The sequence below is a fragment of the Ochrobactrum sp. EDr1-4 genome, from assembly GCF_049199085.1.
In the GTDB taxonomy this organism is placed as follows: Bacteria; Pseudomonadota; Alphaproteobacteria; order Rhizobiales; family Rhizobiaceae; genus Brucella.
In genome coordinates, this window is the sequence record NZ_JBLZOF010000008.1 from 115,343 (window position 1) to 172,895 (window position 57,553).

A 57,553-nucleotide genomic window follows, 5' to 3' on the forward strand; every position below is an offset into this window, starting at 1 on the left:
AATACCTAGATATTAGTAATCCAACGGTGAATTCTCGCCGTGAACGGGTTGATCCAGTTCACAAGAAATCCCTTCATGATTACGTTCCGATGTATTTTAACCCTCGAAATGCAATGCTCTACGAAAAACAACGTGAGCATCCAGATAAAATCGTAATTATTGAAGTGGATCGCCGTGTTTGTCTTTCGAACTATACGATATATTCTGAGGGGAATGCAGCTGCAAACAGGTCGCGTATAGTTTATTGTTTGAGCGATGTGACCAATTTCGACTGGTCGAATATAAATAGCGATCGATGGACGATCGATGGAGTAGTAAATGTTGATACTAAGCAGTTAATGATGAGCGAATGCCTCGTTCTTAACAGTGTAGATTCAGAGTATTTAATTTCAATACACGTAAAAAATTCCGATATGATGGATAGTGTGGTGTCAACTATAGGTTATGGAAACAATGCAATTATTAAATTAAGTCCTACTTTGTTTTTCTGATTTTTCGGTTGGTTTTAATTTTACTTTTATATAGAGGTTCTAAGGATTGAGTATCAGAGAAATTAAGGGAAATATTTTTACTACTAAGGCTCAAACTATTGTTAATACAGTGAACTGTGTTGGCGTGATGGGGGCCGGTATAGCTCTAGAGTTCAGACTTCGTCTGCCGAACATGTATGACCGCTATGTTGAACTTTGCAAGGATAGAAAATTGAAACCGGGAATCCTGTGGCTTTACAAGTCAGCGCGACCACAGGTTTTGAATTTTCCGACGAAAGTTGATTGGAAATACCCCTCAAAGGTTGAGTATTTGGAAAAAGGGCTTCAGAAGTTCGTTGCTACTTACAAAGAAAAAAATATAACGTCGATAGCTTTTCCATTATTGGGGGCTGATAAAGGTGGCTTGGCGCCCGAGATTTCACGAAATTTACTAAAACAGTATCTGTTGCCACTCGAAGACTTAGATGTAGAAATATACGAATACGATCCAGAAGCTGGTGATGATCTTTATGACAAACTTGCAAATTTTGTTCGCGCAAAAGGTATTGTTGAGCTATCCACTTTGACTGGTATAACCAAGGCAAGGCTGGATATTCTGATCAATGCAATAGTTGACGGTAAGACTTGTCAAATTAGTCAATTGGGTAGACTTCCAGGTATAGGACCCGCGACACTTGAAAAACTATTCGCAATTAACTTCTTACAAGGAACGGAGTCTGAACAAAGGTCCTTTTTTGCAGATTGATTTTGAAATTGTTCAATGGGGTGTTGGCTTATTGATGAAGCCTATTCAAAAAGAAGCCGTAAGCCTAGGCCACATCCTTCGGACAGAGATATGAGCGGTCGATCTGCTGCATCAAGATACTCACACGGGGAACAATTCTGTTCTTTGAATTTTATCTGGAATATCTTTTCATTTCGGGTGCCATGCCGATTAAACTATTATTTCCAGAGACTAAGTTAAAAGCCAGCGGCTTTGAAGATTTTGAAGGTTAGCATCTGTTAAACCATGCGACCTTACATAGCCTTCGGCACCGTTAAAGCCGTGGTCAAGCCACTTCAGTGTTTTGTTCATGGTCGACGGATTGCATTCGAGCATCGGCATATAATCGGCCTTGCTCAAATTAAAAGCCTGAGCCGTCTTTTCAATGGTCTGGAGTAAGGGGCCGAGGCGGTCCGCTGTCAGTGCATAATCCTCAACAATGTCGGCATGACTTACGCCGGACAATGACAGCAACAAAGCGGCGATCAGTCCGGTTCGATCTTTACCCGCCGTGCAGTGAAACAAAGCACCGCCAGAGCAGTCAGCAACTTTGCTCAATACGTCTACAAATACGGAGCCCTGAGTTTCTAGCGCATGAATATAGAGATCAAGTAGCGCGTTGCCTTGCGGCAGTTGTTGAGGGTTGAGGTCGTCAAAGAGTGAAATGGCAATCAACTCGATGCCGTCAGCAGAGCCAAAGGTATCAGGCTCGGCGTCTCTTTCTTTTTGGCTTCGAAGATCAATAACGCGCGTTACACCTAATTGCTTTAACGCGGCTATTCCCGACTGATCCACATGAGCCATGTTTCCAGACCGAAAAGTCTTTCGCCAGGCCAGATCACCATGCTTTGTGCGGTATCCGCCCAAATCACGCGTATTAAAACTACCGGAAACTACAACGTCACGATCACCCATCGAAATGCCCCCAAAAATCGCAAGATCGAAATTTATACAGATTGCTTAAGAAAAGCCACCTCCAGGCAGCGCGTAGCGAGATCCAAGAGTTCAAGCCATTTGAGATGATCGCGTGAGGACGTGCCTTGAGCGTGGCCCTTTATTGGAGACAAACGCTGGGCCGCATAAAGATCGCTACACGAGTAAGCTGCATTTCGTTTAACTATTTGATTTCATAAATAAAATGGCGGAGAGGGTGGGATTCGAACCCACGGTGGAGTTACCCCCACGCCGCATTTCGAGTGCGGCGTTTGATCTCCTCCGGGGCGAACGGGCGATGGGGATTAGATACTTCCGACACCTTATTCGAGGTGAACTTCGCCGCAAGTTCGAGCCGCGACAGGTAGGCATTCTCGGTTCAAATCCATTTTACAACACAACCAGCCATAGATAATAAGACAATGGTGATTTGAATAGCTGGGTTATCTATCAAGAAATTGCAGATATGTATCCTTTTGCGCCAGTTTCAGAAACTCTAAGAGATCTTCCTTGCTTAACGCTGCGCAACCTGCAGTCGGTGTATATTCCGGCCTTGCGATATGCAGAAATATTGCGCTGCCCGCACCGGGAACAATTGGACTGTCATTGTGCCCTAGAACCACAACGCAGTCGTAAATATCGTGTTCCATCCAGAAAACTTCATGCCGTGCCGCAAAAGGCAAAGTCACATGCTTATTATAAGCAGGGCTTGCAGGATCGTCACACCATCCATCAAGAGCGGTCATTTCACGACAATCAATGACTGTTTCCGGCTTTGAAATGCGATCTGCTCGGTAAAATAAACGGCGGAGAGGCCAACCCCCAACGGGGCTTACACCGTCCCCTTCTTCCTTATGTTGCTGAATACCACCTCTGCCAACGGCACAGCGCCAAATCTTGTCGCCGAACTGTGCATGCCAGAGATTATCAGCCACTTTTTTGATCAAAAGGTCCATTATTCTACTCTTCAGCCATAAGTCATCATCGTCGATACGCCACCATGTTATAGAGGGCACTCTTACATGGATAGCATAGCACTCTCGTTCAACGGAAAGTGGCACGCCACACTTCTCGCTTGATGCATTTCCAAAACGGGGTCTTCCACACGGCAAATATCCTGCACATAAGGGCAGCGTGTGTGGAACCGACAACCCGAAGGTAAGTTCATCGGACTTGGTATGTCACCCTTTAAAATCAACTTTTCACGTTTTCTCTGATGCGGATCAGGACGCGGAACAGCAGAAATCAGGAACATGGTATAGGGATGACGCGGATTTGTAAAAAGCTCTTCCGTTGTACCAACTTCCACAAGACGACCTAAAAACATCACCCCTACGCGATCTGCAAATTGCCGCACGACGCTCAAATCATGGGTAATGAACAAATAGGTGAGCTTCATTTTCTCCTGTAAGTCACTCAGAAGATTAAGAACCTGCGCCTGAATTGAAACATCAAGTGCCGACACGGCTTCGTCACACACGATAAATTCAGGGTTATTGGCAAGTGCGCGTGCGATGCCAATGCGCTGGCGCTGCCCGCCACTGAACTGATGCGGATAATGGTTCAGAAGATCGGCGCGAAGGCCGACCATTTCCAGCAATTCCCGACATCTTGCGTCGATCTGTTCAGACGAGCCATACTTGTGTGCACGCAAAGGCTCTGCAAGGATATGCTTTATACGCATACGGGGATTGAGCGACGCATAAGGATCTTGAAAAACGATTTGGAGCTTCTTGCGTAAGGATCGCATCGCATCGTCGTCCAAATCGTGCAGGTCCTGCCCGCGATAACGAATGCCACCACTGCTTTTTTCCAAAAGCCGCAAAATAACGCGTCCAAGGGTTGTCTTGCCGCAACCAGACTCTCCAACAAGCGCAAAGGTTTCGCGCTCGTATATATCAAGCGTAATACCATCGACCGCGCGGACAACCTTTTCCTTTGATGTGAAAAATCCGCTCTTGATATGATAGTATTTGCTTACGTCTTTGGTGGAAATTAAAGCCTCACTCATGCTGCCACTCCTTTTCTCTCATGAAGCCAGCAACGGGCTTTATGTCCGTTTCTGATGTCGAAAATATCGGGTGATTGCACGTGACAGATTGGCATTGCGTCTGCACAGCGCGGGCTAAAGCGACAGCCTTTCGGCAAGTGAGCCAGATTGGGCACCATACCTTTGATACTATTGAGACGATTGCCCGTTGGTCGTTCCGTCGCCTTGGGTATCGAAGCCAAAAGACCACGTGTGTATGGGTGGGAAGGTCTGTCAAAAAGGTCAAACACATTTGCCTGCTCGACAATTTGGCCCGCATACATCACATTCACCTCGTCACACATCTCAGCGATAATGCCAAGATCATGGGTGATCAGCAGAATTGCCGTTGATGCCCGGTCGCGCAGTTCAAGCATCAATCGAAGAATTTGTGCCTGTGTGGTTACATCCAGCGCTGTGGTGGGTTCATCTGCGATCAGCAACTTTGGCTCACAGATTAGCCCCATGGCAATGGCTGCGCGCTGACGAAGCCCGCCGGATAGCTCGTGTGGATAGGCACTCAAACGCGCTTCTGGTTCCGGAATTCCGACCATTTCAAACATCTGCAGAACTTTTTTGCGGATTTCACGTTTGCTCAACTGTCCTTGAATTGCGAGTGGCTCGCCGACTTGTTGAAGCATTGTCTTCACAGGGTTTAGCGCCGTCATCGGCTCCTGAAAGACCATCGCAATTTCGCGGCCGCGCTTGCGGCGCATTTCATCCGGCTTGAGTTTACTCAAATCCGAGCCATTCAACGTGACACTGTCTGCTGTCACCTTACCGGGAGGCGTTTGCACCAACCCCATCAAGGAAAGCGAGGTCATGCTTTTCCCAGAACCAGACTCTCCGACAAGCCCGACTATTTTTCCCCGACCGACGTCAAAGGAAACATGGTCAAGAATGCGCACTGAGCCATTTTGCTTTTTAAAATCGGTGCAGAGATTACGTACTTTGAGAAGAATATCGCTGTTCGACATGACTTGAGCCTCAATCTTTCATGTAAGGGTCAAGCGAATCACGCAGACCATCACCGATGAAGTTGAACGCGAGAACGGTTATGAGAATGGCAACGCCGGGCATGATGGCAACCAAGGGCGCGGCAAAAAGATACTCCTTGCCTTTTGCTACCAGCAGCCCCCAGCTTGCCTCTGGCGGCTGAACACCGACACCAAGAAAGCTAAGGCTCGACTCCCACATAATGGCTTCGGGAATGCTGAGTGAAAAAAGCACGATTAACGTCGGCACGACATTAGGAAATATATGCCGGAACATGATAACCGACTTAGATGTGCCATTCGCACGAGCCGCCTCGATAAATTCCTTTTCGCGCACTGCCAAAGTTTGTGAACGCACGACGCGGGCAACGCCTGCCCAACCAACCAGGCTCAAAGCGATGAAGATATTAAAAAGGTTTGCCCCTAAAGTGTACATCACCACCATCGCAAGCAGAAGCGACGGAAAGGAAATCATCATATCGGCCAAGCGCATAATAACGAAATCGACGCGCCCACCAAAGAAGCCACTGATTACCCCCATGATAGTGCCAAGGATCAATGCGATCATGCTTGGAATAATACCAACCAGCAAAGAAATGCGTGCGCCGTAAAGAATTCGCGTCAACAAATCGCGGCCGAAATTATCTGTACCCAGCCAGTAGGTCAAAGATGGCGGTAACAATTGTTCGTCCAACTCTACACGATAAGGGTCATGCGGGCTGAGCCATGGGATAAAAATTGCTATAAAAACAAGGGCCGCAATGACGAAAAGACCTATCATTGCTTTCTTATTTCTTTTGAAACTGCGGATCGTATCACTGAGAAAGCTGTCGCTTTGCGCATCGTGAATCTGCTCATCAACATTCTGAACAACTTGTGCGATTTGCGTCATTTCGAGCCACCCTTCATTTGATTACGGATGCGAGGGTCGAGGACGGAGTAAAGTATATCCGCGAGCAAATTGCCCAGAATGACGAGGACAGTTGCAAACAATACCGACCCTTGCAGCAGCGGCATGTCACGCGCTTGAATTGCACTGACGGAAATGCGCCCAACTCCAGGAATGCCAAAAATTGCTTCGGTAATAACGGCACCAGACAAGAGGCTCGCCACCTGAATAGCCATGATGGTTACAACCGGAATGAGCGAGTTCTTTAGCGCATGTCGGGTGATAACAAAGGTCTCATGCAGGCCTTTCGCACGCGCTGTGCGAATGTAATCGTGGCGCATAACTTCAAGCAAACTTGAGCGGGTTAAACGCGCAATAACGCCTGCCGAACTCCACCCCAAAACAAGTGCCGGCATGATGACATATTGATAGCCATAGAAGCCTGACACCGGCAGCCATTTGAGCTGAACCGCAAACACATATTGCATCAAAAGAGCCGACCAGAAGATCGGCATCGAAACGCCGAGCAACGAGAAGCCCATGAAAAAATGGTCAACCATTGTATCGCGGCGCACAGCAGAAATAATTCCAGCAGGGATACCTATCATCCACGACACCACCGCAGCACATGCAGCAAGCAGCAATGTGTTTGGGAAAGCATTCGTAATAAGCGTAGTGACGCTGCGATTGAGCTTAATCGACGTACCAAGATCGCCCTGCACTGCGGCGAAGAGGAAACGAAAATAGCGCGTTATCAGTGGATCATCGAGATGCATCTGCGCACGCACGCGTGCGATCACGTCCGGGCTTGCATGTTCCTTCATCAGAAGGGCGACAGGATCACCGGGTATGACATTCAGCATGATGAACAGCAACGCAGTAATTCCGATCAACACAGGGATCGAAATCGCGATGCGCTTAATAACAAAATTCAGCATCGCAAGGAGTTCCTTTACAATGCGCCAACAGCATTTGCGGCGTAATTAACCAATGGCAGTTGTTGGTCCGCGATATTTTTCTGGCCAACTACTTTCCAAAACGGCATGTGAAGAACGACCAGAGCCCGTTGCAGTCAGCCTTGCCGCAGCAACGTGCTCTAAAAGCCTTATTCGACTTCGGTCTTATAATAGCTCATGTCGCTCCAGCCATTCCAAGGGATCGTAAAATTCTTGACCCTTGGCTGGACCACATAATTATGGTCGAGGCTAAACAACGGAACCCAAGCGGCATCGTCCTGAACAATTTGCTCTGTTAGCTTTTGATAAACTGCACACCGTTCTGCCGGATCGGTGATAACGCGGGCTTTCTCGACATCGTCAAACACTTTAGGGTCGTTATTGTTGAAACCACGAACGCCCGTACCGCTTTTGCTGAAAAACGTGTAAAAGAAATTATCAGGATCGTTGAAGTCTGCCGACCAGGTCTGCGTGTAATTGTCGATCTTTCCCGCTTTTCTCAAATCGAAATAAGCAGATTCATCCATCGTTTTAATCTGCGTATTAAAACCAGATTTCTTAAGTTGTGCCTGAATGATCTGGTTCATATCAGACCATTTGGAGGACCAGCTGCTCACCTGCGCGAGATTAATGTCGACGCCATCCGGATAACCAGCTTCAGCGAGAAGCTGCTTAGCCTTTTCCGGATTATATTCGATAGGTGTGGCATCCGAATAGCAGATCAAACCACGTGGCATGACACCGTTTTCGAGTTTACCCTTGCCATAGAAATTCTTATCAAGAATTTCCTGACGGTTGATCCCCATCTGGAAAGCCTTCCGCACTTTGGGATCATCAAATGGTTTGTTGGCCTGATTGATATGATAATAATACATACCAACGCGCGGCCCGCTCTTAATGTGCTCGTTCCATTTGTCACTTCCGTAGAAATATGGCGTCTGGCTCATTGCGTAATCGAGGTCGAACACGTCCAGTTCGTCAGCTTCGAACAAAAGACGCAGGGTCTCTGAATCTGCTACAACGCGGACCAGAACACGATCAAGCTTTGGTCTTCCTTTAAAGTAAGCTTCATTCGCCTCAAGCATTTGGTTGTCATTGAGATTATACTCGCGCAACACGAATGGGCCTGTGCCATTGGTGGTTTCCGGTGAAAGGCCAAACTGATCACCAAGTGGCTCGGTAAATTTGCGATTATAAATAGATGCTTGTGGGCTAGCCATGAGCGCCGTAAACGCCGCATATGGCTCTTTTAGCGTTATGCGGACGGTATAATCATCGACGGCTTCAATGCCACGCACTTTGTCGGCGCTACCATTCAATCGCTCTGTCGCACCATCAACAAAGTCCAGAATATCAGTGCTCAATGCCTTGGTGGCGGGATCCAGCATACGGTCAAAAGTGTAGACGACGTCGTCCGCCTTCAGTTCTTCACCGTTATGGAAAAGCACGCCCTGACGCAGCTTGAAAGTGTAGACTTTACCATCATCGGAGACCGTCCAGCTTTCTGAAAGGCTTGGAACGAGTTCTGACTTACCGGGAGCAGTCGTCTCTGCCTCAATCAATCGATCAAATACATTAAGTGGCAAAGTATAGGCGTCCGTCGTTTTTTGAACATCGGCCGTCTTGGGGTCTTCAGGATATGACACACGCAGCATATGGTCGGATGCCATTGCTGGTGCGAGCAGAACTAAACTGACGACGCTTGCCGACAGAATGGTCTTGATTTTTTGTAACATTGCATTCCCCTTTTTCTTGTATTTTTTTCTCATCAAACTTCAAAGTGGCGAGGCTTTCCGCCACGCTCGACTAAAAGCCAACGGCAGATTTCCATTCGCCTTTGTCTTCGATTTTTAGCTGCTCCCGAATATCCAACCGATTGCGAATGAGCCGGTAACGATCATCCTCAACGAGCACTTCCGCTATCAGATCTCTGGAATTGTAGGTGGAGGACATGGTTGCGCCGTATGCACCAGCACAGTCAAAGGCAACCAGATCACCGGCTGCCAGTTTACCAAGCCCATCATAGTAACCAAAGTCATCTGAACTTTCACAAATAGGACCAACAATCCTATGTTGTGACTTCGCATTCTGTTCTGGTTCATTAATCGGGATAACCGGATGGGTGGCGTCATAGAGTGCAGGACGAATAAGATCATTCATTCCACTGTCAATGATAGCAACAGCGTCGCTATCGACGTCTTTCAGATACAGGACTTCAGTCACAAGAAGCCCTGCTCTACCAACCAGCCAACGACCGGGCTCTACAGTTAGCTTACAGCCGAGGTTGCCAACGGTTTCAGCAATGATAGCGGCATATTCTTTGATATCAGGACCGGGCTTTTCGCCGATTGAAATTCCAATGCCGCCACCAAGATCAAGATGCGGAACCTCAAGACCTTGTGAGCGTAAATTGCGAACCAAATCCGACATCGTTGAGAATGTATGTCTGAATGGAGAAAGGTCCTGCATCTGGGATCCAACATGGACTGCTAGACCCTTAAGTTCCACTTCCGCACAATTTGAAGCCGCTGCATAAACGCTCGGCACTTCGGCAATCGGAACGCCAAATTTGCTCTTCTTCGTTGCAGTCGTAATCTTGGCATGGGTTTTTGCATCGACGTCCGGGTTAACCCGCAATGCAACAGGTGCACGCACTTTAAGAAAGCGTGCGATGTCAACAATCTCGTCCAATTCAGCTGCAGATTCAACGTTAATCTGATGAACGCCAACCTTAAGCGCTCTCCTAATTTCCTGTCGCGTTTTACCGATACCTGAAAAAATGACGCTTTTAGCCGGAATACCAGCTGCAAGCACGCGCTCCAGCTCTCCACCGGACACAATATCCATGCCGCAGCCCAACTCGGCCAGCAAACGCAAAACAGCAATATTGCTATTTGCCTTAACTGCGAAACAGATCGAAACATCAATCTTGTTCAGCTCTTCCGCCAGCGTTTGATAAGCCCATTTTATGGCATCCGTCGAATAGCAATAAAATGGCGTAGGAATATCCTGCGCAATTTCGCTAAGACGAACCTGTTCGGCATGAAGCTCTCCGTTTTTGTAAGAGAACCATGTGCTGTCCGGCTGCCGTTGATTAACCGACGAAGACGTTTTCATTGTGTCACCCATTTTTCCCTAATTCTTGTGGGGGTGTTTTGAGGACAGTGTTCCAAAGTTTTTTATGCTTGTGAAATGCTCAAAAACTCTTTTTTATTCAAAACTGATATATGGAGAGGATGCAGCTGATGAGAAAACTGAACCAGAGGCAAATTGAAGTTTTCAATGCCATTATGGTCAATAAGAACATGACTGTTGCGGCGGCTCATTTGAACACATCGCAACCCACCATCAGTCGCGAACTCCGTGAAATGGAAGAGCGGATTGGCTTTGATCTCTTCATTCGGTTCGGCAAGCGCTTAACACCAACAGATCAGGCATTTCTTCTGCACGATGTGGTGCGGCGAGCGTTCATTGGAATGGACGAAATCAGTCGCGCAGCGGCGGCGATACGCACGCATCATGCAGCAAATTTTCGTATCGCAACCATCCCGGCTTATGCGGAATCGATCATTCCAAGGGTTGCAAAGAGGTTACAAAATTCGAAGACCAGCATTCACCTGTCTCTTCATTCTCACGAAGAAATCTCGTTACAAAACGAGATGATGACGAATGTTTTCGATCTCGGTATCACAGAAGGACAGTTCGAGTACCAAGGCTTTTGCCACGAGCAAATTGATGTTGGATCGCTCGTATGTGTTTTACCAATCAATCATCCGCTGGCACAGAAAAACGTATTAACCCCGCAAGATTTTGACTGCGTTCCTTACGTTTCATTTTCGCAGGATGATCCTTACCGTCGCAAAGTCGATGAGATCTTTGCACAGAACGACATTATGTGCCGCTACTCTGTTGAAACCACAACCGCGGCCAGTGTTTGCTCAATGGTCATGGCCGGATTGGGCGTCTCCATCGTTAACCCTCTGACAGCATGCGACTATCTTGAAATGGGCGTTGCGCTGCGGCGCTTCAGCGTCGAAATCCCATATACGATGCACTTATGGCACCCGCAAAAAAGCAAGAATGCACGGCTGATCGCCAAGTTTATGAATCTCATGCAGGAAGAAGCTACGACAGTAAAAAATACACTCAGCAGTAAGCTGAATAACTGAATTTCATGCTAGAGGAAGTGTTAATTCTAAGCTAAACGGCCTTTATGTTTCGGCACTTATGATGCTTCGAGTGTGGACTTCTAACCTCCGATAAGTACCTCTTATCGGAGGTTAGCCATCTGATGTAAAACAATTGTCATCTCTCGAAAAACCCCGCGTTAAAATTGAATGCAGCAGATCATCACAAGTGGCGCATGACGTCCATACGCCCATGCAAGACACGGATGACAACAAGGTTGTTTCCCTGCTCCTGAAAATAGATCACATGCGATCCGACAGCATATTTGAAATAGCCAGCGCGAATGTCTGTCGGCCGGCCCCGCTTGCTGCCGTCTTTTAACCCTTCAAATGCATCGATCACATCATGGATGTAGATGTTTGCCTGGTCCAGTGACCACTCGCGTAGAGTGTAAACCCAGATCTCTTCCAGATCAGCTTCTGCCAGCGGTGTAAGCTGATAACGATCAAAGTGCATGCTTTGTCTTCATTTTGTGCAGGAAGCTTTCGCGATCCAGGGGCTGCGCCGGACCAGACTCTTCACCTGCGATCAGCGCATCCTGTAATGACTTAACACGCGTTTCATGTTCCTCCAACAGACGCAATCCTGCGCGCACCACATCACTGGCAGAGCCATAGCGCCCTCCCCTCACCTGTGAATCGATGAAGCTGGCAAAATGATCACCAAGGCTAACTGAAGTGTTTCGTGACATGTCATAGCTCCTTTGCATCATTGTACCAATAATTGGTACTTACACAAGAGCACGAGACATGCTTCAACAATTCCTCCGTAATATGTTAAATTTCGGCTCATTTTGAGCCAGTTTTCCATTTCGGACTAACCCATACAATTTCGCAAATTGACATGGGTTTCAATCGGATACATGCGCTGGGACTGATCAACCTCAAATACAAAACTGGGTCAAATTCAGATGAAATTCAACATCGCTAGAACAGAATGCCCTGCGCAACAGCTGCTATCACCCTTTCAGGGTCGTCAACAGCATGATTTGTGGAATGGCAGCTTTGGAGTGCGTGTAGATTGTAAAGCAATGTCTCGAATGGAGGCGCTTAACGGTCCAACAGATTCTGACCCCATGTCGGTCGTTGACAGAGTATTGGCAGCGGCCCAGAAACGGACAAAGAGTAGAAGGAGATATATGCGCAGAGGCTTGTGATTTCGACCGCTATTTGCGGCTTCACCTGGCACTAACATTTGGGTGCCGGACCCTTTTGCATATCTCTTCTTGGAATTATTATGAAGAACCACGACGTTGTAATCCGGCCCTATGCGCCGGAAGGAGACTTGAAAAAGCTGTCGCGCATTTGGCTTGACGCGTCCCTGTTGGCTCATCCTTTTATCGGCGAACAGCGCTTGCTTGAGCAACGAACGCTGATTGAAGATCAGTATTTGCCTAATGCCGAGACCTGAGTGGCGTGCGTTGACGAGGAGCCCATCAGCTTTATAAGTCTGCTCGATACTTTCATCGGAGGAATCTTCGTTTCTCCAGCCCGGCAAGGGCTTGGTATCGGTCGTCAGCTCATCTCACATCCTCTCAATCGTAAAGTTGTTGAATTTTGCCTGAATTTGACCCAGTTTTTTGTTTGGCGTTGATCCGCTTCAGCATATTTATCCAGTTGCAATCATAATCGATTTCCGTCCTCTTGTGGGTTATCCTGAAATGGAAAACTGGGTCAAATTCAGACTAAGTTTAAAAATCACCACTTCACATCTAGCCCGATATTGCCTTCCCAAATGCGATTGCGCTCACCTCCAAGGTTGGTGGTATAATCGGCAGTCGCATAGAGGTTTACCGTCTCGGTCAAGTCGAGTGTCAAGCCACCACCAACTTCCAGTGAAGTACCTTTAAGGTTTGTTACAATCGCATCGCCACCAAATAAAACTGCCTGCTCTGACGAGAAGTTTTGCCAGAGGTTGGCTTTCAGATAAGGGCGCAGCTTGCCTATTGAGGTATCTTCGGTTCCCTGTAACCGCATTCCAATGCGTCCAGTCCAGGCATTGTCTGAATCAAACGATACTGATGAATATTGATCGGCCTTATCATGAAGTGAGAGGCTCTGCCAGATAAGCTGCGCCTGTGGTTCCAGCGTCCAGGTTTCGTTCAGTGCAATCGGATAGCCACCTTCCAGTGAAGCCGTTACGCTTTGGCCATCGACATCAATGCTCTGTCCTGCGTCAGAGCTCGCACCTCCACCATACCATGTGCCCATAAGAACAGCATCAAGATACCAGCCTTGCGGACCGATATGCGTCCAGTAGCCACCAAAGCTCGTCCCGGTGATTTCCAAATCACCGACAGCCAGATTATTCCAGCCCAGAGCCTGGCCTGTCAGATTCCCTGTCATACGGGCATATCCGAAGAACAGTCCAAAGCGATCAGAATGGCCACTATCCGTTTCACGACCCCAAAGGTCCTGACCAGCCTGAATTCCGAACAGCTTGCCGTCAATACCTGGTGTAACGGTGCCTTTCCACGTCATATCCATATCCTGCCCGATGAGCCGCGCCCAGGTGGAAGGCAGATAACCACCGCTCCTAAGCACATCCTGCTCGCCACGGCGCTCATGAAATGTTCCAAGGGAAGTCAGCGCCAGATGATGTGCTACAGGCGGCAAGGCAGAATAGACTGGAACCTCTGTGCGATAGAGCGGGACAACATCACCCTCCACGCGGGTGGCACCCGGTGATGGGGGAACCGCACCTTCAAAGCCGACTTGTGGCGTTTCTGTTTGTCCTGTCGAAGTCCCAGGCGGGTTGGCAGCCTCGGCAGGCGGCGGGGCGGGTGGCGCTTCAGGTTGCTGTGCGTTTTCGGTGACCGGGTCGGAAGTGTCCTCCGGATCTGGGTCATTGGGATCAACTGGCAAAATAGCTGGCGGTTGTTCCAATTCAGGTGGCGGTGCAGAAGTTTCGGGCACTTCAGGCGTGAGGTTTTCCTCAGGGAGCGTAGGTGCTGGCTGAGTACCGCTTAGCAGCGCCGAACGCAGATACCAGTTTTCATTGCTATTTGCGGAAATGCCACCTTTAAAAAGGTAATATTCATAGGCTCCGGCAGCCACTCTTCCGTTAAGCGAGAACGCAGTGTTCGTCGTCGTCGCTCCATTAAGTGCCTGCACAACCATGATACCATCAGATGCAGTAAAGGCACCTGTGCCGCTTACATTGTTAACAACGATGACGGTGGAGCCGGAAGCGCTGCCTGTGTCTATAATCAGCTTATCGGACGGAGACGCATCGGCACCCAACACGGTATCGACAAACAACAGGCCGTTCTGACCGGTATAATTGCCCCTGATTGTGAATGTATCGTTGGTATTCTGCCCACCATTGGTGAGATCAATACGGCCAGCATTATTAACCGTGACAAGCTGGCTTGCTGAAAACGCATTAATTCCGCTTTGTGCAGATCCACCATAAATGGTGCTTGCAGCATCGATATTGAGCGTGCCCGTTCCGGTGCCAACATCTCCTAAAGTCAGGCTGGTATCGAATGTAAGGCGCGTGTCATTGGTGACATTAATCGTTTCCCAACTATCGAACTGGTCAACCTTTCCCGTTTTGACATTGTCAAATGTCAAAACATCGAAGCCTTCGCCGCCTGTCAGGCGTTTCGTCGCTCCCATGTTGGCATCTATCAGATTGGTAAGCACTGCCCTGTCATTATCGCCCCCCATATCGATGTTGCCATAGACAATACCACCACTGTTCCAGTTGAACTGATCTTCGCCAAAACTTAAAAGAATATCACCAGCCACCGTGCCACCGGTGATTGTCACGATATCGGTTCCACCGCTGACACTGATATTGCCGCCTATCATGCCATTTGAAACAATGATTGTGTCATTGCCGAAACCTGCAACAAGATTACGATCAATGGTGCCGCCAGACATATTAAAGTAATTGTTGTCGAGTTTCATATTGACGCGGCCGATGCGCCCGCCCGTCATCACTGCATAATCACCGTCATCAAAAGCATCAACAATCCTGCCGCCAGACATGAAAAATGTGTCGAGCGCATCACCCTGATTAAGTGATCCTATCTCACCACCCGCCATAATAAAATCGTCGATGCCAGCACCTTGCTGAATATTCCCGGTAACTGTACCACCAGAAATCACAAAGGCATCTGCGCCATCGCCCTGTATGACATTGCCTGCTATCGCGCCTGAATGAACCTCAATACGATCCGTCCCCGCACCGAATGTCACATTACCGTTGACTGTTCCGCTGCCACCGGGAGGCAGAAGCAATGTATTATTGCCGTTTGTGTCCGTCAGACCACCAATAAATATCCCGCTGTCGCATATATAGGTGTCATTTCCGATGGTGGGAGAGAATGAACAGGCTGCAACTGCACTATCCGGCAGCAATAAAGATTCACTTATTGAAAACAGGCCAGTGCTGGTTGAAAGCAAAATTCCAAACGATAAGCGGGAGTAATAATGCATTCATACACCTCTGTTTCAGCAGAAATTCGCACCGTTATTTATGTATAATTTTCTATATTATGCAATTGCTTATGCATCATTTCGTCTCAATGTCGCATACGCTTCGACTGGAGTGCACATTTTGCATTATGCAAAAGCTTTGAGAAAACCCCTCACCGTGCTTATAGATTGATTGTATCAGAATACCGATATTTGATGGGCCTCCCAACCCCCGGCTTGATTTATTGAGAGTTTTCTTTGATTGAGGGCGGCATCCAAACGCCGTCTAACGCTTCCGCCTTTGGTAGATACAGTCTCATAACCGCATAAAAGTTTTCAGTTGGGGTGGGGAGCCAGTTAGATTCAAGTTCAGCACCCTGACGCCAGACCTTGCGCACGCCATAGATCTGGCAGCTCTCGTTTAACACCCGGCGTATCGCGACCTTCATGGCAATGTCGCGTCGGGTGCGGGGCGACAGACGGTCGACGTCCGTGCGCTTGGCGATGACATCATTCTAGGTGGAAGGGGCAAGTCGGCAGCAATCTGCAAATCGGCTCGACCCCGAGCACCGAGCGGTGTGCATCGATGAAGGAAATCATCGCTTCAATGGGTGGTCGAGCTCCACCATCGCAAAATCTCGTTATCGACTGCTGCAGTGATCTGGTTCGCGTCGCCGAGATTACACGGCACGGCGATCGCTGTTCCGCCTGCGGCTTCGATGTCGGCAACGACTGCCTCGACATTGGCTGGCGTGATGGAGACAACCGCGACTTTCGCGCCCTCGGCGGCGAACAACTTGGCGGTGGCCCGGCCTATGCCGCGACCAGCACCTGTGACAATGGCAACTTTTCCATCAAGACGACCCATGATTTTCTCCATTTCTCAGTTTGATTGTTGGTGTGGTTGTCAGAAACCCAGAGCCTGCAGATAGGCGGAAGGGACAGCGCGGGCAGCGTTCTGGGTTAGGAAAGAGGCGAAGAGCAAGACGAGCCCAATGACCGCAGGTATGGCACCCGCAGGTTTGCGAGCGCCCAGATGCGCCATTCCCGACAAAAGCAGGTGATAAAAAATACCGGCATAGGCCAGATCGCTCAGCGGCACGTTGACGCGCGAAAGGATCGCCAGCGGGCCGAGGATTTTGACCACGATCATGAATGGAACGAGGTGGGCGGCGGAATAGCCAAGATCGACTTGAGCATTCCTGACGAAATCCCGCTTCGTCAGATACATGAAGGCTGAGACAATATAGAGCGACGACAACAGTGCCGTGCTAATCCAATACGTATATGTTGCAGTCATGCAGAAACCGTGCCGCTGCCAGACAGCGCCTTTCTTGAAACGATGAATGAAGAGCTTTTTTCACGCTCTTCTGATGCATTGCTGCAAGTTGTAGTTTAAGATCGATTTATGCAAGTAGGATGAATTAAGACACCCTAGTATGGAAATACATACCATGACCGGCAAAATGCCGACGATGCAGGACGAGATGCGCCGTGCCTTCAGCATGCTTTCTGGGAAATGGAAGCTTGAAATCATGTGGCTGCTCAACGAGCGGGTCTATAGGTTCGGAGAGCTTCGCAAGGCCATACCTGGCATCACCCAGCACATGCTAACCGCCCAGCTCAGGGAGCTCGAAGCGGACGGGTTGATATCGCGAACCATATTTGCCGAGGTGCCGCTCCGGGTCGAGTACGAGATGACACAGAAGGCGCGCGGGCTTGGCCCCACAATGGAGGCGTTGGCGGCATGGTGGAGTGAGTATGGAACGACTGTTCCCGTCAGGCCTTCAACACGAGGCCGCAAACCCTCGTGACGATAGATTGTCGCCCTTATGTAAGGGCGTACACAGTGTACCCGCAACAGAATATTCAGTGCTGAAGACGGTTACCGTTGCTAAACTTTGCTGTCGTAAAAACATTGCGGCGCCAGCCAGTGCTGACGCCGCAATCCATTCTATCAAGCCAGATGCTCACCGAAGAACGCCGTGATCCGATCGAACGGGATCTTGTCCATGCGGTCGTAGAGATCGGTATGGTTTGCGTCCGGGATGATCAGGAGCTCCTTCGGTTCCGATGCCGCGGCAAAAGCAGTTTCGCTGAAATAGCGTGAATGGGCTTTTTCACCGTGGATGATCAGGACCGGTCGCGGGGAGATTTCCGAAATATAGCTCAGGATCGGCATGTTCATGAACGATAATGGTGTCGTCAGGCTCCAGGCTGCGTTCGAGTTGATCGCTCGAGGATGAAAGCCGCGCGGTGTCATGTAATAGTCGGCATACTCAACGACGAACTGCGGCTCACCGCCTTTCAGTTCGAGTGATACCGGACCATAGGCGGGGGTACCCTTTTCAGCATCAGCCCAACGCTGTCGGCTCATTTCCACCAGCGACTGTGTTCGCTGCTCAAGTGTTACACTGTCATTGTAGCCCTTCGACATGACGCGTGTCATGTCATACATCGTGCTGGCGACGACGGCCCTGACACGCTTGTCGGCGGCGACGGCATTCAACGCCATGCCACCCCAGCCGCATATGCCGATGACGCCGATGCGCTCGCGGTCGACATAGGACTGCAGGCCGACATAATCCACCGCAGCGCTGAAGTCTTCGGTGTTGATGTCGGGTGAAGAGATGTTGCGAGGCTCGCCGCCGCTCTCTCCAGTATAGGACGGGTCAAACGCCAGCGTGGCAAATCCCCGTTCCGCCATGGTCTGGGCATAAAGCCCTGATGATTGCTCCTTCACCGCACCAAATGGGCCGCTAATCACGATGGTCGCCAATGGCTCGCTTCCGCGATCTTTCGGCAGGTAAATGTCACCTGCCAGGGTGATGCCATATCGGTTCCTGAACGAAACCTTCTGATGGTCGACTTTATCGCTCTTGGGAAACACCTTGTCCCACGAATTGTCCTGTGCGAACGCCATCGTGGCACTGGCCGCCGGCATCATGCCGATCGCTGCTGCAGCGAGCCCCGTTGCCTTCATCAGGTTCCGTCTGGTGGTGTCGCAGGTCTCGGGAGTATCGATTTGCTTGCTCATGGCTGAGCCTCCTGTGCTGTTGAAGTCTGTTTTCATTGGACGCGTTCGACGCGTAGTGAAAATTCGCCGGGTACGTGTAGCGCCTCATAGCCTTCATCGAAGCGTCCGAGACGGATCAAACCGGGATGCTTGTAGTCGGCGAAGAACATCGCGAGATTGCCCCATGGCATGTAGTAACAGAGGTCGTATGGCCGCTCTTGTCGAACGGCCCATGGCCTTCGACGGTCAGCTTTCGCGGGAGATGCGCGATCTTTTCGTTGGAACTGAAGTCTTCGATCTTGAGATCGAGCGGCAGCATGGAAGCGAAGTCGCGCGCCGACGGATTGTCGAAAAGGGTTGCTGTCATCGTGTGATTTCCAAAGCTCAGCGTGATCCTCACGTCGGTTCGCTCCTTGTTGTTTTGCCTGGTTTGCGAGAGAGCTCGTCCCGGGACAGTCAGCGCCGCAGCACCAATCGCCAGCAATTGGCGCCGGTACGGTTTGAGAAGGCCTCTGGTCACGTTCGCCTCCTCGTCACCCGCCAGGCGGCAAGTGACATAAGTGAGGAGCCACACAGGATCAGCGCGCTCATCGTGAAGGTCGACCGCCATCCAAACGCGTCGAAGAACAGTCCGCCAATTGATGCACCGGCGGTGATTGCCAGTTGAATGACGGCAACCTGAAGTCCGCCACCCGCCTCGGCATCGTCGGGAAGGACGCGGGTGAGCCATGTGCCCCATCCCACAGGCGCAGCCGTCCCAAGAAAGCCCCAGCCCACCATAGCCGCCGCGACTGGCGCTTCCATGCTGCCGAAGGCGACCAGGGACACAGCGATGCCGGTCATCAGCAAGGGAATGATGACCAGAATGCTGAACAGCCGACGTTGCACCAGTGATCCAATCACCCATGTTCCGGTCGCGCCGGCCAATCCCATCAGGAGCAGAAGAAGAGACAGCGTCGGTATTCCGACCCGGGTGACCTGTTCGAGAAACGGTCTGAGATACGTGAACAGCGCAAACTGCCCCATGAACAGAAGGAAGATAGCCGTCATCCCTGCCGCGACGGGCGGGCGTAGGATCAACCGGAAAACGTTGAGCGACGGACCGTCTCGTTTGGATGGAAGTGCTGGCAGGCTGATCCATTGCCATAGCAGCGCAAGCAATCCGATCGGAACGACGACAAAGAACGCCCCGCGCCATCCGATATAGGCGCCAAGGAAGCTCCCGAGCGGAGCCGAGACGGTCGCTGCAATCGCATTTCCTGCATTCAGAAGCGCGAGAGCCTTCGGTACGTCTTCTCTGGACACGAGGCGCATGACGATCGACGTGGACATCGACCAGAATCCGCCAATCGAGACCCCTAGCAACGCGCGACCGACCATCAGAACGGGAAAGGACGGAGCAAAGGTCACCACCACCCCTGATGCCATCAGCAGCAGAGTGAGGCCGAGCACGACGACACGCCGATCAACCCTACGGGTAAAGGAGGCTATGAAGAGACTGGTCAGAACCGCAAAGATGCCGGAGACGGAAATCGCCTTCCCCGTGCTGCCTTCCGACACACCAAGATCCGTGGCAATGGGGGTCAGCAGACTGACCGGCAGAAACTCGGATGCAATCAGGACGAAAACACACAGCGCCATCGAGAAAACAGCGCCCCACGCCGGGAGGCGACCGTCAATATTCTCGTCAAAGGTCAGGTTTATCTCACGAAATTCTGATTGCTGTTTCATGCCAACAAGCTATCGCGAGGCGACTTTGCGAACAATCTATGCTAAACCGTATGGACTTATCGAACCTCAACATTAATCGGAGGCCGGAGTTTGCTGCGAGAGGACATGAAGGATCTGCTGTGGTTTTTGCAGGTCGCCCAGGAACAGAGTTTTACGAAAGCGGCGGCGACGCTCGGAACCTCGCAATCGACGCTGAGCCATACAATCAAGCAGCTGGAAGCCCGGCTTGGCGTGCGTCTGCTGACCAGGACCACGCGCAGCGTTGCAACGACAGAAGCAGGCGAGCGCCTGCGCTCGTCTCTTGAACCGAAGTTTCAAGGCATTGAGGCGGATCTGGCAGACCTCATCGCTTTCCGCGAAAAGCCATCCGGAACCGTTCGCGTGACACTATCAGACCATGCTCTTCAGACCACCGTCTGGCCGAAACTGGGTCGCGTTTTGTCGGAATATCCAGACATCAGTGTCGAACTCTACAGCGATAACGGTATGCGCAACATCGTCGAGGAACGTTTCGACGCTGGGGTTCGACTGGGGGAAAGCGTTGATAAGGACATGATCGCCGTGCGGATCGGGCCCGACTGGCGTCTTCGGGCGGTCGCCTCCCCGGACTACTTCGCAAAGAACGGCATCCCGGCAACGCCGCAAGATCTGGTCAGACACACATGTATCAACACGCGTCAGGCGACGTGGGGCGGGTTTTATCAATGGGAGTTTGAAAAGGACGGAAGGGAACTGAGAGTGAGGGTAGATGGGCAGCTGAGCTTCAATTCCTCGATATCGCAGATCGATGCGGCCGTGCAGGGTTATGGGATCGCCTACGTACCGGATGATCTGGTCGAGCAGCACATCGCCGACGGCAGATTGCAAGCGGTCCTCGACAACTGGAGCGAACCCTTCACAGGATATCATCTCTACTACGCAAGCCGTCGTCAAATGTCACCGGCTATGAGGGTGATTATCGAGGCGTTGCGGTATCATGCCTGATCCTGAGATGTGTCGGTGTGTCTTCCAGGAAGAGCCCCATTCCCGGCCGTGCTGGAAAACTTTTCCTGATCACTCGCCTTGAACGGGCTCGAACCGCCGACCCCTTCATCCATTGGCTAAATCAGTGTGAAATATTCCAACACGGCCAGATACTTACTCTCTAATATCTACTGTGGCGCCGGAAGCGAATCTGCCGATGATAGCTTAAGACTCGCGATGGCTAACCCGCGTCTGCGTTTCGCCGGCCAGCGCAAATATCCCCGCCTCCGAAAATCATTATCGCCACCCACAGCTTGAATCTGTCACATCACAACTTTGGTGCTGATCCGCTCTAAGAGTGATTGCAATTTCGTACCTGGCCGTGTGATGTCATGGCGGTTCAACGATCAAGACTCAAGATGAAAATTCTCTCATACAATCCTGGCCACGACGGCGCGATCGCATATCTCCAGGACTCCCGCTTGATGTTTTCGATCGAGGCGGAAAAGGACTCCGGTTACCGATACTCGTATGTGTCTGTAGCCGACGTCCTCGACGCCATTGGCGAGATTGATGATTTACCGGATGTCATATGCATGGGAGGATGGTGGCCCCGCGACCACCACGAGTATCTTCATGGATCGCACAGGAACTCGGGTTATCGGGGCGTCTCGGGCTCGGGCATCATTGTGGACAAGGGTCGGTTGCTTCGAGGCAGGGTCAACTACTTCTCTTCGTCGCACGAGCGATCGCATATTCTTTGCGCCTTCGGCATGTCGCCTTTCCCGAAAGGCACTGCATGCTACGCGCTCGTCTGGGAAGGAGAGATGGGCTCCTTTTACGAGATCGATCCGGAGCTCAACATCACGCTGATCGGCGATGCGCTCACACAGCCCGGAAACCGATACGGACTTCTCTATGGGCTGGCTGATCCCTCCTTTCCGAAGTACGCGCCCTACGCCCGCGCCTCTGACGCCGGCAAGTTGATGGCGATCGCATCGTTCTCGACACGCGACATCCCCACGGCGGAGGAGCAGCGACTGATGAGCTTCCTGTTGCGCGATCCCTACCGAAAGCTCAGCGATTACGACCGGATCGCAGACGCGACGCACCTCAATGTGGGACTCGACGACGCAGAGTTCCGGAACTTCGCAGGCATCTATAGTGATGCGATCTTCGATCGCTTTTACAGATTTGCGAAGGAGAATCTGAAAGGCGGGCTGCCACTCCTGATCGCGGGCGGCTGCGGTCTGAACTGCGACTGGAATTCCAAATGGAGGGACACCAATCTCTTTTCTGAGATCTTCGTTCCCCCCGTCGCCAACGACTCGGGATCGGAAATCGGCACCGCTATCGATGCGCAGTTCTGCTTTACTGGCAATCCGAAGATTGACTGGAACGTATACTCGGGTAGTGATTTCCGGGCGGACAGTCCTGTCGACCCGAGCAGGTACGACATCTATGAGAAGGATGATAGCCGGATCGCGGAAATGCTGGCTAACGACCTTATCCTCGGATGGGCGCACGGCCGCTATGAGATCGGACTTCACGCAGCCTTCGATGTAACATCTCTTCATCCGGGGCTTTCCATTTATTGGACCGTTCGGTAATAGATCTGACGCATTCAAAGTCGTCCAAAACAAATGCTTTGGTGCAGCCCTAGCTTGATCGCTGTCGCTGGGGCTTTTCTTTTTTAGCATCTTCTGTAATACAGAAGATGCATTAAAGGCCGCCCGTCATAGTTGCCTTGGTGTAGAGCCCCGGATTTGACCTACCGTCTGCCGGGGCTTTCTATTTTAAATGGCACGTTGAACCTTTTTCCCGCTAAGCGCGTTTATTGGGCGGAGGAAGTTTTATGGGTTGGTTCATCGGATTTATGACGGTCGCATTGCTTGCCCTAATTGGCTTTATGATCTGGTCGGAGCGCAATCACAGATGACAGTTCTCAATTTCGCGTTTTCAGATCAGGTATTGCTCATTGCAGGGGCTGTACTGGCAACAGTCTTGGCATTCACTCTTCTTTGGTGGTTACCAAAGTGATTTTTTGAAACGACGCGTCAACCTTAATGAGGCAAATGGAAAACCCGCATGACCCCAGCTCATCCACCCCTGATTCAGGGCTTTCTTTTCAGTTTCTATGGCCATAATTGCCATGTGGCTTTGCGATGAGTAAACTTGTTTCTTTGTCATAGTCCCAACAAGAGAGGACTATTTCGTTGGGGTGGATTTTAAGGCGGGGTGGCATGGCACAACAATTACATTTCTTTTCAACACACATGGGGCAATATTTCATCGGCGTAGCAATACCCATCATCGCAACGTTTTTGTTGCTGTATTTTGCACCAAGACGACGTCGCTGGTAGGTATCAATCAACAATTGTATTGAGAATGCCAACATACTCTTACTCCTTCGCCCTTTCCTTTTCAACTATCGCGATAAATTAGTATAAGTGCGAATACTTGCCGTCATCCTGACTTAGCACAGCGCGAGAATATCCTCTCAACAACATGTAAATTGGCATCAAACTCGACGCGCACCAATACCCTCTTATCCAAATTAAAAGTCAAAAATATCCCCGAGGCATTGGGTAAATGACTCATTTTGGGTTTCATCTGAAGTGGCAGCCTTAATCAATCTTGTGGCGAATGATCTGATGAATATGGTTAGGGTGCCAGAGTTTGAAACTGCGGCTTCCAGGGCCCAAACCGAGTGCTCGTCCCGCTGAGCTACACCCAGATAAGATTTTCTTTTTTTATTTCAGTGAAACAAAAGGCGGTGCAATACGTTCTCAAATGGCAACGCAGCCTATGCTGTCAACCAATTTATTAAAGAAGGAATTACCTCAATGGCAAACGAACCAGAAAATACAGTTGCGGACCAGATCAGCGAACTTCGTAGCCAACTGAGCAACCTCTCTTCACAGCTTGCTGAACGCCTTGGGAGCGCTTCTGACAAGGCTGATAACGCCTTATCGTCCGCATCGTCCGCATTTGAAGACGTTGCATCGAACGCTCGCTACCATGGCGAAAGAGTACTGAACGCGGCTCGAGAAAATCCTGGCGCAGCAACCGCAACATTGGCAACAGTTGGCATCATCGGGTTGCTTACTGGCATGATGCTGGGTCGTTGTCGCCGATAGATAAACAACTTTAAATACATCTAAACCCCATACGCACAGTAGAGGTAAAACCAATGTCCCATTCAGATCCACAGAGAGCCTGGAAGATAGCTGAAGATAACCGCGTCTGCTTCTATGGCTGGAATGGAAAACAGGTTCCAATGTCTCCGATCGTTCGCAAAGACGAGGGTGCAATTTACTTCCTCACGGACGCGCAAGGCGATAAGGTCACCGACATTCAAGGACAATCAACTGTGCAGCTCACTTTTTCGAATGAGTCTGCCAATGATTATCTCTTTATTGAAGGCAATGCTCAGGTGTCCAATGATCGCGCGAAAATCAAAGATGTTTGGACACCTTTCGCTAAGGCGTTCTGGGAATCTGAGAACGATCCAAATATCCGTCTGATTGTTGTATCTCCGAGCCATGCCGAATTTTGGGACGGCCCCGGTGCAATCACGGCCACGGCGAAGATGCTCTTTGCATCGGTCACCGGCAAAAAGCCCGATATGGGCGACAACCGCGAAACCGGGATGTAAATTGATTGGCGGAGAATAAACTGGTTCAACACCGATACGTTATTTAACCCGCCGTATCCTGTCCGCCAGAGGTCAAACGGTGCCTGGGGTTATGAAAAAGACCATCGATGATCATTCAAGGCAAGCTGAAAGTTGATGGCTTTGTATTTTATGATACCCAGGCTCAGGACCCATTGATTTGAGAATGAATAACTTATTCAGTTTCGCTTGAGGAGACTGAACGATGAGCAATCTTTTCTCGCTGAGCGAAGGACAGATGTCAGGCCTTCGCCCTTTTTTCCTAAGAGCCATGGACGACCACGCGTTGATGACAGACGTGTCTTGAGTGGAATTATCTTCATTCTTCGCAATGGATTACGGTGGTGTGATGCCTCTCGGAAATATGGGCATTATAAAACTCTCTATGATGGTTGAGACCGTTGGTGTCAAAAGGGGATATTTTCTCAAATATTAGAAGAGCTGCCGTCCAAATCGTCGGTTGGAAAGACTACGATGATGAATGTGAACTATTTGAAAGCTTGCCGTACGGCTTCAAGCCTACGGATAAAAATGGGGCGATGGACGACTGATCGGCCGGACAAAAGGTGGCATAACCGAGTTGCATGCCGTCACTGCCGCGAAAGGGCAACCCATCAGATTAAACGTCACTGCCTGACAACTCAGCGACTACACCGGACCTACAGCCTTAATTGAGACGTTAGCGAAGGTCGATTATCTTCTTGCCGATAGAGGATATGGTGCTGACTGGTTCTGAAAACGGTTAAAAGACAAAGCGATAAAGCCGTGCATCCAGGGTCGCAAAAACCGTAAGAAGCCTATCAGGTATGACAAACGCCGATACAAGCGGCGTAATTGTATCGAAATCATGTTTGGCAGACTGAAAGACTGGCGAAGAATTGCTACCCGTTATGACCGCTGCCCGGTCGGGTTCCGTGCAGCAATAGATCTCGCAGCAGCCGTTATATTCTGGCTCGGAAACAATGAGGCCTGAGCCTAGTCAGCAGGAGAAACAAGATTTATTTACTGCAAATTTAATTAACAATATAGAACTTCGCTTCAAGATAGATAGTGTTAGGTTAACAATAAGTTTAGTCGATTAAGGCCCTTTTAAGCGACAAAAAAACCGCCCAGATTTCTCTGAACGGTTTAATTAAACTGGACGTCACCAGTTATTAGAACTTGTAGGCAACGCCGAGACGAACTTCGTTGGTCTTAAACTTGTTACGAGCTGTCAGCACGTCGTCTACTACAGAGTAGTTCTTTTTGCCGTAGTCGCTGTAACGGTATTCGAGACGCAGAATGACGTTATCAGTTGCAGCGTAATCTACGCCAGCGCCAGCAGTCCAGCCAACGTGGGTCTTGCTTTTGGATTCTGAAACATCAAAAGGATCACCGTCGATAACGCCCGAAGCTGATACGGTATTCTTCACGCTGCCAATCGCAACACCTGCGGCAACGTATGGAAGCCAACGATCAAATGCATAACCTGCACGTGCACGAACGGCACCGGAAGTACGAAGCTTGCTTTCAGCGCCGAGGGTCAGGCTGTCTGCGCCATCAGTAAAGGTCTCAGAAATGCTGTCTTTCTGATTGTTGAAGGTTACATCACCATCAAGACCCAGAACGACATTGTTGCCGAGGTCGAAGTTATAACCTGCATAAAGACCGCCAAGGAAACCATCTGGCTTCATGTGGCCGACATTGTAGCCGTTTAGATCAAAGGTGGACTTCGCCCAACCCCAACCAACCTGACCGCCGAGATAACCACCAGTCCAAGAGAACACAGGTGCAGAAACAACCGGTGCTGGTTCGTCATAAACGATGGCGTCAGCTGCATTCGCTGCCGAAACGCCTGCAAACATAGCTGCCGAAGCAAACAAAATCGCTGAAATTTTCATTTTAATCTCTCCAAGCCCTTTAGAAAAACTCTAGAGATCAAAATAGGCCACCACGCTAAAAAGTCTGTAGTAAATAAGCCACACCTAATGCAATTGGGACATTTAATCGAGTAGCGCTTTATTATGATTAAAGAATATTAAACAAAAAACGACAGGTAGGGCGCCTTTTTCACATAGCTCGAACAAGCCGCCCTGCGGTGAACGGTGTCTCGGTCTTCCACCTTCATCAGGAAGCACTGCACAAGCAACGCCTTGCTGACAACACCGACAGGCTTATTATCATTTTCCTGCTCGAATCCAGTCTCCTAGGAATACATGAAATAACTCGCTAATAGTCCAGGTTTTCGTCCGCACCCCCACACCGTCACTTGTGGATAGAAATCATCACACGTTAATTTTATCGACAATTCTCCTATTCATGTACCTGCCTTAAAAAAGTTATGAATAGTCCACTCGTTGCGCGCCGGTTGTGAGCGGCCTTTTTTATTGACATCGGTATCAATATTTTTGAAGATACTAACACATCTCCGTATCTTCTGAATATAAGATGTAACAAAGAAGCATGCTGTTTTCCGGGAAGAGAGCAGCGGGTTTTTCATTTATTGACATCAAACTTATTTGAATGGAAAAATCTAACTGTTCATCTGCCTTACCCAGGCAGCGTGGACGAATTTGAGCCAGTATCTTACGGTGACAATATGAACCATGGTGATGAAACTCTCGGCGAGTTGGTCGTATCGGTTGGCAATGGCGCGGTTGATTTTCATTCGGCCAAACATCGGTTCGATTAAGTTACGCTGTTTTTACAGCGTGCGATCATATCCTATCTTCACGCTACGGTTTGCTCTGCCAGGAATGACGGGTTCGATATTGCGGCTGGCGAGACCCTTACGAAGGGCATCCGCATCGTAGCCCTTATCAGCAAGGAGCGCCGTGGCGCTTGCTCGGGTAAGCTAAACAGTGTGTCATGAGCATTGCAATCTGCCGTCTCGCCAACCGTTAGGTGGAAGGCAAGCGATCTTCCTCTGGCATCAGCCAGACGGTGAAGTTTACTGGTGAACTCGCCTCCGCGAGAGGCCAAGAGCACGTCGATGAATCCCCCATTTCCGCCCGCTGCCGAAATATGGGCACGGACCGTGGTGCTATCGATGCTGTAGTGGCCATTGTCAGCCATGATCCCGGCAAGGGTGACTGAAACAGCCTCCCAGACCCGCACTTCGCTCCAGCGCCGAAAGCGTCGATAGATCGTATCGAACTGCCGTATTTGGGCGGAAGATCCCGCCACGGCGTAGCGCAACGAAGCGAAAGCTGATGAGAACAGGATTGCAGAGAGTGTCAGTGAGAAAGCGAAGGTCTTCATTTTGAACCCCTTGTATCGCTCCAAAATAAGGCCGGTTGTAATCGATATATGAAGCCATCTATTAGGCGGCTTCTTTTTTGCTTCATCTGGCTCGCTGTAAAATCGTCCTCATATCGTAATCTTTTCCATTATTATCTCCTTGTTTCAAAATCGATATTTAAATTATATGTTTGATGTTCCGAATTTACAAAAACTCCCATGAAATATTTATAAATGTTTGCCCTTCAAAGGTAGGTAATATCAAATTCGTTATTATCAAATCTATATTTTGTTACGCTAAATGCCATCTATGACAACCCATATTAATAATATTTATAAAAAAGGCCATCGATATATTTCGTTTATATGTAATAGTATCATGTAAACGAATGCATGCGACAATAGGCCGATGATTTTTATTTTAATTATATTGCATGTTGAAAAATTTGGCTTATATAGAAAATTATTACAATAAAAAAGGGCATTCAAAAATGTCGGATTCCATTTCAATAGAAAACTCTGATTTCAATACCGCAGAACTTACGGCTAAGATCGTGTCAGCATGGGTATCAAATAACGCAGTACGACCTGACGATCTTATTGAAACCATCAAGTCGGTTCACACAGCTATCGCAAGCTTGCAAAACAGCACGCTTAATATCAAAGCTGAAGAAGTTACCGCCGTTGAAGCTCCAAAGCCGTTTGTAAGTGTAAAGAAATCGGTTAGCGATAATCAGATTACATGCCTTTGCTGCGGGAAATCGTTCAAGTCTATAAAGCGTCATATCGGCACCTCACACGGCTTCACTCCGGATGAATACCGTGCGCACTTCTCTCTTCCGCACGATTACCCTATGGTTGCGCCAGGATACTCAAAAGAACGATCAGATATCGCGCTTAAATTAGGCCTCGGTCGCAAGCCTGCCGCGTAACGCCCGGCGAATATTTCGGGATATCCGATCAAATAAATAAAGCCCTGAATTCAAACATCAGGGCTTTTTGCTATCCACACTTCTATTCAAACAAGCAATCGATAATCATCAGTTTTCTGACGCTCAATCAGCAGCCAGCCGCTGAATCCACCTGCTGCCAAAAATAGACCAAATACAAACGTGACTGGTAAAGTAAACTCTGTCATCAACTCAATAAGTGTGAGATCACAAGGAGATACCGAGGTCATCATATCAAACTGATCGAAACCCTATCCATAATCGATGGAAACAACATCAATAGAAGCCCCAGCAAAACACATAAGAAACAAGCCTGCTGCCAGCATCGATATAAACGGTTTCCTGCTAGTTTTACAAAGCGTGCTAATCATATGAAAACTAAGTCCTCCAACTTACGGGCGACTTAGCATGAATTAATTATTTATGGTTGCAAAAATTTACAATTTGAGATGACAAAGCTGTGAATGACTGACTTCTCGAAGAAGGCTGCTTGTGCCGGCACCAATGTTATTTATTGATGTCCTGCCCGATCTTCTCACTTAATTACTCTTAGCGTTTGAAATCGATATCGAGAACGAAGCGGCTCGGTATCCAATACTCGGTGTTCATTGTGTAATCTCTAATAAATAAGAAATTGCCTTCTGGCTTTATCCAACCCGCAGCCACTTTGATAAAGCGATTTCTGGTCTTTACACTGAAGCTGTCGCCGCGCTTGATAGAAGCGTTATCTAAGCCCTTAGCAAGGGTTATTGGCAGTAATTTAGTAAGCTTAGCTGTTTCTTCTGAAGTCGTATCATCATAAACCTCTATCTCTTCGAACATCTGATGCGGAATCCAGGTTGTCGTGCTGCCATCTTTAATTGAGATAAAGGAGCCTCCGCTGAATGAGATCGAGCCTGAAGTATCGATGATCTGACCGCTGATTGAAATGCGTGCCTGTCTGCCCGATTTTTTAGATATAGATTTCTCGCTGCAGATTTCAGTTATCGTGCGGATATCGGATGATTTATAGAGTTGTCCCGTACTGCTTTCGGAATTTATAACTTGAACAAAATCGCCAGAGAAATGCAGTTTTAGAGCATTAGACTCGAAAATTGATCCATCTGAAAATGTAATATTTGTGTCTATCGACATCCGAAGTGCCTGCGTAATTTTTATGAGAGAAAATCTGACTTACCTTGGATTACGTTCTGAGGTAGTTAATCAATATATCAAATCCGTTAGTTTTGCCCTTATCTCATTATAAATACCGCTATTAAAGATTACAAAAAAGCCCCCATTTCTGAGGGCTTAATTTGATCATGATGCTCATTAAAAATCCTAGATGCAGACCTAAATCTTTCAACCAGAAGATTTTATTAGCGGAAGAGCGACAGGATGTTCTGAGTGCTGGAGTTAGCAATCGACAGTGCCTCTACGCCAAGCTGCTGCTGAACCTGAAGAGCTAAAAGGCTCGCCGATTCAGTGTTCATGTCTGAATCAACCATGGAACCAACACCACGATCAATCGCTGCTGATTTCTCCCCAGAAGCGATTGTGTGGAGACCACCTGCCAACGGCATTTCGATGGGCAAAGGCGGAATTAAGGAACCACTGTCGATTGTATTAAATATACGATTTGAAAGTTTGGTAGGACTAACAGCCCTCTTTCTGACTTAAGGTTGACAGTCCTGCCAATAATGTAACCGAACGCATCTATTCCCTTACCCAGGTGTTCCATTGTTGAAGCAGTGATGCTGAATTCTTGTTGATCCAGTCTGCATCAGGTATGATGATATTTTCCTCAAGATCACTTGCGCTGGGCATGGTTTGCCGAGCTTCATCAGACATAAGCGCAATTGCATAGGTACTTGGCGGAGTGCAGGATAGTTTTTCACATGCCTGTGCCTGAGCCTGGGGCGAGTTCAGCCAAAATGCGATCAGCTTTTTCGCGTTTTCACGATTGGGAGCGCCCTTCACGACGGCAATGCGATCACCCACCAGAAAAGAAGCCTTGTAAGACCAGCCGATCGGCAATCCCTCATTTTTCATTGCTTTTGCCCGCGTGAGCCAAATCTCACCCAACGCATAATCTTTATTTCTAAAGCCCTGCACACTTTGGTCGCCCGTCCTCCACCAGAGTGTTACGTCAGATCTTATTTCATCGAGTTTACGAAAGGCACGATCAACGTCCAAAGGGAAAAGCTCATCTTTTTTGACACCGTCGGCAAGCAAAGCTGCTGCTAACACGCGCCAGGGATCATCAAAGTTCGGGAAAGTACGTCCTCCCTTAAATTTTTTAACATCCCACATATCTGCCCAGGTTTGTGGTTGCGGCCCATCATTTAATCGATACGCCAGAAGCGTTGCAGTTGATTGTAGTAAAGCGCCTCCTCTTTCACAAGCATTCTCAACCAGACCAGCTTTACCCTTAAATTGCTCGCAAAATCGGCTTAAGTCTTCAGTGATTTCTTGATGGGCTTTAGAAGCCGACTGTATCTCGCCGTCGAGGTAGAGATCCCAAGATACATTGCCGGCTTTTACCATAGCTGAGGCCTTGGACCGCATTTCTGCATTCGTGGCAACCACTGTCACGACTTCAATCCCAGTTTCCTTTGTGAAAGGATCGAACCAGGCTTCCTTCAATACTTTGTCATAAATGCCGCCTGTAGAGGCGATCACGACACGCTCCGCTGCGACCGCATTGTCAGTTGAAATTCCAACAGCCAAGCAGATGATTACACCTCCGCAAACCGCGGACAAATATCTACCGATCATCATCGTCAGTATTCCTCTATGATAGAGAGTTTATTTTAAAGAAGCGCTGCGGGTCATAAAATGAGCAATGCTCATGAAAACGAGTGCGATTGCAATCATGAACGTTGAGGCTGCCGCAATCACCGGCGTGAGGTTGAAATCAATGTCTTCAAACATCTTTCGACCAATTGTTTTCCCACCAGTATCGGAAATGAAGAAAGCAACCGTTGCTTCATCAAATGAAGCGAGAAAGGCGAACACCCCGCCAGACGCGATTCCAGGCATAATATTCGGCAGAACAATTCTGAAAAATGTTTGAAGGCGATTAGCTCCACAATTAAGTGCGGCGAGTTCAAGTTCTGAATCAAAGCGCTGCAATGACGCCATAACTGTGATCAACACGTAAGGAACAGCAAGGACTGTATGAGCAATTAGAAAACCGGTGAAACTGCCAGTCAGTTGCAAAGGCGCAAACACCAGAAACAATGCAACTCCCAACACAACATTAGGTACAATCAACGGTCCTATCGAAAGCGCCTGGATGCCATTTTTCCACGGCAAATCACCTCTTACAATAGCAAGGGCTGCCATTGTTCCGACGATTGTCGCAACGATCGTTGTCATGACGGCAATGCGAAAGCTAAACCAGGTAGCAGACATCCAGTCCGGGTCAGTAAAATAGGCATAGTACCATCGCACCGTGAACCCGTCAGGAGGGAATTTAATATAATCGGTCTGGCTGAGAGACATTGGGACAACCAATATCGTCGGAAGGATCAGAAAAAATAGAATTGCTGCAATTGCACATAGCCCTACAGCTTTCGCAAAAAACACGAAAGCTTTGCTATATGCAGTGCTTAGCTTACATTTATCGATGACATGAAGAGAGCGTATAGCGATCAGATCAACGGACATTGCTAAACCCCTTCTGAAAGGACAATCCTTTTCGGAACAGTGCTATGAAGACCAGTGTCATGACCAGAAGGACGGTCGAGAGTGCTGCCGCAAAAGGCCAGTCGACAACCACGGTCGTTTGTTGTGCAATTAACGTTGGCATCAACATCGAACCTGGGCCACCAACAAGCGCTGGGGTAATATAGAACCCCAAAGCCAACACGAAACAGATCGTTGCTCCCGCGAACACTCCCGGAAGGCTGAGAGGCAACGTGATGCGCAGAAAGGTCGAGACCGCACCTGCCCCAAGGTTCCTGGCTGCTCGAACATAGTCATTTGGCACAGTTCTGAGGACCGAGAAAATCGGAAGAATGACAAAAGGAAGCAAAACGTGGGTCATGGCAAGGATGACCGCACCTTGTGTATAAAGCATCTTAACCGGCTGATCAGCCAGTCCCGTTGTTTTAAGCAAAGAATTGACCAAACCATTGCGCTGCAAAAGAACAATCCAGGCATAAGAGCGAATTAGAATAGAAGTCCACAATGGTATGAAAACGCAGGCTGCAACCACAAATGCCCATCGCTTATTCAGACGTGCCATGGCAAATGCAACAGGATATCCTAATAGAACGCCTGCGATAGTCACAATCAACGCAACAGTGACTGTCGAGAATAAAACACTTAGATATAATGGTTCTACAAAAATACGCCCGTAGGTAGCAAGAAACCCTTTCGAAAAGCTCAGTTTGATCAACGTTACTATTGGATATATGAAGCCGACAGTAAGAAAGAATAATAACGGCATTGTCAGAAGCCAGGAGGAAACACCTGAATAAGTGCGCGCCGAACGTGGTGTCCGCCAGGACCCCTTGTTAAAAAGAACGTCCTCTTGCGTATTCGATTGTACAACTGTCATGCTGCGTCCCTTCCGCCAGATACGAACGCATGCACAGACTCGCTGTTCAGTCGCAGTGAAACGCGGTCGCCGCGCTTGAATGTTGAAGCCGCGTTGGCATCACATTGAACTCGAACTTTCAGGCCAGGACAATCGTCAAGCCTCACAACATATGTGTGCGTCGATCCCATGAAGATGTCAGCTTCAATTTCTGCCTGTATCACTGCGGGTGTCGTGCATACGCGTTGTTCCAACGCAACATGCTCAGGCCTGAATGCCAGACTGAGCTTAGTATCGATGACATGATTTAAGAGAGAGGTATTGCGGCTGTCGATTGGGAGATCAATCACCGTATGCTCTCCTATACGAAGAACCGCACTATTCGATTTTTCTCCGATTTTTACCGCCGGCACAAAATTCATTGTGCCAATAAAATCCGCGACAAAGCTGCTTTCAGGATTTCGATAAAGGCCCTCGGGGGTATCTATTTGCTCCAGCTGACCATTGTTCATAACCGCCACACGATCAGACATCGTGAGTGCCTCTTCCTGATCATGCGTCACATATATAACGGTAGCGCCCAGCCGCTCCTGAATGCGTTTAATTTCCAATTGCATACTTTCCCGCAGTTTCTTATCAAGCGCCCCGAGCGGCTCATCCATCAAAATGACAGGTGGATTGAAGACTAAGGCGCGCGCCACTGCTACGCGCTGCTGCTGACCACCCGACATCTGGCCTGGTAGTCTCTCGCCAAAGTCACTCAGTTGCACCAAATCTAATATTTCCGAGACCCTGTGCTCTCTTTCCATGCGCGACATTTTGGTTCGCATCTCAAGAGGAAACGAAACATTTTGGCGCACGGTCAAATGAGGAAAGAGCGCGTATTTCTGAAACACCATACCGATTTGCCGCTTATTGGGTGGAAGATGCGTCACCCTTTCTCCACCAATCATTATCTGCCCTGCACTTGGCATTTCAAATCCAGCAATCATGGTGAGCAGTGAAGTCTTACCGGAGCCCGAAGGGCCGACAATCGAGAGAAACTCTCCTTCTGATACTTCCAAGTTGATATCTCGAACGGCCCAGGCCGATCCATAGCGCTTTTGTATTCCTGTGAGGCTCATTTTCTGGCCAATCAAGCTTGCGCCCTCCTCTGCTAAGCAAAGATACCAGTGTTCTTATCAACCAAAATCGAATGACTTTATATTCGCAACAAACACGGTCGTTCATGCCGCCGTGACAGAAGGGCGGCACACTGGTAAAACTGCTTGATGTGACAAATGCTTTGTGAAAACTTCACAATAAGTTTTTGTTGCACCAAAAATACCCGCTGTCAACACGCATGGATCAAAATATGACATCAAATGAAATGGACGCAGGAGAAGGCGAAAAACACGTCCCGAGATTGGGCGACAGTGCCTATAATGAAATGAAGGAGCGGCTCATACGCGGTGTATACAAGCCTGGCTACAAAATGACAGTACGGGCCGTGGCTGAAGATTTAGATGTCAGTTCAACACCGGCGCGCGATGCACTCAATCGTTTAATTGCCGACCGTGCGTTGGCCTATACAGGTCCAAAAACCGTAGTTGTGCCCATATTAACCCATAGGGACCTCAAAGAAATCACAGCTATCCGGATTGCGCTCGAGGGGCTGGCAGCAGAACTAAGCGCGCCATACGCAACCCCCATTCTGATTGAAAATCTTATTCAAATACAGTCACTTATTAATAAAGCCCTCGATGCGGGTGATTACCGCACTGCTCTTTGGCACAACAAAGAGTTTCACTTTCTCGTCTATCGACTGGCAGAAATGCCCCATCTTATTTCTATGATTGAAGGTCTATGGCTTCGAATAGGACCGTCTCTTTACAATCTTTATCCAGAATTCGCGTCAGAAAAATCTGGCGTCCGTAATCATGAGATGGCGCTTGACGCGTTAAACGAACGGGATGGCGCTGCGTTACGGGCGGCATTTGAAAATGATATTCGTGAAGGCTATCGCCGCCTGCGTCGAACGGCAAGTAAAGCGGACACAAACTAATTACATAAATTTGTTGCATTGCCCTTGACGAAAGACATTTTTGTTGCAACAAAATATGAGGCTGGGATAAAGATCCACGCTTCACACGCAGCAGAAAGCCGGACTCATGCATTTGTACACAACTCATGTGAATGGGTGTGAACCCGTTCGTGCGCAGTCTCGTCAACTATTTTCCCGCGCACAAAACTTATTGCCAGCTGGCGTCAGCCGCTCCACGATTGAACGCGACCCTATACCAATGTACGCGCTCAATGGGCACGGAGCTTACCTAACTGACGCCGACGGCAATAAATTTCTCGATCTGAACAATAACTTCACGACATTAATACACGGGCACTCTTTTGAACCTGTAACAGCGGCCGTAGTTCAAATACTGCGATCGGGGACTTGCTTTGCCAACCCCACAGAACATGAACTAGGGTTGGCAGAGCTCTTGATTGAGCGAATACCTGCGGTCGAACGCATTCGGTTTGTAAACAGCGGCACCGAAGCAGTGATGTTTGCCATTAAAGCAGCGCGGGCATTTACTGGAAGGCCTGCGATCGCGCGGTTCGAAGGGGCGTATCACGGCGCATATGATTGGGCAGAAGCTGGTCAATCGGGCACAACATCAGAGGATGGAACACTTCTCGCAAAACCTGCCTACGCGGGATGTCCGACCAGCGTTTGCGAAAATGTCCTCCTTCTGGAATTCAACAATATTGAATATCTTGAACGTTCACTCAATAAACACGCACATAAGTTGAGCGCGATCCTGATCGATCCAATGCCTAGCCGTGCAGGCCTGCTTAAGCCCGATCCTTTGTTTATCGAGGCGTTGAATGTGTATGCGAAGAAACATGGCATTCTGATTATTTCAGACGAGGTACTCAACCTTCGCCAGGCTTATAATGGCGCTTCAGCAAGATACGGACTGATGCCAGATCTCATAACGGCCGGTAAAGTCATAGGTGGCGGGTTCCCTATTGGCGCAATTGGGGGCCGGGCTGACGTTATGTCCGTATTTGATGATACGGGCAGAGCGCCGCTTGTGGCGCAAGGCGGAACATTTTCTGCAAATCCCGTTTCAATGATTGCAGGCAAAATCGCAATGGAAGCGATGACGAGACAGCAGTTTTCTTACCTGGATCGGCTTGGTGAGCAACTCTGTGGCCGCCTGGGCCAATGCATTGAGAAATGGGGTGCACCTTTTTCAGTAACAAATGCAGCGTCGCTTTTTCGAATTCACCCCAAGTCAACAGCTCCCTCATCCTACAAGAATGCAATCATGGACGTCCGGGAAGCGGCATTAATGACATCCTTGACACGTTTTTTCTTGCAGCAAGGAATTATCTTGCCGTTCGGAGCAGCAGCCTGTCTCTCAACTCCCATGACCGATGACGATATGAGTAAAATCGTAAGCGTGTTCGACAGTTTCCTTGAAACGCAAAGTCGCACGAACTGAGGAGCGAACATATGAAATCCGCCAGACTAAGCGAAACCGTGGCCGAACGCATTGCGAGCGCTTTAAAACGCCACGGTGTAGAGAGAATATTTGCACAAAGCCTGCCATCTGCGGTTATTCTTGCCGCAGAAGCGATCGGAATTGAACAAGTTGCATATCGCCAGGAAAATATGGGCGGAGCAATGGCGGATGGATATGCGCGCATCTCCGGAAAAGTCGGAGTGGTCGCTGCTCAAAACGGCCCCGCAGCGACACTTCTCGTTCCTCCGTTTGCAGAAGCCCTGAAAGCCAGCATTCCGCTTGTAGCTTTGGTTCAGGATGTAGAGCGAGATCAAACAGATCGGAATGCTTTCCAGGACTTCGACCAGATTTCTTTATTTCAACCCTGCACCAAATGGGTGCGACGACTAAATATTGCAGACCGGGTTGATGACTATCTGGATGCAGCCTTCACTGCAGCAACATCGGGACGACCTGGGCCGGTCGCTTTACTTTTGCCAGCGGATCTTTTGCGAGCACAAGTGCCAAATACGCCAAATGCCCGATCCTTCAATCTGGGCAACTGGCCATTAGATCGCACTCAACCCGAACGCGAGGCGATTGAAACGGCAGCACATCTTATTGCAACCGCTGCAAATCCAGTTGTGGTTGCTGGAGGTGGCGTGCATTGTGGAGCTGGATCTAAGGCACTAGCAAGGCTCCAGGAAACAGCCTCTCTGCCTGTGTTCACAACAAACATGGGAAAGGGCACCGTGGATGAACATCATCCTCTCTCCGCTGGCGTTCTTGGCTCTCTTACGGGCCCTCGTTCACTGGGGCGCTACAGCCAACATCTGATGGATGATGCGGATCTTGTTCTTTTAGTCGGAACACGCACTAATCAAAATGGCACGAACAGCTGGAAACAACTTCCCCAAAATGCCAAGGTAATACATATCGATATCGATCCTGTTGAGATCGGCCGTAATTACGAATCTCTGCGCCTCGCCGGTGACGCTCGCGCTACGCTTGACGCGTTGAATATTGCTCTGAACGCGCGCAGCCTCTCGTTGCGATACGAGAAACGAGAGGCCGTTGAAAGGCGCATTGCTGATTTCTGGCGACAATTTGAAAATTCGCGTGAGGTTTATGCAAAATCGGATCACTCTCCTATTCGGCCGGAACGGGTGATGTCTGAACTCCAACAATTTCTCGAAAAGACAGAAGCAATTATTGTCGCCGATGCTAGCTATTCTTCCATGTGGATACTCGGGCAATTACGCTCTCAACATGTTGGCCAACGATTTGTCACCCCGCGCGGATTGGCAGGTCTTGGATGGGGCTTCCCCCTCGCATTAGGCGTAAAGGCTGCAGCACCTAACAAACCTGTTATAGTGGTCGTAGGGGATGGTGGTTTTGCCCATAGCTGGGCGGAACTTGAAACAATGATCCGTATGAAACTACCGGTGACTATTATAGTCCTCAATAATGGGATTCTTGGTTTTCAACGGGACGCAGAGACTGTTAAATTTGGTTCTTACACATCAGCCTGTCACTTCGAACCTGTCGACCATTCAGCTGTTGCCATCGCCTGTGGCTGCGCTGCTCTGCGTATTAGCGATCCAGCGGAGCTCCACGATGCTCTTAAAAGGGGCATCGAAGGCGGTGAGCCATTACTCATCGAAGTCATAACTGACCCTCAGGCTCATCCTCCTCTATCGCTTTCTGCGGACATGGACGACGCAGCATAATGCTTTCGCTCAACTCCAAGACTGCCGTCGTGAGCGGCGGCAGTTCCGGCATCGGATTTGCGAGTGTTCTTCATCTTCTCGCGCTGGGTCATCGTGTAGCCTTCTTTGGCCAGAGCCCTGAACATGTCGAGGCAGCGTGTGAACAAATTTCTCAACTATATTCAGCCAAACGCTTCCTCGGCCTTACGGTTGACATGCTTGAAGAGGGGGCGATCCGCCACTTCTTTCAAGAGGTGGTGCCACTTCTGGGGAACCCGGAGATACTCGTTTGTTCGGCAGGAATTTCGCCAAAAGGACCGCGAGGTTTAGCGTTGCCTTTGACAGACCTGACTATACGGGAATGGGACAGGGTTATCGCCGTGAACCTGACCGGAGCTATGCTTTGCTGTCAATGTGCACTCCCCCATATGCAGCAAACTGGTTTCGGGCGCATAATTTTTATCGGATCAGTGGCTGGACGCACAATACCCCATATTGCCAGCGGCGCTTATGCTGCTTCGAAAGCGGGCCTTGCAGGTTTAGCCAGATCCCTTGTCGGCCAATATTCTCATTTTGGCGTAACAATAAATGTTATTGCCCCCGGCCGGATAGCAACACAGATGGCCGGAGATATAGACAGTCCTCATAATAAAACCGCTCTCGCACGTATTCCAGTTGGGCGCATTGGAACAGTTGACGACGTCGCCAATGTTGTAGGCTTTCTTGCCTCTGAACAGTCCGGTTTTATAAATGGAGCGATCCTTGACGTGAATGGGGGAGAATTTGCGCCTGTTTAGGAGGAAACCGCATGAATTTGCGAGCTGCGATTTATACCAATGATGCTCAACTCTATCTTCTGCTCCGTCACATACTGGGGCAGGAAGGCGTAATCGCACGCCTCATCACACAACGTGACGATCTGATCAAGCTGTGTCGACAAAAGGCCGTTGAGTTCGTCATCATCGACAGTTCGTTGCAATCATCCAATCCAGTCTCACTATGCAAATCCTGCAAAGACGCTGCAGGTAGCGTCGCTATCGCGCTTCTGTCGAACGGAGATGAAGAAGAAGCTACGCATTCTTTGACATCCCAAATCGTAGATTTAAGCATCGCCTCGCCCTTTGATCCAATTCTGATAGTGCAATTGATAGATAACATCCGCCGTGGCAACCCGCTTAAAGCCGAGTTACCAGATCAACAGCAATTGATGACATATGCTGATGTAGAACTGGATGTTGGGAGAATGAAAGTCCGGAGGAAGGGCCAGGACATTTCATTAACTGCTCTGCAATTCAGACTTCTTCAGTTTTTGATGACGCGTCCTACCGTCATCCACACAAGAGATGAGTTAATTTGTGCAGGCTGGCCGAGCAAATGCGAGGTGGAACCAAGAACGGTCGATATTCATATTGGACATTTACGTCGCTCACTCTCCTCTCACGGTCCAGATATCATCCGGACTGTGAGAGGGCATGGTTATGCAGTCGATATTAATCGGTAACTGAAACTGCTAGTGCAGGTGGACATCTCTTTGCATTTCATTGAATAAATCAGACCAGAACTGGTATTCTGACTGGCGACACTCACACCATGCTGACATCGCACAATAGGCGACAGCTGTTATGGCATCGTGTCCATAGATATCAATTGCGTACTGTCGCAATGTTAGCTTGGTATTATCACTATACGCTTCACCCAATTCCAGTGCGATATTGCGCAAAGTCGAGACAACATGTTGATACAAGCGGAACCTCCTCCGCCCGACACTCTACCTAAAATGTTTCGCCGGACGTTAGGTCCTCAATTGAGTCACGCAACTCTTGTTGAGAGTCAAAACCGCGTGTCGTCCCTGGCAGGTTTCTGAATGTTCAACCTACACATAAAATAGTCCAGACTAAGAAAATGGGCAATAGAAAGGCTTTAAATAGTTTGTATTTCGCGACCGATGCAAACCAATGCCGGCCGTCGAATTAAGACAGCACACAGATTCCGAAAGATGCGAAGATGCTTGTCGCGATAGTGATCGAACTCTCTGACCGCTACGCACTGAGGCGTCAACTGCGGGCATGCTATAATCACGTAACTCAACCCATGAAATTCACAAGGACGGAGGGATCGCATGAGACATATGAATATCAGAGAAGCAAAGGCAGGATTTTCGGCGTTAGTGGATGCCGTTGAACGTGGTGACACCGTCACAATTACAAATCACGGCAAGCCTGCAGCGGTTATTATACCACTTGATTTGGCGGCACAGATTGTTCCACAAAAACCAAATTTTGCGGAATTTCTAATGTCCGTTCCAACTGATTTCGAGTTTAATCGCAATCAATCACCTGGACGTGAATTCGAGCTCTAAAAAGTGCAGAATAACAAAAATCAGGGTTATCTTCTGGACATATCCGTGATTTCGGCATTCGCTCCAGGTCCTTCTGCAGTCTGGCTCAACTTGAGCAGATGATCTCGACAAATAATATCGACTTCGTCGATCAACTTTTGCGTACGCGCTGACAACCACTCCAAAGCTTCCTGGCTAATCTCAAAATGCTTTGAATACCGCGCTTTGACATAAGCTTCGTTTACCACATTAAACCATGCGGAATAGCGCTGCTGATCTCGCGGCCAAACATCCGCCAAACCTGGCGCCTGGCTTTCCGCAATGCTCCGTAAAAACTTAATGTTATGCGAAGCAGGCGTGTAATTGGTCAACGTGAGAAGCAAACCGGAATAAGCTTGCTCAATGGCTTGATGCAATAGAAATGCAGCCTCTTTAAAGTCCCCCTGTGCGACGCAAAACCTAGCAGTTTTGAGAAACACTCTTGAATGCGGCAAGCGATCCTCAAAATGCCCCTTCGCGATTTGATATGCGTCACGATCTGATATTGGCCGCGGTTCGGCCAATGGCTCATCATCGAGCTCATGGAGCACAATTCCCTGGCGTCTGATATCGACAAAAAAGTACTGTCCTTGCTTAAGCGCATTGTTGATCTCTCGTCTCGAGTGAACGATGAACTTAACAGGGGTCTTCAAATCCTGTGCGTGGATGAGCCGGTCATCCGCCTTATTCCAATATGTTGAAAATTCCGTTAGTCGCCTGTCATTGACAATAATCAGAAGATCAAAATCAGATTGGTATCCCTTGGATGTATGGGGCTCATCAACCCAGTCGCCGCGAGCGTATGATCCGAAGAGAATGATCTTCAAAATACGCCCACGCTTTTTAAACTCTGCTGACCCAGGCTTCAACGCATCTTCAAGCTCCTCCAACAAGATCTGAACTGTTCGATGAAGTTCCTCTTGTTTCGCGAGTGGCAAATGTTCAATGCTGGATTTCATAAGGGACGCATAATTTTTAAATGACATCAGCAATGCATAACTCCAATTCCAGATACTATCCAGATATTCGCTCCGAGGCAGCAATAAACACTTAAATTTGTTGCAACAATTTTAATACTGATTTTCAATGAGTTGGCAAAGCAACCTTGCTTAATCAATCACATTTGGTTCATATTACATAATTTTTATATTGATTGAAAGTTTTTGTTACGACAAAAATGCTGGTGGAAGCCAAAATTTCTCGGAGAGTCGCAATGAACCTTACGGTGTTGTTCTGGTCGCGTAATCCAGATCATTTTCTCTGGTTTGATCACATACTTGGAAAGGAAGGCTTTAAAAGCAAACTTGTCGATGCGCAAAGCCTGCTACCCGCAATTAGAGAAAACGAAACATTCAGCATTCTATTCGACGCTGAAGAACAAACAACCGAGGTTTGCAATCTTTGCGAAGCTATTAAGAATGATAAGAAAAACGCTTTTCTGCCTTTGATCGCCATGATCCCAGCAGGCAATGATGATTTGTATCTGGATTTATTGAAAGCAGGAATTGACGAATGTTTTGTGCGTCCGCTTTCGCCTGCACGTATCCTTAGTTACCTTAACACACTCGTCGATAGCCCAATGCAAGTGGGCGCGGTACCAGATTTAAAATCAGAGACAGCCCTGCGGAAGTTCCACGAAATAACCCTTGACGCAACAAAGCGGGAGGTTGAATTCAATGGCAAAATATCCCAACTGGGTTTGATCGAATTTAAACTATTTTCACGCCTTATAGACGCTCCAGGTCGTGTTTTTTCGAGAAGTGAACTGATCAGGGCTGGCTGGCCGCCAAATCAATACGTTCAGTCACGCACAGTGGACGTTCATATGGGGCATTTGCGCCGCCTGCTTACGAAACTTCTTAATAAACCCGTCATCCGCACAGTTCGATCTGCTGGCTATGCATTAGAATGGGATTAATAACTGCACGTCTTGAAAAAGCGACCGGATAAAAATGTACATTGCATTTTGTTCTTAAAAGTTTTCACCAATCTTCGTTGAATAATAACGCGATCCATCTTCAACTCAGCCCATTAATTTTTAGGAGGAGCTGAAAATGGTTGAAGCAATATCCAACGGTAACCAGTCCCTTTCGGATCGAAAATACCGCAATACGTCGTCTCTGATTTCTTGGGCCGCTTCGAGTTTTGAAACCGCCCATATCGAAGGCATCATGGCTCTTTACGTTCAGCCCAACAAAGGAAGAACAGTCAAATTGCCCGAAAGCGGTACAAATATTGTAGATTTCGTCCGGTGTTCCTACTTAGGACTGGATAACCATCCCTTGATTGTGGAAGGTGCTCTTCAAGGGATCAAAGACGCAAATACGCTTCACTGGTCGTGCGCCCGAACGCGTTTGAATTTCTATGCGCTTGGCGCATTAGAAGAGACGCTATCGTCATTATTTGATGCTCAGATTATCACATTCACAACTGTTCTTGCCGCCAATATGAGTGCGCTACCATTATTGGCTTCGGGGCATCTGACTGAAGGTGTAAAACCTGTTGTCGTTTTTGATCAACTTGCCCATGCAACGTTGGCTTATCACAAGGCGACTGTCGCCGCCGAAACACGCGTAGAAACAATTGCTCATAACGACATTGCGCAAATAGAGCAGATTTGCATGCAAAATCCATGCGTCGCATATGTTTGCGATGGCGTTTACTCGATGGGCGGGCATGCACCCATTCAAGAATTATTGCGGTTACAGGAACAATACGGCCTCTTTCTTTATATTGATGACGCGCATGGCATTTCTCTGTTCGGCGAAAATGGTGAAGGCTTCGCAAAGTCTCAAATCCCTGACCTGGGTTCGCGCACGATCATAGCGGCCTCCCTTGGCAAAGGATTTGGCGCATCAGGCGGCATCTTAATGCTTGGAACTGCGCTCCAGGAAATTCTATTCCGTCGGTTTGCAATTGCCCACGCTTTTTCCGCATCGCTGAACACGGCCGCGATCGGTGCGGCAATGGCGTCTGCACAACTCCATCAAACGCAGGAATTGGTCTTACGCCAAGACACTCTCCAAAAACGGATTGAACTGTTCGATCAATTAATGGAAACTCCGGACGCAGACAGAACTAAGCTCCCCATTCGTACAATTATATTAGGTGGCGAAACAGCATCCATTGCGGCGGCCCGACACCTGCTTTTGAAGGGCTTTTACACGTCAGCCATTTTCTTTCCAACGGTTGCACGTGGAAAGGCAGGCTTACGCGTATGCATGACGGCATCTCATACAGAGCAACAAATTCAGGAACTTTGTGATGCGATTACCGCGATAAAAGATAGTTTCCTTTAGGTAATCTCACTTCCGTACGAACGACAGCAACTCGTACGCTCGAAGTCCAATATCCCATCTGAGACTAGATCATCATCTTCAAATCGTTTCGCCGCTCATCAGACACCATTTTTCTTATTTTACTCAGTTTCAACGTTTGAGCGACGGGAAATGGAGCATTTTTTGGAGTACTCGGATCATGAGAAGCTATAAGTACGAGACTCAGTCATTTCTTAGAATCGTCAATCCTTGTGAGGCCAGTAAAGACTTCTGCACATCATACCGAGCACATATATTGTCCATAAATCATGGAGTGCACAAAAAGCGACTGGAATTTGGAGACGGCTCCGCCACTTTACGTACCACTAAAAACGGCTTGCACCTTCACGTGAAGGCCATAGACCTCGTCACATTGCTTGGGATCAAATGCCTTCTGCAAATCGGCTTGGAAAGTAGCTCCAATTTGCAAGGTTAACTCACAAAGCTTATTCCTTAGACCGCTCTCTTTTCTTTCGATAAAGCCGCTCATCCGTTAATGACATTATTTCAGCAAATGTCTGATGAGGCTTCACCGATAAGAACCCTATTGAGATCGACAAAGATTGCGAAATTCCAGCTCTGATGCTGGCGAAAACCTCAGCGGCTTCACCGTTAATTTGATGAATTATCGCCTTGATATCCTGGTTGCTTTCTTTTGGAACGAAAGCGCAGAATTCATCTCCTCCGATACGAGCTATTAACGCTTCAGGGGGCAATTGGCTCTGCATTGCCTTTGAAACAGCTAAAATAGCATCATCGCCAGCCGGATGACCGAATGAGTCATTGATCTTTTTTAAAAAGTCGACATCCGCAATAAGAAACCAACCCCTGACATTGAGTTGCATGGCACCGTCAAACTGCTCAATGAATGCTCTGCGATTTAACAAGCCAGTCAATGGATCAGAACTGGCAGTTCTGGCTAATTCGTTAGAGTGGCGAACCAAATGCCGATAGGCGTTTTGAAGACTTTCTAACCGCGTAAACCAAACTAATGCGAGCGGGATTGCAATGACGAAAGGCAAAATCAATCTAACAATGATCGTGATCGTATCAGAGTGAACATCAAATAAATACCGAATTCCGGTAGAAACAGAAATCGAAATCGCCGCCGAAATGCAAGAAACGGCCGCAGTCTTTCGCAATACAAATGGCGAAGGTAATCGCAAAACGGCCCCCAAACCAATCAGAAATAGAAACACCTTGTTTGCGCCCATTACGCGCAATCAGTCGATATTGCAATCGCCTGAGTTATTCTTATCACGATTAAGATATCCAGATCCCCGCACGATCTACCCTACTTTAGCATCACGCCCGTCAAGTGTTATCTTTCGAAGAAGTAGCAAACGTAGCACTCCTCTTTGTTATCAATTAACAACTATCACGCCGCTGCAGTGCTTTTACTGCTTGGGATCCGCGCTCATCTGCACGGTCGTCGAGTGATTATAATTTTGGCTCTGCCCAATAGCACGACGCTGACGTTCCTGGGCTATTTGTTGGGCGCTTCCAATACGAACAGTCTGGCTCAATATCCTTAGGCTTTTCTGCATCGCATTGAATGCATCGCGCTGCGACTGCGGAACTGCATTCATGATCGACTTATCACCTCTGATGATCGCGTCTCGCCCAAACCGAAGATCCAGTGCACGACTGACGGTTTGAAATTCTTCACGAACAGACGCGCTAAGGTGGCCCGTAGCGCTACGCAGATTAGCGTCCTTTTTATTCATTTCGGCCGTTATCTCACGAAGAGCATCCGCTGCAGATGGTGACAAACCAGGGATAACAACTCCCATACGCTGTCTTTCCTCGGTAATCGTTTTGATCTCGTTGTTGAGCGCCGTCACCCAGGCAGCGCTTAGCGACCGCACACGACTTTCGACTTCTGGAACCACTAACATGGCCTCTTTGCGCTCTCGCCCTGATGCAAGGAGCTTATCTAAAATGCGATCAGAGCCACGCACTGCTCCATAGGCTGAAGGGTCATTGGCAACCGCTGACGCGACACGCTCGCCGTCTCTTCCTTTGAAAATCAGGCTTTCGATCTTATCAATGGCACTCGACGGATCACGCCAAATCATTGATGCGGTTTCTGCAAGGCCTCCACGATTATAGAGATAATGAGCATTAAGAAGCGCCCGCCTGTGACCTTCATCCTCAATCAGCTTTTTGAACTCGGTCACTGCTGCAAGTATCGGCAACACCCCTTGTGCTTCGTAAGTAGGTTGTACGCTGGTTGCTGCAATCACCTGGGAATGATCCTTCTTTTCAGCAAGATGTTGCTCATCAGAAAAGCGGCGCACAGCTTTAAAAAGACGTGTGAGTTTCTCACGTCGTTCAGCGTTAAGATCACCTGGCATCCGCTGGAGAATAATTCGCTCAGCTGCATCGTTTGCTTTGTCCGTAAATGTGGACCAGCCAAAGCGTGCCGTCAGAGCCTCATCAACGGCTATTATTTCCTGAACGAGCAAGCGATCTTCCACAGCATAAGAAAACGCCGCCTTGTACGCGTCCGGCCCACCAGCTTCCCGCACCTTCTCTATCTCCGATAAACGTGCCATCGCTTGTTTTGAGAGGGCCGGAATTGATAGATGCATGAATTCACGGCGTTGTTTTTCGCGGAAATTATAGTTCTCACTTTGGCGACGGAACTCTGTTGCATGGGCTCGTACAAGAGGCAGAAGTTCGGTTAATGCATCAGTCGCTTTTGTTTGCCTGAACCTTGTTGTCTGACGATCCGGTTGCCGTAAGCGTCCCAAACGCTGCGGTTTGGACACAAGATCTTCAACAAGACGTCGTGGCTCTATCTGTTTGGTTGAAGCCAACACGTTCAGTCTGGCTAAAGCGCTCGCAGGATCTTTATAGATTTTCTCAAGCACCGGCCGGAGGATATCTTGCCGCTCCTTCCAACGATCTGAATGAAGCTGCGCACGTCGCGCATCACCTTCAATGCTGCGCGCAAACTCAGTAACCGGGACGATGAGGTATTGGCGGTTGCTAGAAAGTTCCGGGCTGTGGTTCTCGAAACGGCGCTCGTCATATGCAACGCTTTTCTCGCGATCGATAGCAAAGCCGAGAGCAATACTGGCTCGCTCCCATAGTCGTGCGATCTGTCCACGTTTTTCATGGAGCCATGCCATTTTCTGCGAAATATATTCCTCAATGCCAGCGACCGCTTGAGAGAATGCGTCGATGCCATGCCTGCGCGCAAAGTCGCGAGCATGCGCCTGATATGAAGCTTGATTTTCAAAATCAAGTGTCGTGGTCTTTGAACCAGAACGTCCAAGACGCTCCACCATCTCTTTGAACACATCGGGACGATGGCTTTCACGCTGCAACCGCTCAAGGCGCCTCTCAGAGGATTCAAGTTGTTCAGCCGTCCAGATATTACGCTCAACCTCGCGTTCCACGAAAATCTTGCGACCTGCTTCTTTATCTAAGACAGGAATTTTAACCGTCACTACCTCAACGCCATCCTTTGTCAACCGAACCGTATCACCTTTGACAACACCTTCGTCGTTCAAAGCTTGCGGCAGGCTGACACCCCAGACGCGATGAACCGTTCCATCATCTCTTCTCAGATCAGCGTATGGGCTCTCATCAGCAACTTCATCCTGTGGCCGAAACTTTGCCCGACCTGTTTCGATCAGCTCACCCGCAACACCTGTCGCGTGATCGACACGTGATCGCCTGCCCCATTCAGGTTTTGCTTCGAAGTCTTCGCGTGCTGCATAAAGAGTTGCAGAATCTCGATGACGCGTCATGGACACATAGGTCAGATGCTGATCCATCATGCCAGTGGCTAGTATGAAGGTTCGATCGACGGTAACGCCTTGTGATTTATGGATCGTCGCAGCATAACCATAGTCGATATTGCGGTAACTGTGCTCGCTAATGACGACGTCATGTCCATTAGCTAGGTGGACAGTAAGAAGAGGCTCACTGTTCTTATTACCAGTTGAAACGACCGAGCCCAACATGCCGTTTTTGACATATTGTGGGCCAAGATCAGTTACTCGCCTTTCAAAAAAACGGGCATTCTCAAGAAAGATTACACGATCACCGACTGCAAACTCACGCATTCCACGATCAGTTAAAAATTCACGAGCATCTGTTAGGGCTCCGTCTGAATTCATGATCCCGCGCAAAGAAGAATTCAGGCGCTTCACGTCGTCATTGGTATGGGCCAGTACGAGCATTTCATCGCCACGCAATTTTCCATCATTTCCTGCTGAGATTGAGTGATCAATCAGTGCCCTTCGCGCATCCCTCCAGTCGGCAACAAGGCGCTCCATGACATCAGTCCGCTTATCGGCGTCGACAATCTGGCCGCGTTGTGCGTAAGCATCAAGCGCATCTTCGACTTGCCCACGCGCGAACATGCGGGAAGCCTCACGCGCCCAGATATCTCGTTGTCGACGCACGCCCGCAAGCTCCGCAGAACCGATACGCTCCACTATTGCCCGAAATGCAGCACCCGCCTGTATTGGTTGTAGCTGCATCGCATCACCGACAAGAACGGCTTTTGCGCCAGCTCTCTCGACTGCCTTTAACACACAAGCCATTTGCTGTGATGAAACCATACCCGCTTCATCGATAACAAAAACATCACCCCGCTTGAGATCATCGCGTCCATTTTCCCAGGCTAACTCCCAGGATGCGAGTGTTCGCGACTTGATACCCGAGCTATCTTCCAGACCTTCTGCAGCCTTGCCCGAAAGGGCGGCCCCAAAGACACGGCGACTTTCGCATTCCCACGCGATACGAGCAGCAGCTAGAAGCGTTGACTTACCTGTGCCTGCAAGTCCCACTACTGCGGAAATCGCCTGATCACCAGTGACGTGATACACAGCATCAATCTGCTCCTGGTCGAGCTTAAAAGGCATTTTCGGAACAGCCATCTCGACACTTTGAATTGCAGTTTCAATGGATGCTTTTGAAAGCCTGAACCCCTGACGCTTTGACAAAATTGCCGCCAACTGAGCCATGTCAAATTCGACACGCAGGATGTCGCGGGTGGTGAAGATTGCAACTTCAAGCGCCTTTCCAGTTTGCCGATCTATCTTTTGGGGCTTTAATAATACCAGATTATCAGACGTCATCACCGCAGCACGGATATTGGCAAAATCAGCTGGATCGTCCACATAGCGATGAAGCGCCCTCGCGATATCCTTCTCATCAAAGGTGGAGCGCTCATTACCAAGTTGTTTTAAAAGAAGCGCGGGTTCAACCAACAAGCGATCGGCCAATTCCTGCCTACGTGCAAGAACGGCAGGTGCAAAATACATCTCTATACCCTTACGCACTAACGCCGCCTTTTCCGGGCCAAGATGGTTTTGCGCAATACCGTCCAACCCCTGTTCAGCGTAAGAGCGGCCATCCAGTCGAATATCATGGCCTGCACGTGCCAGATGCCGATTGGCTGTTTCTGCCCAGGCAATCTTCCACGCTTTCATCGTTTCCTTATCGCCGGCCCAAAGCTTATAAACGATTTTCCCTTTCGGCCGACCCGGCGTGACTATACGCAATGGCTCGCCGTCACTTCCTAAAACCGGTATCTTCTTGGGACCAAAGCCTTCGTTTTTTAACGGCCGCAAAGCTGTCATCAGATGAATGTGTGGATTACCTTCTTTCTCATGATAAACCCAATCCCCAATCATGCCTTTTGAAGTCAGATTATCCCTGACGAACTCCCGAACAAGTTCGATATTCTGCTTCCGTGTTAACTCTTCTGGCAATGCAATGATAAGTTCACGCGCAAGCTGCGCATCCGAACGCTTTTCAAAGGCATCAACAGCATTCCACAATCCTTCGCTTGCTTGAGCGACAGTCTTGCCTTCGACAATTTGCGTCAACCAGGCTGGAATATGATCGGGCAAGGCCAGTTCTTCATGCTTTAACTCAGCCGCTCCACCGCGGTAGCTAAACGATGTTCCGGCTTGCTCATCCATCATCCGCGCACGATGACGATAAGCTGCAGCTGAGACGACACTACGTCCCGCTCCTCTGCTGATCACCTGCGCTCTGACAAACATGATCGCCACGACTGCCTCCCTAATGACAAGCACGTCGCGTGAGCGACGTATATTGCGCCCTCAAATCGATCGGGGTGAAAGCCCGATGCCGCTTTTCTGGAAACCGGCTCTGGCCGGAATTCCGGCATCGATCTTTAGGGTATTGCCTATGGTAGTTTATTTAACTATCATTTTCTAGTCAGTTAAATAAACGGAAGCCGAGTATTTTTCATGAAAAGGAGCCGACTTATGGCGATTAAAACGTCAATCACTGATATCGAGGCGCAAATTGAGAAACTTCGCGAGCGTAAGAAGACTTTGATAGTTAAATCAGCCGAACGCTTTGCACGAGCGGCGACAAAAGCAGGCCTGGCTGAAATGGAAGTCGCAGATGAAGAGGTCGACCAGATCTTCACCGAAATAGCTGCGCGATTTCATGAAAAGAGGAAAAAGGCCGATCAAGGCAAGCGCGATGCAACCGATAAACAGAACAATAAAGACACTGGAGCGACGGCGGAGATACCTGATGACCGCTGAACGCAAGAAAGATGCTCGTGTGAAGTTTTTGCTTGGCGGACTTGTCGTTCGAGCTGGACTATCGAAAGCGGATAGAGCGTTTCTGCTCGGAGGACTTATCGAATTGGCGCAGCTTTCGCCTGGCGCATCTCAATATCTGCGCTTGCGTTCCATAGGCGAGAGGGCGTTCAAGCTTAAAGTTTCTTCCACTGGATACGACGCAATATTGGAAGACACCAGATGACAAAGGCAGGAAAACTACATCCCAGCCAATTAATTGCTGTCGTGCCAATGATTGTTTCCGGCTTTGTCTTTTATGTTGCCAACTGGCGTTGGCCAGAATTGGCTCTCGAATTATCAGGAAGAACTCAATATTGGTTCTTACGCTCATCGCCGTTCCCTGCACTTGTTATTGGTCCGCTAGCAGGGCTCATGGTCACCTGGGCGTTACCGCTACACAGGCGACGACCAATCGCTATCGCTAGTCTCCTTTGCTATTTAACAACAACGGGATTCTATGGATTGCGTGAATTTGCGCGTCTGTCACCTTTTGTCAAAAGCAACACGCTGCGCTGGGAACAGGCTCTCTCATATCTCGATATGATTGCTGTCGTTAGTGCTGCCATTGGCTTTATGGCGATTGCAGTTTCAGCGAGGATCTCGAGTGTTGTGCCTGAGCGCGTTGCACGCGCACGACGAGGCACTTTCGGTGATGCTGATTGGTTAACGATGAAATCGGCTGCTCGCATTTTTCCTTCAGATGGCGAGATCGTTATTGGCGAGCGCTATCGTGTCGATAAAGAACTTACTCACCAACTGCCATTTGATCCAAACGATAAATCAACATGGGGACGCGGCGGCAAGGCCTCGCTTCTCACATATAAGCAAGACTTTGATTCAACACATATGCTATTTTTTGCAGGTTCCGGGGGATATAAAACAACCAGCAACGTCGTTCCAACCGCATTGCGTTACACAGGACCAATTATCTGTCTCGATCCATCAACTGAAGTTGCGCCCATGGTCATCGAGCATCGCCGAAACAAACTTCGGCGTGATGTGATGGTGCTCGATCCCACCAATCCAGTGATGGGTTTTAATGTGCTTGATGGAATTGAGAACTCCACGAAAAAAGAAGAGGACATTGTCGGTATTGCCCATATGTTACTTTCAGAAAGCGTACGCTTTGAGAGCTCAACGGGATCGTTCTTTCAGAACCAGGCACATAATCTGCTAACCGGCCTATTGGCTCATGTTATGCTTTCACCAGAATTCATAAGTCGACGCAATCTACGAAGCTTGCGCCAGATCGTTTCTGGTCCAGAGACATCCGTGCTGGCTATGTTGCGCGACGTTCAGGAGAATTCAGACTCAGCCTTTATTCGCGAAACGCTCGGCGTATTCGTTAATATGACAGAGCAAACTTTCTCTGGCGTCTATTCCACCGCTTCCAAAGATACACAATGGCTATCACTCGACAATTATGCAGCACTGGTATGTGGCAACAGTTTCAAATCCGCAGATATCGCAACAGGCAAGAAGGATGTGTTTTTAAACATTCCCGCTTCAATATTGCGCTCCTATCCAGGTATAGGCCGCGTGATCATTGGTTCTCTTCTCAATGCAATGATCGAAGCCGATGGTGCCTTTGAGCGCCGGGCATTGTTTATGCTCGATGAGGTTGATCTCCTTGGTTACATGCGTGTGCTTGAAGAAGCTCGCGATCGCGGCAGAAAATACGGGATCAGCATGATGTTAATGTATCAATCTGTTGGCCAGCTTGAGCGCCATTTTGGCAAGGATGGTGCAGTGTCATGGATCGACGGATGCGCATTTGCAAGTTATGCAGCAATTAAGGCTTTAGACACCGCAAGAGATGTTTCTGCTCAATGCGGAGAAATGACCGTCATTGTGAAAAGCAGTTCACGCAATATAGGCTGGGATACAAAGAACACAGCTTCTCGAAAATCAGAGAATGTCACTTTTCAACGGCGACCATTGATAATGCCGCATGAAATCACTCAGTCTATGCGCAAAGACGAGCAAATTATCATCGTGCAGGGACATAGCCCGATACGATGTGGCCGTGCGATCTATTTCCGGCGGCAGGAAATGGACAACGCGGCAAAAGCGAACCGTTTTGTCAAAACAGATAGAAGATAAAAACGAAAATGCTCAGTGCCAGTCAGCTCGTTTGTAACGATTTGCAGGATCTTCTGCATCGGGCGGCGCAAACTAATCGACAAGTTTGGAGTAACCCATAGAAATCGCACAAAAGATAATTGCCATTAAAAGAAAGACCCAAGACGGCATTCCGTGCTAAGACGAACTCCGTATATCTTTAGGGAATGCAAGCTCGATCGAAATTGTGGGTTGGCGCCGCAACGGAACCTGACGCCCTGAGTTCCTCTGGTTCGCCACCAATGCAGCTCATCTCATGAGGTGTTGGTATAGAAAGCCGGACGCTGCAGGCCTACTCGACAGTTTGTCAAAACACCTGGGTTCCCCTGATGAACTCGATAGAAACGATGCCGCGAATAACGTCATAGCGTTGTGGTTGCGAAATAAGCTCGAATATTCAATCGTCCAGTTCCGTTCCTCGGCAATTGTCACGATCGGCTCACAACGCTGAAGCGATGAGCCGTGAGCCGTTTGTAAGTTTGGCATGCGATCAAAAAAAGAGCTCAAGCAAGTTCGATACCTGCTTGAGTTTCCACTCCTTAAGCAGAAGAGCCGACCCCGGTGCGGGGTCGGCTTAATCGCCATTCAGCTCGGATTATTCCAGAGGATGACTTTCTTGGAGGGATCGCCACCAGGAGCCTGAGCAAGATTTCCAAAGATTACGCCAATCTCCGGTGCCTCAAGCTTGACTGAGAGGTATTCTTCCCCAGTCTGACGCGCGATGCGGTTCCAACCTGCTCCGATTTCAAAGCCAGTGCGGCGGTGTACGATGCGGAAATCAGGGGCCTCTTCACTCGTCTTTGTGGCGTTGGGGACGATTGCGATTGGGGCGTTGACCCGGATGGTAGCAAAGATGCCTTCGAAAGTGCCGTCAGTCTTCTGCGTCAGAGTTGCGATTGTGGTGGCCATGATTTTGTTTCCTTCGGTTGCTCGGGACCATTCCCGATGACGCACGAAGAGACGGCGGATCTGCTGCGGTCAGCTCGCCCGCAATTATTAAAAATTCTATTTTCAGCCACAGGCAAGGGCGCATCTTTTGACCGCTTGCGGGTAAAAATGCCCCCCTTGCGTGAAAAAACTTAAATCGAATTTTCTAAAAATTTCGGGTGGGTCTTACCCCGTCAGGGGTTGGCGGCAAAAGCAGTCGGTCGTCTATACGAGTGACATAAAACGGGAATGGTTGAGAGAAACCGCTGAAATAATCAAATCATTCTGGCCGTCCAATTCACAAGCCTGTCAGTCATCTGGCCAAGCGTTCGGTAGCATCATCGACATGCAAAACGCCCCCCGCGACTTGACAGCCCAATGATCCGGGCGGGTGAGATTTTTATCCGCACGCGTTCGAAACTGCCCTGGCGAATAAAATGCAGTCGTGACATCACGGACCAATCCGGATACCACCCTTAGAAAGCCACTGATCATCCGTAGGCGCGCAATCTTCAGGGAGGACGATCAGCATTTCGCGATACTGTTATGAACGCAGCCACAGTAATTTTGAAAAGCGGGTTGCCAGCGGCGACGTGTCGCCTATCTGCTAATTCATGGATTTGCGTGAATATTGTTTCTTTTTCGATCTGGACGGGACTTTGCTGGATCTGGCGCCGACGCCTGATGCAGTGTCGGTTGAAGGGGGCCTTCAAGCCGCGTTGCAGAAAATGGCCGAACGAACAGATGGCGCCGTTGCAATTGTTTCCGGTCGGTCAATTGAGTTTATTGATCGGCTGCTTCCCGGACATAGTTTAGCTGTAGCGGGCTTGCACGGCGCAGAAGTCAGATCGCATGGATACACTGCGACTTTCACTGGAAATGCGTCATCAGCTTTTAAAAAAGCCCGCGAAACCGCGCGACAATCTGCCAATGCGATAGATGACCTTGTCTTTGAGGACAAAGGTCGGGCCTTCGCAATTCACTATCGACAAGCCCCGCATCACGAGCCACTCGTCGGGCAGCTCATGTCTGATGCAATTCGGATTGCAGGCCCGGAATTCGAGTTGCAATCAGGTAAATTTGTCATCGAGATCAAACCTTCTGCGAGCAACAAAGGCACTGCCGTTGAAACGTTGATGACCATGCATCCATTCAAAGGCAGGCGCCCGGTTGCTGCGGGTGATGATCATACGGACGAAGCCATGTTTCGCGCGGTCAATCGACTGAATGGCGTGAGCTTGCGTGTTGGCCCTCCAAATCAGCATTTTGAAACAAGCGCCACTCTGATGGCTGAAACTCCGCAGGCTTTGCGTAACTGGATCAGGAAACTCGTTGAATGAACAGATCAGATACAGATTTACAAGCCACGCAGTCTCTCGATCTCGGCGTGGTTGGAAATTCTTCGCTTGCAGCACTTATCAATCGCGATGCTGGCCTTTCATGGATGTGCATGCCGCGCATGGACGGCGACCCCGTCTTTTGCGGTCTGCTCAACCCAATTGGCAATGAAAAAGACGGTATATGGCAGTTTCGGTTGGCTGATCAGGTGAGCAGTGAACAGCACTATGTTCGCAATACCGCTATTCTGGAAACAATACTGACAGACAAACATGGCAATCAGGCAAAAATCATAGATTTTGCGCCAAGATTTAAGATGGGAGGGCGCATTTTTCGTGGTTTCACCCTTGTGCGCATTGTCGAAGTGTTGTCCGGTTCACCCTTTATCAAGGTATCGCTCAGACCCCGCTATGACTATGGTGCGCAAGCACCGGAGACGACAAGAGGCACCAGTCATCTGCGCTACATTCTGGGCAATCAAGTTCTGAGAATGACCACAGATGCGCCCGTGGAGTATGTGCTTAACGAAACCGAATTTCTTCTCGATCGCCCTTTGGCATTTATTCTTGGACCCGATGAGCAACTGACAGACAGCGTGATGAGCGTTGCGCGCTTATTTCAGCAAAAAACGCAAACCTATTGGACAGAATGGGTTCGCAGCCTGGCATTGCCTGCGGATTATCAGGATATCGTTATTCGCGCGGCGATAACTCTCAAGCTTTGTTCAAATGAAGAAACCGGGGCGATTGTCGCTGCCCTGACGACCTCAATTCCCGAATATGGAGATAGCGAGCGCACCTGGGATTATCGTTTTTGCTGGCTAAGGGATTCTTATTTCACTGTGAAAGCGCTCAATAGTCTTAATGCAACTTTGACTATGGAAGATTATCTCACCTATGTTTCCAACATCGTGACAGGATCGCCTGATGGCTATATGCAGCCTTTGTTCGGGCTTGGGCTGGAGCGTGAAGTTGACGAATATTCTGTTTCCAGCCTGCGCGGTTACAAGGGGTTTGGCCCTGTCAGACGCGGTAATGCGGCGTGGACCCAGATTCAGAATGATGGCTATGGCTCCGTCATTCTGGCAGCAACACAATACTTCTTTGATGAGCGCTTGCCCAATATGGGTGGAGTCCAGCTTTTCCGTCGGTTAGAGCGGCTGGGCGCAGAAGCCGAAGCGCGCTGGGACAAACCTGACGCTGGGCTTTGGGAATTTCGCACGCGAAACGACGTTCATACGCATTCCGCGCTCATGTGCTGGGCAGCCTGTGACAGGCTTGCGCGTATTGCGCAAAAACTCAATCTGGCTGAATCCTTTCAGCGATGGTCTGCCAGCGCACAACATATTCGCGAATGCGTTCTCAAAAATGCATGGAGCGCAGAGCGCAACAGTTTCGTTTCCACATTCGGAGGCGCTGAGCTTGATGCCAGCCTGCTCTTGATGGCAGAAACCGGCTTTATACCACCAGATGATCCACGGTTCCTCGCAACGGTTGCTGCCTGTGAGAGCGAATTGCGCTTTGGTAATCACCTCTATCGCTATCGTGCTCCAGACGATTTTGGCGCCCCGGAAACTGCATTTACAGCCTGCACATTCTGGCTGATCGACGCGCTTGTCCGAACTGGCCGCAAGGCCGAGGCGCGGGAGATATTTTTTGACGTTCTTGCGCGCCGCAATCACTTAGGTCTTCTGTCTGAAGGCGTGCATGTCGAGAGCGGCGAATTATGGGGTAATTTTCCTCAGACCTATTCGATGGTCGGGCTGATCAATGCGGCGATGGCACTTTCAAGATCATGGGAGGAGGTTCTGTGAGCAGACTGATTGTCGTTTCAAACCGCGTACCAGATCCAGACAAACCACCAACAGGAGGGCTCGCTGTTGCTCTTCATGCAGCGCTGAGTGAGCGCGGCGGCATTTGGATGGGCTGGTCCGGCAAATCA

Annotated in this window: 53 protein-coding genes, 6 pseudogenes and 1 other annotated feature (2 of these 60 cut by a window edge); of the genes and pseudogenes, 27 read left to right on the top strand and 32 right to left on the bottom strand. The window is 49.1% G+C overall.

Going from position 1 to position 57,553, the window contains the following annotated elements:
* Together ACOZHT_RS19875 and ACOZHT_RS19880 are read left to right on the top strand one after the other, a co-directional pair.
* On the top strand, nt 1-491 hold the 3' end of the coding sequence (locus ACOZHT_RS19875) for a DUF4433 domain-containing protein (RefSeq protein WP_421566344.1). 1,441 nt of this gene lie to the left of the window's left edge; the window shows 491 of its 1,932 coding nt (coding positions 1,442-1,932); the start codon falls outside the window, past its left edge; its stop codon occupies nt 489-491.
* Between the two features lie 46 nt (nt 492-537).
* Nucleotides 538-1,236, top strand: coding sequence for a macro domain-containing protein (locus ACOZHT_RS19880; protein ID WP_421566345.1), 699 nt, complete (start codon nt 538-540; stop codon nt 1,234-1,236).
* Between the two features lie 210 nt (nt 1,237-1,446).
* On the opposite strand, the gene ACOZHT_RS19885 is transcribed toward ACOZHT_RS19880, so the two are convergent.
* The 8 genes from ACOZHT_RS19885 to lysA form a co-directional block, all read right to left on the bottom strand.
* Nucleotides 1,447-2,169 (bottom strand): tyrosine-protein phosphatase, encoded by a 723-nt coding sequence (locus ACOZHT_RS19885; protein WP_421566346.1) that lies wholly within the window; start codon nt 2,167-2,169, stop codon nt 1,447-1,449.
* Nucleotides 2,170-2,630: 461 nt separating this feature from the next.
* Nucleotides 2,631-3,143, bottom strand: coding sequence for a L,D-transpeptidase family protein (locus ACOZHT_RS19890; protein ID WP_339515342.1), 513 nt, complete (start codon nt 3,141-3,143; stop codon nt 2,631-2,633).
* Between the two features lie 62 nt (nt 3,144-3,205).
* The gene (locus ACOZHT_RS19895) at nt 3,206-4,198 is read right to left on the bottom strand and encodes an ABC transporter ATP-binding protein (protein ID WP_339515340.1); all 993 of its coding nucleotides are present in this window, start codon (nt 4,196-4,198) and stop codon (nt 3,206-3,208) included.
* Nucleotides 4,195-5,193, bottom strand: a complete 999-nt coding sequence (locus ACOZHT_RS19900) for an ABC transporter ATP-binding protein (protein WP_421566347.1) — start codon at nt 5,191-5,193, stop codon at nt 4,195-4,197. Before ACOZHT_RS19900 ends, ACOZHT_RS19895 begins: the two co-directional genes overlap by 4 nt.
* Nucleotides 5,194-5,203: 10 nt before the next feature.
* Complete coding sequence (locus tag ACOZHT_RS19905; protein ID WP_339515336.1) at nt 5,204-6,103, bottom strand: ABC transporter permease; 900 nt, start codon at nt 6,101-6,103, stop codon at nt 5,204-5,206.
* Nucleotides 6,100-7,038: an ABC transporter permease gene (locus tag ACOZHT_RS19910; RefSeq protein ID WP_339515334.1), complete on the bottom strand. Its 939-nt coding sequence runs from the start codon at nt 7,036-7,038 to the stop codon at nt 6,100-6,102. The genes ACOZHT_RS19905 and ACOZHT_RS19910 overlap by 4 nt, the downstream gene beginning before the upstream one ends.
* A 167-nt stretch (nt 7,039-7,205) precedes the next feature.
* Nucleotides 7,206-8,792 carry an ABC transporter substrate-binding protein gene (locus ACOZHT_RS19915; RefSeq protein WP_421566348.1) on the bottom strand — a complete coding sequence of 529 codons (1,587 nt, stop codon included), beginning with the start codon at nt 8,790-8,792 and terminating at the stop codon, nt 7,206-7,208.
* Nucleotides 8,793-8,862: 70 nt separating this feature from the next.
* A complete protein-coding gene (gene lysA / locus ACOZHT_RS19920; RefSeq protein ID WP_339515330.1) occupies nt 8,863-10,173 on the bottom strand; it encodes a diaminopimelate decarboxylase in 1,311 nt (436 codons plus the stop codon).
* 128 nt (nt 10,174-10,301) lie between these two features.
* On the opposite strand from lysA, the gene ACOZHT_RS19925 reads away from it, so the two are divergent.
* Entirely contained in the window at nt 10,302-11,225 is a 924-nt protein-coding gene (locus ACOZHT_RS19925) for a LysR family transcriptional regulator (protein WP_339515328.1), read from the top strand.
* A gap of 181 nt (nt 11,226-11,406) precedes the next feature.
* Here the strand turns inward: ACOZHT_RS19925 and ACOZHT_RS19930 are convergent, their stop codons facing one another.
* Nucleotides 11,407-11,700, bottom strand: coding sequence for a type II toxin-antitoxin system RelE/ParE family toxin (locus ACOZHT_RS19930; RefSeq protein WP_421566349.1), 294 nt, complete (start codon nt 11,698-11,700; stop codon nt 11,407-11,409).
* Nucleotides 11,690-11,935: a type II toxin-antitoxin system ParD family antitoxin gene (locus ACOZHT_RS19935; RefSeq protein ID WP_421566350.1), complete on the bottom strand. Its 246-nt coding sequence runs from the start codon at nt 11,933-11,935 to the stop codon at nt 11,690-11,692. The genes ACOZHT_RS19930 and ACOZHT_RS19935 overlap by 11 nt, the downstream gene beginning before the upstream one ends.
* Before the next feature lie 545 nt (nt 11,936-12,480).
* Here ACOZHT_RS19935 and ACOZHT_RS19940 point away from each other — a divergent pair.
* Nucleotides 12,481-12,654, top strand: coding sequence for a hypothetical protein (locus ACOZHT_RS19940; RefSeq protein WP_421566351.1), 174 nt, complete (start codon nt 12,481-12,483; stop codon nt 12,652-12,654).
* Entirely contained in the window at nt 12,655-12,837 is a 183-nt protein-coding gene (locus ACOZHT_RS19945) for a GNAT family N-acetyltransferase (protein ID WP_421566352.1), read from the top strand.
* A 104-nt stretch (nt 12,838-12,941) separates the two neighbouring features.
* On the opposite strand, the gene ACOZHT_RS19950 is transcribed toward ACOZHT_RS19945, so the two are convergent.
* From ACOZHT_RS19950 to ACOZHT_RS19970, 5 genes and pseudogenes are all read right to left on the bottom strand, one after another.
* Nucleotides 12,942-15,689 (bottom strand): autotransporter domain-containing protein, encoded by a 2,748-nt coding sequence (locus ACOZHT_RS19950; protein ID WP_421566353.1) that lies wholly within the window; start codon nt 15,687-15,689, stop codon nt 12,942-12,944.
* Nucleotides 15,690-15,910: 221 nt separating this feature from the next.
* On the bottom strand, nt 15,911-16,066 hold the full coding sequence (locus ACOZHT_RS19955; RefSeq protein ID WP_421566384.1) for a DUF1214 domain-containing protein: 156 nt from the start codon (nt 16,064-16,066) through the stop codon (nt 15,911-15,913).
* A pseudogene (locus tag ACOZHT_RS19960) lies at nt 16,046-16,304 on the bottom strand (IS3 family transposase); the annotation flags it as partial. The pseudogene ACOZHT_RS19960 and the gene ACOZHT_RS19955, both read right to left, overlap by 21 nt.
* Nucleotides 16,193-16,307 (bottom strand) — a sequence feature (AL1L pseudoknot). (Overlaps the previous pseudogene by 112 nt.)
* Before the next feature lie 4 nt (nt 16,308-16,311).
* Nucleotides 16,312-16,536 (bottom strand): annotated as a pseudogene (locus ACOZHT_RS19965) (SDR family NAD(P)-dependent oxidoreductase); the annotation flags it as partial.
* Between the two features lie 39 nt (nt 16,537-16,575).
* The gene (locus tag ACOZHT_RS19970) at nt 16,576-16,968 is read right to left on the bottom strand and encodes a DoxX family protein (RefSeq protein ID WP_421566354.1); all 393 of its coding nucleotides are present in this window, start codon (nt 16,966-16,968) and stop codon (nt 16,576-16,578) included.
* A gap of 154 nt (nt 16,969-17,122) precedes the next feature.
* Between ACOZHT_RS19970 and ACOZHT_RS19975 the strand changes: the two genes are divergently transcribed.
* On the top strand, nt 17,123-17,482 hold the full coding sequence (locus tag ACOZHT_RS19975; protein WP_421566355.1) for a winged helix-turn-helix transcriptional regulator: 360 nt from the start codon (nt 17,123-17,125) through the stop codon (nt 17,480-17,482).
* A 143-nt stretch (nt 17,483-17,625) separates the two neighbouring features.
* Here ACOZHT_RS19975 and ACOZHT_RS19980 read toward each other — a convergent pair whose 3' ends face one another.
* The 3 genes and pseudogenes from ACOZHT_RS19980 to ACOZHT_RS19990 all read right to left on the bottom strand — a co-directional run bounded on the left by ACOZHT_RS19980 (nt 17,626) and on the right by ACOZHT_RS19990 (nt 20,388).
* Entirely contained in the window at nt 17,626-18,705 is a 1,080-nt protein-coding gene (locus ACOZHT_RS19980; protein WP_421566356.1) for an alpha/beta hydrolase, read from the bottom strand.
* A gap of 32 nt (nt 18,706-18,737) precedes the next feature.
* Nucleotides 18,738-19,204 (bottom strand): annotated as a pseudogene (locus tag ACOZHT_RS19985) (cyclophilin-like fold protein).
* The gene (locus ACOZHT_RS19990) at nt 19,201-20,388 is read right to left on the bottom strand and encodes an MFS transporter (RefSeq protein WP_421566385.1); all 1,188 of its coding nucleotides are present in this window, start codon (nt 20,386-20,388) and stop codon (nt 19,201-19,203) included. The pseudogene ACOZHT_RS19985 and the gene ACOZHT_RS19990 overlap by 4 nt, the downstream one beginning before the upstream one ends.
* A gap of 117 nt (nt 20,389-20,505) precedes the next feature.
* Here ACOZHT_RS19990 and ACOZHT_RS19995 point away from each other — a divergent pair, with 117 nt between their 5' ends.
* Both ACOZHT_RS19995 and ACOZHT_RS20000 read left to right on the top strand, forming a co-directional pair.
* Nucleotides 20,506-21,399 (top strand): LysR family transcriptional regulator, encoded by an 894-nt coding sequence (locus ACOZHT_RS19995; RefSeq protein WP_421566357.1) that lies wholly within the window; start codon nt 20,506-20,508, stop codon nt 21,397-21,399.
* Nucleotides 21,400-21,863: 464 nt separating this feature from the next.
* On the top strand, nt 21,864-22,988 hold the full coding sequence (locus tag ACOZHT_RS20000; protein WP_421566358.1) for a carbamoyltransferase N-terminal domain-containing protein: 1,125 nt from the start codon (nt 21,864-21,866) through the stop codon (nt 22,986-22,988).
* A 518-nt stretch (nt 22,989-23,506) separates the two neighbouring features.
* On the opposite strand, the gene ACOZHT_RS20005 is transcribed toward ACOZHT_RS20000, so the two are convergent.
* Nucleotides 23,507-23,776 (bottom strand): hypothetical protein, encoded by a 270-nt coding sequence (locus tag ACOZHT_RS20005; RefSeq protein ID WP_421566359.1) that lies wholly within the window; start codon nt 23,774-23,776, stop codon nt 23,507-23,509.
* A 448-nt stretch (nt 23,777-24,224) separates the two neighbouring features.
* Between ACOZHT_RS20005 and ACOZHT_RS20010 the strand changes: the two genes are divergently transcribed.
* The 3 genes and pseudogenes from ACOZHT_RS20010 to ACOZHT_RS20020 all read left to right on the top strand — a co-directional run bounded on the left by ACOZHT_RS20010 (nt 24,225) and on the right by ACOZHT_RS20020 (nt 26,027).
* The gene (locus ACOZHT_RS20010; RefSeq protein WP_339515103.1) at nt 24,225-24,518 is read left to right on the top strand and encodes a hypothetical protein; all 294 of its coding nucleotides are present in this window, start codon (nt 24,225-24,227) and stop codon (nt 24,516-24,518) included.
* A gap of 53 nt (nt 24,519-24,571) precedes the next feature.
* Nucleotides 24,572-25,036, top strand: coding sequence for a pyridoxamine 5'-phosphate oxidase family protein (locus ACOZHT_RS20015; protein ID WP_339515105.1), 465 nt, complete (start codon nt 24,572-24,574; stop codon nt 25,034-25,036).
* 223 nt (nt 25,037-25,259) lie between these two features.
* A pseudogene (locus ACOZHT_RS20020) lies at nt 25,260-26,027 on the top strand (IS5 family transposase).
* Between the two features lie 181 nt (nt 26,028-26,208).
* Here ACOZHT_RS20020 and ACOZHT_RS20025 read toward each other — a convergent pair.
* Both ACOZHT_RS20025 and ACOZHT_RS20030 read right to left on the bottom strand, forming a co-directional pair.
* A complete protein-coding gene (locus tag ACOZHT_RS20025; protein WP_421566360.1) occupies nt 26,209-26,934 on the bottom strand; it encodes an outer membrane protein in 726 nt (241 codons plus the stop codon).
* Nucleotides 26,935-27,566: 632 nt separating this feature from the next.
* Nucleotides 27,567-28,236: pseudogene (locus ACOZHT_RS20030) on the bottom strand (IS5 family transposase); the annotation flags it as partial.
* 471 nt (nt 28,237-28,707) lie between these two features.
* On the opposite strand from ACOZHT_RS20030, the gene ACOZHT_RS20035 reads away from it, so the two are divergent.
* The gene (locus ACOZHT_RS20035; RefSeq protein ID WP_421566361.1) at nt 28,708-29,205 is read left to right on the top strand and encodes a MucR family transcriptional regulator; all 498 of its coding nucleotides are present in this window, start codon (nt 28,708-28,710) and stop codon (nt 29,203-29,205) included.
* 86 nt (nt 29,206-29,291) lie between these two features.
* On the opposite strand, the gene ACOZHT_RS20040 is transcribed toward ACOZHT_RS20035, so the two are convergent.
* The 7 genes and pseudogenes from ACOZHT_RS20040 to ACOZHT_RS20070 all read right to left on the bottom strand — a co-directional run bounded on the left by ACOZHT_RS20040 (nt 29,292) and on the right by ACOZHT_RS20070 (nt 34,887).
* A complete protein-coding gene (locus ACOZHT_RS20040; protein ID WP_339515113.1) occupies nt 29,292-29,456 on the bottom strand; it encodes a hypothetical protein in 165 nt (54 codons plus the stop codon).
* Nucleotides 29,457-29,772: 316 nt separating this feature from the next.
* Nucleotides 29,773-30,357, bottom strand: a complete 585-nt coding sequence (locus ACOZHT_RS20045; protein WP_421566362.1) for a hypothetical protein — start codon at nt 30,355-30,357, stop codon at nt 29,773-29,775.
* Nucleotides 30,358-30,581: 224 nt separating this feature from the next.
* Nucleotides 30,582-30,740: pseudogene (locus tag ACOZHT_RS20050) on the bottom strand (flagellin); the annotation flags it as partial.
* Nucleotides 30,741-30,918: 178 nt separating this feature from the next.
* Nucleotides 30,919-31,983, bottom strand: a complete 1,065-nt coding sequence (locus tag ACOZHT_RS20055; protein ID WP_421566363.1) for an ABC transporter substrate-binding protein — start codon at nt 31,981-31,983, stop codon at nt 30,919-30,921.
* A 27-nt stretch (nt 31,984-32,010) separates the two neighbouring features.
* Entirely contained in the window at nt 32,011-32,874 is an 864-nt protein-coding gene (locus ACOZHT_RS20060; RefSeq protein WP_339515119.1) for an ABC transporter permease, read from the bottom strand.
* Nucleotides 32,864-33,769: an ABC transporter permease gene (locus tag ACOZHT_RS20065; RefSeq protein WP_421566364.1), complete on the bottom strand. Its 906-nt coding sequence runs from the start codon at nt 33,767-33,769 to the stop codon at nt 32,864-32,866. Before ACOZHT_RS20065 ends, ACOZHT_RS20060 begins: the two co-directional genes overlap by 11 nt.
* Nucleotides 33,766-34,887, bottom strand: a complete 1,122-nt coding sequence (locus ACOZHT_RS20070; protein WP_421566365.1) for an ABC transporter ATP-binding protein — start codon at nt 34,885-34,887, stop codon at nt 33,766-33,768. Before ACOZHT_RS20070 ends, ACOZHT_RS20065 begins: the two co-directional genes overlap by 4 nt.
* Before the next feature lie 215 nt (nt 34,888-35,102).
* On the opposite strand from ACOZHT_RS20070, the gene ACOZHT_RS20075 reads away from it, so the two are divergent.
* The 6 genes from ACOZHT_RS20075 to ACOZHT_RS20100 all read left to right on the top strand — a co-directional run bounded on the left by ACOZHT_RS20075 (nt 35,103) and on the right by ACOZHT_RS20100 (nt 41,304).
* The gene (locus ACOZHT_RS20075; protein ID WP_339515123.1) at nt 35,103-35,792 is read left to right on the top strand and encodes a GntR family transcriptional regulator; all 690 of its coding nucleotides are present in this window, start codon (nt 35,103-35,105) and stop codon (nt 35,790-35,792) included.
* Nucleotides 35,793-35,898: 106 nt separating this feature from the next.
* The gene (locus tag ACOZHT_RS20080; RefSeq protein ID WP_339515125.1) at nt 35,899-37,236 is read left to right on the top strand and encodes an aspartate aminotransferase family protein; all 1,338 of its coding nucleotides are present in this window, start codon (nt 35,899-35,901) and stop codon (nt 37,234-37,236) included.
* 11 nt (nt 37,237-37,247) lie between these two features.
* A complete protein-coding gene (locus ACOZHT_RS20085) occupies nt 37,248-38,966 on the top strand; it encodes an acetolactate synthase catalytic subunit (RefSeq protein WP_421566366.1) in 1,719 nt (572 codons plus the stop codon).
* Nucleotides 38,966-39,742, top strand: a complete 777-nt coding sequence (gene fabG, locus ACOZHT_RS20090) for a 3-oxoacyl-ACP reductase FabG (RefSeq protein WP_421566367.1) — start codon at nt 38,966-38,968, stop codon at nt 39,740-39,742. Before ACOZHT_RS20085 ends, fabG begins: the two co-directional genes overlap by 1 nt.
* 11 nt (nt 39,743-39,753) lie before the next feature.
* Nucleotides 39,754-40,446: a winged helix-turn-helix domain-containing protein gene (locus ACOZHT_RS20095; protein ID WP_421566368.1), complete on the top strand. Its 693-nt coding sequence runs from the start codon at nt 39,754-39,756 to the stop codon at nt 40,444-40,446.
* Nucleotides 40,447-41,064: 618 nt separating this feature from the next.
* Nucleotides 41,065-41,304, top strand: a complete 240-nt coding sequence (locus tag ACOZHT_RS20100; protein WP_421566369.1) for a type II toxin-antitoxin system Phd/YefM family antitoxin — start codon at nt 41,065-41,067, stop codon at nt 41,302-41,304.
* 26 nt (nt 41,305-41,330) lie between these two features.
* On the opposite strand, the gene ACOZHT_RS20105 is transcribed toward ACOZHT_RS20100, so the two are convergent.
* Nucleotides 41,331-42,308: a nucleotidyltransferase and HEPN domain-containing protein gene (locus ACOZHT_RS20105; RefSeq protein ID WP_421566386.1), complete on the bottom strand. Its 978-nt coding sequence runs from the start codon at nt 42,306-42,308 to the stop codon at nt 41,331-41,333.
* 227 nt (nt 42,309-42,535) lie between these two features.
* Between ACOZHT_RS20105 and ACOZHT_RS20110 the strand changes: the two genes are divergently transcribed.
* Nucleotides 42,536-43,240, top strand: coding sequence for a response regulator transcription factor (locus ACOZHT_RS20110; RefSeq protein ID WP_339515135.1), 705 nt, complete (start codon nt 42,536-42,538; stop codon nt 43,238-43,240).
* A gap of 136 nt (nt 43,241-43,376) precedes the next feature.
* The gene (locus tag ACOZHT_RS20115; protein WP_421566370.1) at nt 43,377-44,621 is read left to right on the top strand and encodes an aminotransferase class I/II-fold pyridoxal phosphate-dependent enzyme; all 1,245 of its coding nucleotides are present in this window, start codon (nt 43,377-43,379) and stop codon (nt 44,619-44,621) included.
* Between the two features lie 464 nt (nt 44,622-45,085).
* Here the strand turns inward: ACOZHT_RS20115 and ACOZHT_RS20120 are convergent, their stop codons facing one another.
* Nucleotides 45,086-45,805, bottom strand: a complete 720-nt coding sequence (locus ACOZHT_RS20120) for a GGDEF domain-containing protein (protein WP_339515199.1) — start codon at nt 45,803-45,805, stop codon at nt 45,086-45,088.
* A gap of 231 nt (nt 45,806-46,036) precedes the next feature.
* Nucleotides 46,037-50,680 (bottom strand): Ti-type conjugative transfer relaxase TraA, encoded by a 4,644-nt coding sequence (gene traA, locus ACOZHT_RS20125; RefSeq protein ID WP_421566371.1) that lies wholly within the window; start codon nt 50,678-50,680, stop codon nt 46,037-46,039.
* Nucleotides 50,681-50,899: 219 nt separating this feature from the next.
* On the opposite strand from traA, the gene ACOZHT_RS20130 reads away from it, so the two are divergent.
* Genes ACOZHT_RS20130 through traG form a run of 3 tightly spaced genes read left to right on the top strand, consistent with a single transcriptional unit; the run spans nt 50,900 to nt 53,329 of the window.
* Nucleotides 50,900-51,187, top strand: coding sequence for a TraC family protein (locus ACOZHT_RS20130; RefSeq protein WP_421566372.1), 288 nt, complete (start codon nt 50,900-50,902; stop codon nt 51,185-51,187).
* The gene (locus tag ACOZHT_RS20135) at nt 51,177-51,410 is read left to right on the top strand and encodes a conjugal transfer protein TraD (RefSeq protein WP_421566373.1); all 234 of its coding nucleotides are present in this window, start codon (nt 51,177-51,179) and stop codon (nt 51,408-51,410) included. Before ACOZHT_RS20130 ends, ACOZHT_RS20135 begins: the two co-directional genes overlap by 11 nt.
* Nucleotides 51,407-53,329 (top strand): Ti-type conjugative transfer system protein TraG, encoded by a 1,923-nt coding sequence (traG, locus tag ACOZHT_RS20140; protein WP_421566374.1) that lies wholly within the window; start codon nt 51,407-51,409, stop codon nt 53,327-53,329. The genes ACOZHT_RS20135 and traG overlap by 4 nt, the downstream gene beginning before the upstream one ends.
* A gap of 603 nt (nt 53,330-53,932) precedes the next feature.
* Here the strand turns inward: traG and ACOZHT_RS20145 are convergent.
* Entirely contained in the window at nt 53,933-54,256 is a 324-nt protein-coding gene (locus ACOZHT_RS20145; protein WP_421566375.1) for a DUF736 domain-containing protein, read from the bottom strand.
* A 36-nt stretch (nt 54,257-54,292) separates the two neighbouring features.
* On the opposite strand from ACOZHT_RS20145, the gene ACOZHT_RS20150 reads away from it, so the two are divergent.
* The 4 genes from ACOZHT_RS20150 to otsA all read left to right on the top strand — a co-directional run.
* Nucleotides 54,293-54,430 carry a hypothetical protein gene (locus tag ACOZHT_RS20150; protein ID WP_421566376.1) on the top strand — a complete coding sequence of 46 codons (138 nt, stop codon included), beginning with the start codon at nt 54,293-54,295 and terminating at the stop codon, nt 54,428-54,430.
* Nucleotides 54,431-54,888: 458 nt separating this feature from the next.
* A complete protein-coding gene (gene otsB / locus ACOZHT_RS20155) occupies nt 54,889-55,614 on the top strand; it encodes a trehalose-phosphatase (RefSeq protein WP_421566377.1) in 726 nt (241 codons plus the stop codon).
* Nucleotides 55,611-57,425: a glycoside hydrolase family 15 protein gene (locus tag ACOZHT_RS20160; protein ID WP_421566378.1), complete on the top strand. Its 1,815-nt coding sequence runs from the start codon at nt 55,611-55,613 to the stop codon at nt 57,423-57,425. The genes otsB and ACOZHT_RS20160 overlap by 4 nt, the downstream gene beginning before the upstream one ends.
* Nucleotides 57,422-57,553, top strand: the start of a protein-coding gene (otsA, locus tag ACOZHT_RS20165; RefSeq protein WP_339515155.1) for an alpha,alpha-trehalose-phosphate synthase (UDP-forming). Its footprint extends 1,248 nt past the window's final position; only the first 132 of its 1,380 coding nucleotides appear in the window; it begins with the start codon at nt 57,422-57,424; its stop codon lies off the right edge, out of view. The genes ACOZHT_RS20160 and otsA overlap by 4 nt, the downstream gene beginning before the upstream one ends.

Excerpts from the sequence above, each read along its gene's own strand:
- ACOZHT_RS19885 (WP_421566346.1), bottom strand. The coding sequence starts at position 2,169 with ATGGGTGATCGTGACGTTGTAGTTTCCGGTAGTTTTAATACGCGTGAT.
- ACOZHT_RS19890 (WP_339515342.1), bottom strand. The coding sequence starts at position 3,143 with ATGGACCTTTTGATCAAAAAAGTGGCTGATAATCTCTGGCATGCACAG.
- ACOZHT_RS19895 (WP_339515340.1), bottom strand. The coding sequence starts at position 4,198 with ATGAGTGAGGCTTTAATTTCCACCAAAGACGTAAGCAAATACTATCAT.
- ACOZHT_RS19900 (WP_421566347.1), bottom strand. The coding sequence starts at position 5,193 with ATGTCGAACAGCGATATTCTTCTCAAAGTACGTAATCTCTGCACCGAT.
- ACOZHT_RS19905 (WP_339515336.1), bottom strand. The coding sequence starts at position 6,103 with ATGACGCAAATCGCACAAGTTGTTCAGAATGTTGATGAGCAGATTCAC.
- ACOZHT_RS19910 (WP_339515334.1), bottom strand. The coding sequence starts at position 7,038 with ATGCTGAATTTTGTTATTAAGCGCATCGCGATTTCGATCCCTGTGTTG.
- ACOZHT_RS19915 (WP_421566348.1), bottom strand. The coding sequence starts at position 8,792 with ATGTTACAAAAAATCAAGACCATTCTGTCGGCAAGCGTCGTCAGTTTA.
- lysA (WP_339515330.1), bottom strand. The coding sequence starts at position 10,173 with ATGAAAACGTCTTCGTCGGTTAATCAACGGCAGCCGGACAGCACATGG.
- ACOZHT_RS19925 (WP_339515328.1), top strand. The coding sequence starts at position 10,302 with ATGAGAAAACTGAACCAGAGGCAAATTGAAGTTTTCAATGCCATTATG.
- ACOZHT_RS19930 (WP_421566349.1), bottom strand. The coding sequence starts at position 11,700 with ATGCACTTTGATCGTTATCAGCTTACACCGCTGGCAGAAGCTGATCTG.
- ACOZHT_RS19935 (WP_421566350.1), bottom strand. The coding sequence starts at position 11,935 with ATGTCACGAAACACTTCAGTTAGCCTTGGTGATCATTTTGCCAGCTTC.
- ACOZHT_RS19940 (WP_421566351.1), top strand. The coding sequence starts at position 12,481 with ATGAAGAACCACGACGTTGTAATCCGGCCCTATGCGCCGGAAGGAGAC.
- ACOZHT_RS19950 (WP_421566353.1), bottom strand. The coding sequence starts at position 15,689 with ATGCATTATTACTCCCGCTTATCGTTTGGAATTTTGCTTTCAACCAGC.
- ACOZHT_RS19970 (WP_421566354.1), bottom strand. The coding sequence starts at position 16,968 with ATGACTGCAACATATACGTATTGGATTAGCACGGCACTGTTGTCGTCG.
- ACOZHT_RS19975 (WP_421566355.1), top strand. The coding sequence starts at position 17,123 with ATGACCGGCAAAATGCCGACGATGCAGGACGAGATGCGCCGTGCCTTC.
- ACOZHT_RS19980 (WP_421566356.1), bottom strand. The coding sequence starts at position 18,705 with ATGAGCAAGCAAATCGATACTCCCGAGACCTGCGACACCACCAGACGG.
- ACOZHT_RS20000 (WP_421566358.1), top strand. The coding sequence starts at position 21,864 with ATGTTTTCGATCGAGGCGGAAAAGGACTCCGGTTACCGATACTCGTAT.
- ACOZHT_RS20005 (WP_421566359.1), bottom strand. The coding sequence starts at position 23,776 with ATGTTGGCATTCTCAATACAATTGTTGATTGATACCTACCAGCGACGT.
- ACOZHT_RS20010 (WP_339515103.1), top strand. The coding sequence starts at position 24,225 with ATGGCAAACGAACCAGAAAATACAGTTGCGGACCAGATCAGCGAACTT.
- ACOZHT_RS20015 (WP_339515105.1), top strand. The coding sequence starts at position 24,572 with ATGTCCCATTCAGATCCACAGAGAGCCTGGAAGATAGCTGAAGATAAC.
- ACOZHT_RS20025 (WP_421566360.1), bottom strand. The coding sequence starts at position 26,934 with ATGAAAATTTCAGCGATTTTGTTTGCTTCGGCAGCTATGTTTGCAGGC.
- ACOZHT_RS20035 (WP_421566361.1), top strand. The coding sequence starts at position 28,708 with ATGTTGAAAAATTTGGCTTATATAGAAAATTATTACAATAAAAAAGGG.
- ACOZHT_RS20040 (WP_339515113.1), bottom strand. The coding sequence starts at position 29,456 with ATGATGACCTCGGTATCTCCTTGTGATCTCACACTTATTGAGTTGATG.
- ACOZHT_RS20045 (WP_421566362.1), bottom strand. The coding sequence starts at position 30,357 with ATGTCGATAGACACAAATATTACATTTTCAGATGGATCAATTTTCGAG.
- ACOZHT_RS20055 (WP_421566363.1), bottom strand. The coding sequence starts at position 31,983 with ATGATGATCGGTAGATATTTGTCCGCGGTTTGCGGAGGTGTAATCATC.
- ACOZHT_RS20060 (WP_339515119.1), bottom strand. The coding sequence starts at position 32,874 with ATGTCCGTTGATCTGATCGCTATACGCTCTCTTCATGTCATCGATAAA.
- ACOZHT_RS20065 (WP_421566364.1), bottom strand. The coding sequence starts at position 33,769 with ATGACAGTTGTACAATCGAATACGCAAGAGGACGTTCTTTTTAACAAG.
- ACOZHT_RS20075 (WP_339515123.1), top strand. The coding sequence starts at position 35,103 with ATGACATCAAATGAAATGGACGCAGGAGAAGGCGAAAAACACGTCCCG.
- ACOZHT_RS20080 (WP_339515125.1), top strand. The coding sequence starts at position 35,899 with ATGCATTTGTACACAACTCATGTGAATGGGTGTGAACCCGTTCGTGCG.
- ACOZHT_RS20085 (WP_421566366.1), top strand. The coding sequence starts at position 37,248 with ATGAAATCCGCCAGACTAAGCGAAACCGTGGCCGAACGCATTGCGAGC.
- fabG (WP_421566367.1), top strand. The coding sequence starts at position 38,966 with ATGCTTTCGCTCAACTCCAAGACTGCCGTCGTGAGCGGCGGCAGTTCC.
- ACOZHT_RS20095 (WP_421566368.1), top strand. The coding sequence starts at position 39,754 with ATGAATTTGCGAGCTGCGATTTATACCAATGATGCTCAACTCTATCTT.
- ACOZHT_RS20100 (WP_421566369.1), top strand. The coding sequence starts at position 41,065 with ATGAGACATATGAATATCAGAGAAGCAAAGGCAGGATTTTCGGCGTTA.
- ACOZHT_RS20105 (WP_421566386.1), bottom strand. The coding sequence starts at position 42,308 with ATGTCATTTAAAAATTATGCGTCCCTTATGAAATCCAGCATTGAACAT.
- ACOZHT_RS20110 (WP_339515135.1), top strand. The coding sequence starts at position 42,536 with ATGAACCTTACGGTGTTGTTCTGGTCGCGTAATCCAGATCATTTTCTC.
- ACOZHT_RS20115 (WP_421566370.1), top strand. The coding sequence starts at position 43,377 with ATGGTTGAAGCAATATCCAACGGTAACCAGTCCCTTTCGGATCGAAAA.
- ACOZHT_RS20130 (WP_421566372.1), top strand. The coding sequence starts at position 50,900 with ATGGCGATTAAAACGTCAATCACTGATATCGAGGCGCAAATTGAGAAA.
- ACOZHT_RS20135 (WP_421566373.1), top strand. The coding sequence starts at position 51,177 with ATGACCGCTGAACGCAAGAAAGATGCTCGTGTGAAGTTTTTGCTTGGC.
- traG (WP_421566374.1), top strand. The coding sequence starts at position 51,407 with ATGACAAAGGCAGGAAAACTACATCCCAGCCAATTAATTGCTGTCGTG.
- ACOZHT_RS20145 (WP_421566375.1), bottom strand. The coding sequence starts at position 54,256 with ATGGCCACCACAATCGCAACTCTGACGCAGAAGACTGACGGCACTTTC.
- ACOZHT_RS20150 (WP_421566376.1), top strand. The coding sequence starts at position 54,293 with ATGACGCACGAAGAGACGGCGGATCTGCTGCGGTCAGCTCGCCCGCAA.
- otsB (WP_421566377.1), top strand. The coding sequence starts at position 54,889 with ATGGATTTGCGTGAATATTGTTTCTTTTTCGATCTGGACGGGACTTTG.
- ACOZHT_RS20160 (WP_421566378.1), top strand. The coding sequence starts at position 55,611 with ATGAACAGATCAGATACAGATTTACAAGCCACGCAGTCTCTCGATCTC.